The organism is Pseudomonas sp. LBUM1644 (genome assembly GCF_059716195.1).
In genome coordinates this window covers 4,137,592-4,195,262 of the sequence record NZ_CP166812.1, presented here as the reverse complement: position 1 = coordinate 4,195,262, position 57,671 = coordinate 4,137,592, and the positions used below count along the sequence as shown (strand labels likewise).

Below are 57,671 nucleotides of genomic sequence, written 5' to 3'. Positions count from 1 at the left end.
TCGGCGCCACGCCACTCCAGCGCACAAACGCATGGCGGAAACTCGCGGTCTCGCTGAAGCCCAGGGCCTCGGCAATCCGGTAAATCGGCATCTGGTCTTCACACAGCATTTGCTTGGCGTGTTCAAACCGCAGCTCATCAAGCAATTCCTGGTAACTGCACCCTAATTCCTTGAGGTGCCGGCGCAATGTCCGCGCTGAACAGTTCATTTGTTCCGCCAGGCCGTCGAGCCCTGGTGCTGCATGCAATTGAGCCCTGAGCAACTGGCGAATCCGTCCCAGCCACACCTGGCGTCCGGTGAACTCGGTGTTCTGCTTGCGGCAGCGCTCGGTCATGGCCTGGTGGGTGATGACGTCGGCTAGGGGCAGTGGTTGATCGAGCCAGCGCCGGTTGAAGGCAAACGCGTTGTCCCGCGCGCCGAAGTGCAGCGGGCCGTTGAAGTGTTCGGCGTAGGTCGACTCGTAGTCGGGCGCGGCATGTTCGAAGCGAGCGGCCAGCAATGGCAACGGGTGGCCCAGCAGGTCGTCGCAGATGACTTTCAACGACACCAGGCAGAACTCGGCGTTGAATACCGCCAGTGCGGGGTTCTCCCGGTAATCGGCGGCGACGAACCAGATGTGCTCACCGTCGTCTTCAAGGCTCAGCTCGAAAAGTGTTCCCAATAGCGCCGGATAACGTATCGCCAGCCGCAAAGCGTCACCGAAGGTGGCACTGGTGAGCAGCGCATAACCGAGCATGCCGTACGACGAAACATGCATCCGCTGGCCCAGTTCCAGGCCGATATCACGCTTGAGGGCGACCGCGTTGGCGCAGACCTGCATCTCCTGGTTGGTGGTGATGCGCGTGTCCGCCCGGCATAAATCCGCTGCGCTGATACCGCTGCCGGCTAACAGCTCTTCGCTGGACAAGCCTTCGGCCTTGAAGGCGTTGAGCACCAACGAGACAGCGTTGAGGGTAGTGAGGTGGGAGTGGAGCATGCTCGGTTCCAGCCATCGGGGGCTTGAACCGAGCAACTTGTGTGCCGATCCGGGGGGCGACGCCTTAATGACCGCTCAACAACGAGGCCGCTCCGGCACCACCGAACAACCCGGCGCTGATCCGGTTAAACCAGCTCTGCCCTTTGCCACTGCGCAAATACCGCGCCGCGCCATGGGCGCCGAGGCCATAGGCCAACTTGCACAGCAGATCCAGCACGGTCCAGGTTGCAATCATTACTAGCAATTGTGGCAAGAAGGGTTGCTCGGCACTCAAGAACTGCGGCAGGAATGCGGCGAAGAACAGGATGTCTTTCGGATTGCTCGCACCCAATACAAACGCGCGGCCGAACAGTGCACGAAAGCGAGGGACTGGCGCAGCCTGAGGCACTTCGGCACCTACTGATGGCTGACGCGACTGCTGCCAGCTCTGCCAGGCGAGGTAGAACAGGTACAGCGCGCCGACGATTTTCAGCGCGCTGAACAGCTGTTCCGATGCCAGCAGCAGGGCGCCCAGACCCAGCGCCGAAGCACTCAACAAGCAGATCGAGGCAATCACGCCGCCCAGGAACGCCGGATAAGAACGGCGCAAACCGTAATTCAGGCTGTTGCTGATCATCAGCAAAGACAGGGGCCCCGGGATCAGGATCACCACCAGCGCAGCGCCGCTGAACAGCAGCCAGGTTTCCAGACTCATCACTTTCCTCCATTTGTGCAAAAGCCCCACCCGACGGGGTGAGGCTGGTTGAAACGGTGCCGCTTACAAGAAGATGAACTTGGCGATGAAGATCGCGCAGAGCACCCACAGACTCACGGAAATTTCCTTGTATTTACCGGTACCGGCCTTCAGCGCCACGTAGGTGATGAAGCCCAGTGCGATGCCATCGGCGACCGAGAAGGTCAGGGGCATCATGATCGCGGTGACGATGGCCGGAATGCTGTCGGTTGCTTCGTCCCATTCGATGTGTGCCATGCCACCCATCATCAGCATCGCGACATAAATCAGCGCACCGGCGGTTGCATAGGCGGGAATCATGCCGGCCAGCGGTGCGAAGAACATGGCCGCAATAAATAACACACCCACGGTCACGGCGGTAAGACCAGTCCGACCACCTGCCGCGACACCTGCAGCACTTTCCACGTAGCTGGTCACCGGTGGCACGCCCACGATTGCCCCGAATACGCTGGACGCACTGTCGGCTTTCATGGCACGGGACAGGTTTTCGATCCGGCCATCAGCGCCCACCAGATTGGCGCGCTGGGCAACGCCCATCAAGGTGCCAGCGGTGTCGAACATGTGCACGAAGAGGAACGCCAATACCACGCTGATCATGCTGACGTTGAACACGCCGGCCAGGTTCATGGCCATCCAGGTCGGCGCCAGGCTCGGTGGGGCCGACATGATCCCTTCGTAATGCACCAGGCCCAGGCCCCAACCGGCAAGGGTCACGGTGATGATGCTGATGAGGATCGCACCAAACACCTTGTGATAGCTGAGGATGGCGATCATCAGGAAGCAGACGGCGGCGAGCAGCGGGCCAGGCTCGCGCAGGGAGCCGAGTTTGATCAGGGTGGCCGGGCTATCGACGACGATGCCTGCGGTTTTCAAGCCGATCAGCCCCAGGAACAAGCCCACCCCGGCGCCCATGGCGAAGCGCAAGCTCACCGGGATACTGTTGAGCAGCCACTCGCGGATCCGCGAAAACGTCAGAATCATGAACAACACACCCGAGACAAACACCGCGCCAAGGGCGGTTTCCCAGTTGTAGCCCATGGTGCCGACCACGGTGTAGGTGAAGAAGGCGTTCAAACCCATGCCCGGCGCCAGGCCGACGGGCCAGTTGGCGTACAGGCCCATCAACAGGCAACCCAGTGCGGCGGCGATGCAGGTAGCAACGAACGCGGCGCCATGATCGATACCGGCGTCGGCCATGATGTTCGGGTTGACGAAAATGATGTAGGCCATGGTGATGAAGGTTGTCAGACCGGCAATCAACTCAGTCTTCACCGTGGTGCCATGCAAGCTGAGTTTAAAGATGCGCTCCAGCCAGCCAGTGCGTAAGGGCGGCGAGAGATCCAGCGTCGATGCTTCGGATTTGCGGCTTTCCACAGCGAGTACTCCTCAAGAGTTTTATTGTTATTTCCAGGGCCGGACCCATGAGGGTGGCAGCGGCCCTTTGAGGCACTTGCGAATTTGTTGACCGAGTGGTCAGGAACTCGCACGAAGTGGATTATGCTTTTGTATACAAATAAAGCAAATAATGTTTTTGGTTTTGTAGACGAAAAGTTTGGCGATAGGGATATATCGGCAGGAAGGCTTACTTGAGGCCTTTTGCTGGATGAAGGGCTGGAACGGTTGGCGGCGGTGGTGCGACAGGTACAAAGGGTAGAAGCAACCTGAGGGGAGGGCATAAACAAATAAACCGGCCATAGGGCCGGTTTATTTGATGTCTGGATTTTGTGGCGGTTGTTCAAGCCTCATCGCGGGCTTGCCCGCGATGAGGCCAAATAAGCTACGCCACAAAACCATCAGGCCGCCGCAAACCGCTTGTCCAGATAATCAATGATCACCTTGGACTCATACATCCACGTGGTCTGCCCGTTCTCCTCAATGCGCAAGCACGGCACCTTGATCTTGCCGCCCTGTGCCAGCAGGGCCTGGCGATCCTGTTCGTTGTTCTTCGCATCACGCAGCGCCACCGGCACGTTCAGGCGGCGCAGGGTGCGGCGAGTTTTCACGCAGAACGGGCAGGCGTGAAACTGATACAGGGTCAGGTCCTTGGCAGCCGTCGCAACCTCAGCCTGAGCGGCGGCGGGGCGCTGCTTTTTGGCTGGGCGAGTCATGAAGTCGATGAAGATGATCAGTTGGCCAAGGCCGACACGCAGCGCTTTTACAAACACAGTTAAGCCTCACAGGGGAAATTCGAAAGGCGCGCAGCTTACCTGATTTTTCGCGGACGAAAAAAAACCGGCGATGAATGCCGGTTTTCTTCTGGGGGCGAGTTACTTGATAAAGCTGAGAAACTCGCTGCGGGTCGCCGCATTGTCGCGGAACGCGCCGAGCATCACCGAAGTGACCATCGTCGAATTCTGTTTCTCTACGCCGCGCATCATCATGCACATGTGCTTGGCCTCGATCACGACCGCAACGCCCAAGGCGCCGGTGACTTGCTGCACCGCATCGGCGATCTGGCGGCTGAGGTTTTCCTGGATCTGCAGGCGGCGGGCGTACATATCGACGATCCGCGCGACTTTCGACAGCCCCAGAACCTTGCCGCTCGGGATGTAGGCGACGTGAGCCTTGCCGATGAACGGCAACAGGTGGTGCTCGCACAACGAGTAGAGCTCGATGTCTTTCACCAGCACCATTTCGCTGTTATCAGAGCTGAACAGGGCACCATTGGTGACCTCTTCCAGCGTCTGTTCATAACCGCGGCAAAGATACTGCATGGCTTTGGCGGCACGCTTTGGCGTGTCGAGCAGGCCCTCGCGGGAAACGTCCTCGCCCAATTGGCCGAGAATCTCGGTGTAATTCTGTTCCAGGGACATGAAACTACCTGTGGGATTTTACGCAAAGAGCAAGGGTACGGTGGCGGACACGGCGCTGCAAGCTTGTCGCAACAGCTTTACTCGTCGCGGCCTTCCATCATGGTCCGTTTTAGCATCACATAAACGGCTCCGGCACCGCCGTGTTTCGCTTGGCACGACGTGAAGCCTAGCACCTGGGAATGCTGGCGCAGCCACGTGTTGACGTGGCTTTTGATCATCGGGCGCTTGCCGTCCAGTCGCACGGCTTTGCCGTGGGTGACGCGCACGCAGCGGATTTCGAATTTGGTCGCTTCGGCCAGGAACGCCCAGAGGGTTTCCCGGGCCTTTTCCACATTCATGCCATGCAGGTCGAGGCTGCCCTCGAACGGAATCTGGCCGATCTTGAGCTTGCGCATCTGGCTTTCCTGCACACCGTCACGCGCCCACATCAGCTCGTCTTCCGGGCCGACATCGATGACAAATTGATCGGACAGCCCGTCAACGGTCGTCGCATCGGTACGCACGGTGGCGGCCTGGCGCAGCTTGGCGATTTGCGCGCGGTCAGCCTTGGGTTTGCCGGTTTCGGCGCGATCGTGCTTGATTGGCTTGACGCCTTGGATCGCGCTTTTGAACAGGGAAAAATCATCGTCTTGCATGTCAGCCTCCGCGAAGGGCGGCCAGTTTACCCAACTCGAGTCGAATGGGGGCGCAAAACGCGGTGCGTTCGGCTCAGTCGTGTTTTTTCATCAGGTGCGGGGACATGTTCAGCCCCCGCGCCTGGCGCGAACGACGACGGCAACGGCGCCACAGCCACACGCCGATGTACAGCACGAACAGGCCGATCGCCAGAATCACGGCCGAACCGACCCGGTTAGTATTCAATTCACCCATGGCGGGTGCGTGGCCAAGCAGGCTGGCAGCACCCGCCATTGCCAGCAACACGCCGCACATCGCCAGCAGGGCAGCAAACGCCGCGCCGAAACGAAAACGCCAGTTGCGTTGGCCTTTGGGCCGCAAGCGGCGAGCGTCAAAACCATCGGATAACTTCATTCCGACCTTCCTCAATGGGTATCGGCCCTTCGACCGGGAGTTGACCGGGATGTTCCTGAGGCTAAGACAATTACAGCAAATGATAGGCTTTTGCGGATGAGCGGCGGCAAGAACCGCTCATCGAGCGTCGATCAGATCAGATCGTGGGTCAGGGCGAGGGTGGCGAAGTTGTCCGCCATGATCGCCATTTCGGTCTGCTGAACGTGCTCGGCGCTCAGGACGCCGCCCTTGTAAGGCAGGTCGCGGGTGGCGCAGGCATCTTCCACCAGGGTGCAACGAAAGCCCAGGTTCTTCGCGGCACGCACGGTGGTGCTGACGCTGGAATGGCTCATGAACCCGCTGACAATCAGGTCAAGGGCGCCGAGGTCCTGCAGGCGCTTTTCAAGTTGGGTGCCGTGAAACGCACTTGGCAACAGTTTGCCGATGATGGTTTCGTCGTCTTGTGGTTCAAGCCCCGGGATGAATTCACCGCGCTCGCCCTGTGGATCGAACAGTCCGCCCACGGTGCCGAGATGACGCACATGCACGATCGGCCGACCGGCGGCCCGGGCAGCGGCCAGCAGTTGCTTGATGTTCGCGACGGCAGCATCCATGCCGCTCAGGGCCAGGGGGCCGCTGAGGTACTCTTTCTGGGCATCGATGATCACAAGCGTCGCATGACTCAGATTGGCGGCTGCGTAACCGCGACCGCTGAGTTGAAACATCGTTTTTGGAACGGACATTCTGGGGCTCCTTCGGGTGGGGCTTTTGCGACATTGTCCTCTGGCTGAGCGCTTCTGTGAATCGCTACCATCGTAGGCGCCGTCGTTACTGGCTTGCAGCCTTGTCAAGATGCTCGTTTTGTTCAATAGCCAGCCCAATAAATAGATTAGTCCTACATCTGAGCCGGTGTTTTTCCTGCGTCGTCGTCGCGCCATTTGGCTGGTAGAATCGCCAGTCGTTTTTTTTGGAGTTTGCCGCTGTGATCACTTCCCGACTTCGTACCCTGCGTGACCATATCCGTTGGGCCGTCAGCCACTTCCATGGGGGGGATCTGTTTTTCGGCCATGGGACTGACAACGCCTGGGACGAAGCCCGTCAACTGGTGTTGGGCGCGTTGCACCTACCGTGGGAAATTGCCGACAGTTACCTCGACTGCAACCTGGAAGAGGACGAGGTGGTCAAGCTGCAGCGCCTGATCAAGCGTCGTATCGAAGAGCGTATTCCCACCGCGTACCTGTTGGGCGAGGCGTGGTTCTGTGGCATGTCGTTCATCGTCGACGATCGTGTATTGATCCCGCGTTCACCCATCGGCGAGCTGATCGAAAAACGCTTTGAACCGTGGCTGGGCGCCGAGCCTGCGCGGATCCTCGACCTGTGCACCGGTTCCGGCTGCATCGGCATCGCGTGTGCGTACGAGTTCCAGAACGCCGAAGTGGTGCTGGGCGACCTGTCGTTCGAAGCGCTGGAGGTGGCCAATCAGAACATCGAGCGGCATGGTGTCGATGAACGGGTGTACACGGTGCAGGGCGATGGTTTTGATGGTTTGCCGGGGCAGCGTTTCGACCTGATCGTGTCGAACCCGCCTTACGTCGATGCCGAAGATTTCGCCGACATGCCGGACGAGTACCAGCATGAGCCGGAGCTGGGCCTGGCCTGCGGTGACGATGGTTTGAACCTGGTGCGACGCATGCTCGCCGAAGCGGCGGATCACCTGACCGAAAAGGGTTTGTTGATTGTTGAAGTGGGTAACAGCCAGGTTCACGTCGAGTCGTTGTACCCGGAAGTCGACTTCGCGTGGCTGGATTTCGAGCGTGGCGGGCATGGCGTGTTCATGTTGACGGCCGAGCAGTGCCGCGAGCATCAGGCGTTGTTCGCTTCCCGAGTCTGACCTTTAAAAGCAAAAGATCGCAGCCTGCGGCAGCTCCTACACCGATCTATGTAGGAGCTGCCGCAGGCTGCGATCTTTTGATCTACCGGTGTGTCGCAATCCAGATCAAAAGCCCCGCCTGAAACACCGCAAACGACACCAGACAGGTAATCGTGAAACGCAGCCCGGCGTCTTCACGTTTGTACTTGCTGACTTTTTCCTCGTGCTTCTTCAGCTTCACTTCCTGCTCGGCCAGGTTCTGCTCGGCTTGCTGGAGCATCGCGGCCGCTTCGAGAATCTCCACAACCTGCAGCTTCTCGGTGTTCCACTCACCCAGCAAATCGCCGACTTGCACTTCTTTGACGCTGCCCTTCAAATGCTGGGCATCGGCGTACGCCACTTCAAAACCGTGGGCCTTCAAAAAGTGATCGCGGCGCAGGCGGGTGTCTTCGTTCAGCGCGTCCTTGTTGTTCAGGTCACTGCCGTCGACGGTGTAGCCGGGCCATCTCTTTTTCGCCCAGGTAATGCCCTGGGCCGCCATGAAACGGCCGATGCCCCGGTTCAACGGTTCGATCTGCAAACCGCTGTCAGGTCCGAAATGCACGCGTTTGGTGGTGTGATCGACCCACACATCAAGATGATTCTGTTCCTTGCGCACGCGCTGGCCAGGCAGCGAAATGCTCATGCGCATCAGGCTGCGTTCTTTGCTGCTGCGGTCGGCGTAACCGAATTCGACAAAGCGCAAGGGGCGCCCACCGGTGTTGCGGTCGGTTTGCAACGGCGCCAGGCGGAGCATCTTGTGGTGCTCGACGTGGACGTCCGCCCATGGCAGCTCGGCCGCTGGCGGTGCGTCTTTTTCAGCGGTGGTGTCGGGTGAAGTCTGGGTATCAGTCATAACGGCGAGGTCCTGTCCAAGCGCTGCTGCCGCCAGTCATAGCGCTGGCGACAAAGGCTTATCGGCCGTTTTTTCCAGGACTGGAGGGTATGTAGCGCTTAACGGGTGCGAAGTCCGTCAATAAACCCGAGGATTCGGCCGCTCAATTCGGCGGCCAGCGGCAATTGCGGATCTTTATAAGAGGCCAGTTGCCGTTTGACGTCGTTAGGCACAATGCGCATGACGTGGTTCATGCCTTCAATCACCGCCAGTTCGGCGTCCGGCTTGGCCTCCTTGAGCATCTTCGCATCACCGACCCCGACTTGAATGTCGTTGCTGCCCTGAATGATCAGCGCCGGCATTTTCAGTTGGGCGAAGGCGGCAGCCGGGTCCTGGCGGAACAGCGAGATCAGGTAAGGTTGCACGCTCGGGCGGAAAATCACCTGCAACTGCGGCGGTACGTTGTCGTCGGTGTGGCCGGCCTTGAGGCTGTCGAGCAGTTCATTGCTGCGCAGCATCAGGGCAGGCGGCAGGCGATTGCCCAGTTGCTGGCGCAGTACCTGATCGATGGGCCGGGCGCTGCCGGACATGGAAATCACCGCCGCCGCATCAAGGCTCGGTGCTGCGAGGCTGGCGATCAACGCACCTTCGCTGTGCCCCAGCAGGATCAGCTTGCCAAAGCGTGGGTCGGCCTTGAGTTTTCGGCCCCAGGCCTCGGCGTCGGCCACATAGGCTTCCACCGACAGGTTGCGCTCGTCCGGGGTCGCCGCAAGGCTCGCCGCCACGCCGCGCTTGTCGTAACGCACGCTGGCGATGTTGTGTTTGGCCAGCACCCAGGCGAGGCGCTTCAGGCTGTCGTTGCGTCCGCCGTCGGGGTTATTGCCGTCGCGATCCGTAGGACCGGAGCCGGAAATGATCAGGACAACCGGTACCGGCGTGTCGGACTTGGGCAGCAGCAGCGAGCCAAATAGCTCGCCGGTGCCGGTGTCCAGACTGATCGGGCGTTGCAGGACGGTGGCCTGAACAAATCCGGTAAACAAGGTAAGGCTCAAGGCTAGAACTCGCAGCATCATCACGCCATCATGAACAAGATGCCGGTTGGACTCGCGGGCACCCATAAGGTTCGAGGATGAACTAGTCGGGTAGCCTGCGTATACTGGCGCGCATTACGTATTCAGGTTCATTTCACGGAGCGTCCTGCATGTCCGGCAATACCTACGGCAAGCTGTTCACTGTCACCACCGCGGGCGAAAGCCATGGCCCGGCGTTGGTCGCCATTGTCGACGGCTGCCCGCCGGGGCTGGAGATTTCCCTGGACGATTTGCAGCGCGACCTCGATCGCCGCAAACCCGGCACCAGCCGCCACACCACCCAGCGCCAGGAAGCCGACGAAGTCGAGATTCTCTCCGGCGTATTCGAAGGCCGCACCACCGGTTGCGCCATCGGCCTGTTGATCCGCAACACCGACCAGAAGTCCAAGGACTACTCGGCGATCAAGGACCTGTTCCGCCCGGCGCACGCTGACTACACCTACCACCACAAGTACGGCGAGCGCGATTACCGCGGCGGCGGTCGCAGTTCGGCGCGGGAAACCGCCATGCGCGTGGCGGCCGGCGCTATCGCCAAGAAATACCTGGCCACCCAGGGCATCGTCATCCGTGGCTACATGAGCCAGCTCGGCCCGATCGAAATCCCGTTCAAGACCTGGGATTCGGTGGAAGAGAACGCCTTCTTCAGCCCTGACCCGGATAAAGTCCCGGAGCTGGAAGCCTATATGGACCAGTTGCGCCGCGACCAGGATTCGGTCGGCGCGAAGATCACCGTGGTCGCTGAAGGCGTGATGCCGGGCCTCGGCGAGCCGATCTTCGACCGTCTTGATGCTGAACTGGCCCACGCGCTGATGAGCATCAACGCGGTCAAGGGCGTGGAAATCGGCGCCGGTTTCGCCAGTGTCGCCCAGCGCGGCACCGAACACCGCGATGAAATGACCCCGGAAGGTTTCCTCAGCAACAACGCGGGCGGCATTTTGGGCGGCATCTCGTCCGGTCAGCCGATCGTTGCGCACCTCGCGTTGAAGCCGACATCGAGCATCACCACGCCGGGCCGTTCCATCGACATCCATGGCAACCCGGTCGAGGTCGTGACCAAGGGCCGTCACGACCCGTGTGTCGGCATCCGCGCCACGCCGATTGCCGAAGCGATGATGGCCATCGTGCTGATGGATCACCTGCTGCGCCACCGCGGGCAGAACGCCGATGTGCGGGTCGGCACGCCGGTGCTGGGTCAGCTTTAATGGCTGACTTCACAGCCGCCGGGGTCTGAGGACGTTGGCGGCGCTCCCGTACTGGCGGCTCTCCAGTTTCTATCTGTTCTATTTCGCCTTGCTGGGCTCCACAGCGCCGTTTCTGGCGCTGTACTTCGATCACCTGGGGTTTTCCAGCGCGCGGATCGGCGAGCTGGTGGCGATCCCGATGTTGATGCGCTGCGTCGCGCCGAACATCTGGGGCTGGCTCGGCGACTACACTGGCCGACGGCTGGCCATCGTGCGGTTCGGCGCGGTGTGCACGCTGCTGACGTTTTCGCTGATTTTCGTCAGCAAGACCTACGCCTGGCTGGCGATGGTCATGGCCTTGCACGCGTTTTTCTGGCACGCGGTGTTGCCGCAGTTCGAAGTCATCACCCTGGCGCACTTGAAGGGGCAGACCTCGCGCTACAGCCAGATCCGCTTGTGGGGGTCCATCGGGTTCATCATTACCGTGGTCGCGCTGGGCAGGTTGTTCGAATGGCTCAGCCTCGACATCTATCCGGTAGCGTTGGTGCTGATCATGGCCGGAATCGTGGTCAGCAGCCTGTGGGTGCCCAATGCCCAGCCGGTTCAGGGCGAACGCCCGGCCGGGGACGGGTTTCTCAAGCAGTTGCGCAGCCCCGGCGTGTTGGCGTTCTACGGATGCGTGGCGTTGATGCAAATGAGCCATGGTCCGTATTACACCTTTCTGACGCTGCACCTTGAGCGACTCGGTTACAGCCGTGGCGTGATCGGCATGCTCTGGGCCGTTGGCGTGGTGGCCGAAGTCCTGATGTTTTTGGCCATGAGCAAGATCCTCGCGCGCTTTTCGGTACGCCGGGTCTTGCTGGCGAGTTTCCTGCTGGCGGCACTGCGTTGGTTGTTGCTCGGTTCGTTCGCGCAATTCCTGTGGGTGTTGCTGTTCGCGCAGTTGCTGCACGCGGCGACGTTCGGCAGCTTTCACGCCGCTGCCATCCAGTTCGTGCAGCGCAGCTTCGGCGCACGCCAACAAGGCCAGGGCCAGGCGTTGTACGCCGCACTGGCCGGCACCGGCGGGGCACTGGGCGCGTTGTACTCGGGCTATAGCTGGAATGCACTCGGGGCCAGCTACACCTTTAGTATTGCCAGCGTCGCAGCCGTTGCCGCTGCCGTTATCATTGCCACACGCATGCAAGAGGACAGGCCATGAGCCTTACCCGCGAGCACCTCGCCCAGGAAATCATCGACGCCGGGCGGTTTCTGGATGGCCGTGGCTGGTCGCCGGCCACCAGCAGCAATTACTCGACGCGCCTGTCGCCAACCGTGGCGCTGCTGACGGTTTCCGGCAAACATAAAGGCCAATTGGGCCTCGACGATGTGCTGGCCACGGATCTGTCTGGCATCAGCCTGGAGCCGGGTAAAAAGCCGTCCGCCGAAACCCTGCTGCACACCCAGCTCTATCGCTGGCGCCCGGAGATCGGTGCGGTGCTGCACACCCATTCGGTGAACGCCACGGTGCTGTCGCGCCTGACGCCTGAAGATTTCATCGAGTTCGAAGACTATGAACTGCAAAAAGCCTTCAGCGGTGTATCGACCCACGAATCCCGGGTGCGCGTGCCGATATTCGACAACGATCAGGACATTGCGCGCCTCGCCGCCAAGGTGCAGCCTTGGCTGGACGCCCATCCTGATTGCGTTGGCTACCTGATTCGCGGCCACGGCCTCTACAGTTGGGGCGCGCGCATGAGCGACGCGCTGCGGCAAATCGAGGCCTTTGAATTTTTGTTTGAGTGCGAGCTGAAGACACGCTTGCTCTTCAACCGTAACGCATGAACCGTTAAGGAGTTGCCCTGATGAGCAGCCTGTCCGTTTACCACGTCTCAAGCCCTGATATTCCTAACAAGGTGCTGACCCATCTCGAAGACATCGCTTCGACCCTGGCCGAGCAGGGCGTGCGCTTCGACCGTTGGCAGGCGGCGGCGAAAATCCAGCCGGGCGCAAGCCAGGAAGAAGTGATTGCGGCGTACCAGGAGCAGATCGACAAACTGATGACCGAACGCGGCTACATCTCCGTCGATGTGATCAGCCTAAACAGCGATCACCCGCAAAAAGCCGAGCTACGCGCCAAGTTCCTCGACGAACACCGCCATGGCGAAGACGAAGTCAGATTTTTCGTTGCCGGGCGTGGTCTGTTCACCCTGCACATCGACGATTACTTCTACGCGGTGCTGTGCGAGAAGAACGACCTGATCTCGGTCCCGGCTGGCACGCCGCACTGGTTCGACATGGGCGAGCATCCGCATTTCGTCGCGATCCGCCTGTTCAACAACACCGAAGGCTGGGTGGCCAACTTCACCGGCGACGACATCGCCAGCCGCTTCCCGCGTCTTGAGGACTGAAGCGATGCCGATCAAGGCGATTCTCACCGACATCGAAGGCACCACCAGTGCGGTGAGTTTTGTGTTCGACGTGCTGTTTCCCTACGCCGCCAGACACCTGCCGGACTTTGTTCGCCAGCACGCCACAAGCGCCGCTGTGGCCGAGCAACTGGACGCCGTGCGCCGGGACACAAGTGAACCTGGCGCCGACGTCGAGCGAGTCATCGAGATCTTGCTGGGCTGGATCGCCGAAGATCGCAAAGCCACACCGCTGAAGGCCTTGCAGGGAATGGTTTGGGCGCAGGGTTATCAGGCTGGCCAGTTGAAAGGTCACGTCTATCCGGATGCCGTTGAAGCGCTCAAGCGCTGGCACCAGGAAGGCTACAAACTGTTTGTCTATTCCTCGGGTTCGATTCAAGCACAAAAACTGATCTTTGGCTGCTCGGAGGCGGGTGACCTGTCGCCGCTGTTCAGCGGCTACTTCGACACCACGTCGGGGCCCAAACGTGAAGCGCAGTCTTACGCGCGCATTACCCAGGCCATGGGCCTCCAAGTTTCGCAGGTGCTGTTTCTGTCGGACATAGTCGAGGAACTCGACGCGGCGCGCGCGGCGGGCATGGCGACGTGCGGGGTGACCCGTGAAGGCGGGGAGTTGGCAGGGCATGTGACTGTGGACAGTTTTGCCCGGATCAATCCTGCAAGTCACGGTGCGTAATGTGTATCTGTAGGAGCGAGCTTGCTCGCGATGGACGTTAACGATAACGCGTTCCTTCTGAATAAACGCGTTGCTCTCAAGTCCTTCGCGAGCAAGCTCGCTCCTACATAGATTTACGCCGAGTGATACGACGGCAGGGCAAACCGTTGCTGGCTTTGCAGCATGGAGATCTGCGGCAGTTCGCTGGCCTGTTCGGCGATGTCACGGCGAATGGCACTGATCACCCACGACAGCTGATCGCCGGCATGCAATTGCTGGTACGAAATCGAGCGTTTGAAGACTTTACCTTCGGCGTTGCTCAGGGTCAGCAAGATGCCACCATCAGGTCGTGCCTGGGTGGTCACGTCGAAGTTGGAGAACAAAGAGGTAAATTTTTCTTGGATCAGGCTCATGTCTATCAGCTCCGTTAGCACTTGAATGGCAAGCATGGAGAGGTAGTTGCAGCCTTTGTGCCAGTATTCGTAATTTAAAAATATCTTATAAATCAATATCTTAATTTTTTCGTCAGATTTTACTTTCGTGCAATCTGCATGAATGGCCATCGTGCATCCTGCATTTTGCGTGGTCGGCCCTATTTATATGGAACCAATCGCCGGCCCCGTGCTCATCCGGTTTCAATGAAGGTTCGCGGATACAAAACATTTCAAAAACCGCATGTACAGCTCCAGAACCGCTGACGTATTTTCGGGGTCATCAACGCCGCCCGACAATAAGAAAAGACCCAACGGGAGCAACCATGCGCGACACGATTACCTGGGGCATGATGCTCCGCAAGCTGCCTTCCATTGCCAAAGCCATTCCCCGAGTGGTGAAGGGCATGAAGGTCGCCAACGTCAAGGACCCGACCCAATCGTGTGGCCTGGGCTGGTGCTTCGAGCAGGCGACCTTGCGCAATCCCGATGGCCCGGCGGTGCTGCACGGTGAGGTGGCGCTCACGTATTGGCAGGTTAACCAGTGGGCCAATCGCATCGCCCATCACCTGATTGCCCAAGGCATCGGCAAGGGTGACGGGGTCGCGGTGTTCATCGAGAACCGCCCGGAACTGCTGGTGACGATCCTGGCGGTGGCCAAGGTTGGTGCAGTCAGCGCGTTGCTCAATACGGCGCAGACGCGCGATGCCCTCGTTCACAGCCTGAACCTGGTGGCGCCGGTTGCGATTATTGTCGGCGAAGAGCTGCTCCCGGCGTTTTCGGCCGTTTGCGAGCGCGTGTCGATCGAGGCGTCACGCACCTGGTTTGTCGCCGATAAAAACACCTACAACCATCCGGGCATTGCGCCCGACGGTTTCATCAACCTGATGACGGCCAGTCTCGACAGTAGCAGCGACAATCCTCCCAGCAGTCAGCAGGTTTTCTTCGACGACCCGTGTTTCTACATTTATACGTCCGGCACCACCGGTTTGCCCAAGGCCGGCGTGTTCAAGCACGGCCGCTGGATGCGCAGTTCCGCGAGCTTCGGCATGATCGCGCTGGATATGCGCCCGGAGGATATCGTCTACTGCACCTTGCCGCTCTATCACGCCACCGGGCTGTGCGTGTGCTGGCGCTCGGCCATCAGCGGCGCTGCAGGGTTCGCCATCCGCCGCAAGTTCAGCGCCAGTCAGTTCTGGAACGACGTGCGCCAGTACCGCGCGACCACCATCGGTTACGTTGGCGAATTGTGTCGTTATCTGGTGGATCAACCGCCCAGCACCGAAGACAGCAATCACGGCGTGACAAAGATGATCGGCAACGGCCTGCGCCCTGGTGCCTGGAGTGAGTTCAAGACACGCTTTGGCGTGAAACATATCTGTGAGCTGTACGCTGCCAGCGACGGCAATATCGGTTTTACCAACATACTCAACTTCGACAACACGGTCGGTTTTTCCCTGATGTCCTGGGAGTTGGTGGCGTACGACCATGACAGCGGCGCGCCGACACGTGAGGCCAATGGTTTCATGCGTAAGGTCGCCAAGGGTGAGCGCGGACTGTTGCTGACGAAAATCGACGACAAGGCGCCACTCGACGGCTACACCGATCCGCAGAAAACCGAAAAAGTCGTGCTGCATGACGTGTTCGCCAAGGGCGACCGTTATTTCAACACTGGGGACCTGCTGCGTAACATCGGTTTTGGTCATGCCCAATTCGTCGACCGGTTGGGCGACACCTATCGCTGGAAAGGCGAAAACGTCTCGACCACTGAAGTCGAGAATATCCTGCTGCAACACCCCACCATTTCCGAGGCTGTGGCCTACGGTGTCGAGATCCGCAATACTAACGGCCGTGCCGGAATGGCGGCGATCACGCCTGCCGAGTCCCTGGCAACCCTGGATTTCAGTGAACTGCTGGCCTTCGCCCGCGAGCAGTTGCCTACCTATGCGGTGCCATTATTCCTGCGGGTGAAAGTGAAAATGGAGACCACCGGGACGTTCAAATACCAGAAGACCCGGCTCAAGGACGAAGCCTTCGATCCAGGTAAAACCGGTGAAGATCCGATCTACGCCTGGCTGCCGGGTACCGAGACCTACGTGCAAGTCACCGAGCAACTGCTGGCGCAGATTCACGACGGCAAGTACCGCTATTGAATGTGGCTATGGCCGGGCATGAGAAAAAAGAAGTGACAGTGGCGGAGCCGCTCGGGAAACTGTCGGCTTTGCGAATAATTGAACGTGGAGTGCCCGATGTCAGACCAAAGCCGCCAGATGACCCCCGAAGAAGCCGCTGAATTTGCCGAGCAGGTATTCAACAAGGCACGTGAGGGCGATGCGGCCATGATGGCTGCGCTGCTGACCAAAGGCCTGCCGCCTAACTTGCGCAACCACAAGGGCGACACCTTGCTGATGCTGGCCGCTTACCATGGCCATGTGGAGACCGTGAAAGTCCTGCTTGAGCACAAGGCAGACCCGGAAATCCGCAACGATAACGGCCAGAGCCCAATTGCCGGTGCGGCGTTCAAGGGCGACCTGGCGGTGGTCAAGGCGTTGGTTGAAGGCGGTGCGCAAGTGGAAGGCTCGTCGTTCGACGGTCGTACCGCGCTGATGATGGCGGCGATGTTCAACCGCGTCGAAATCGTCGACTACCTGATCAGCAAGGGCGCCGATCCGAAAGCCAAGGATGCCAATGGCATCTGCGCGCTGGACGCCGCCAAGACCATGGGCGCAGTGGACACCACGGCGCAACTGGAAAAACTGCTCGGCTGATTCACGCCATGTCGCAGTCTGTAGCAGCTGCCGAGCTTGCGAGGCTGCGTTCGGCGGCGCAGCCGTCGCAAACCCTGTACACCCGATTTACCTGAAAGACCCCATCGTCTGATTTCACGACGGCTGCGCCGCCGAACGCAGCCTCGCAGGCTCGGCAGCTGCTACATACAACGTACGGTGTCAGTAAACCCACACCTCAACCCGCCGATTCCTGATCCGCCCCTCATCCGCGCTGTTCGCGGCTACCGGCATCTCGGCGCCGAAGCCGCGAATCTCGCGAAACACCACGCCGCTTTTCACCAGTTCCCGGCGCACCGCCATGGCCCGCAGTTTCGATAACAAATCCGCGCGTGCCGGGTCACTCTTGGCATCGCCAAACCCCACCAGCGTCACTTGCCGATTGGTTTTGTCGCGCTGCCTTATATAGTCGAGAACCCGCGACAGGTCCTGTCGGGCCTTGTTGTCCAGCGTTGCGCTGCCTTCTTCGAAGCGAAAATTCACCGACAGCCGTTGGGCATGGCGACTGAGCGCCTGATAGCCCTCGGGCATCAGCGCGTTCGGCGTGACCGTCATGGCCTGGACGGTCTGCGCGATGAAACCGTTGGCCGCGACAATGGCCTGTCCCTGGCTGCTCTGGGCGAACGCCACCAGCGCTTCGGCCCAGGGATTCTGACCGTTGGGCGGCAGGTAAAAGAACAACCGACGCGACAACGGATAGTCTTCCGTGGCGATCAGGCTGTTGAGCGGCAACATGGCCTGGGATTGCCCATCGACAATCGCCACGGCTTTGGCCTGGCGCACGTAGGGCAAGCCGATGAACCCAATACCATGGGGGTCGAGGCTGACCGCGTCGGACAATTGCTCGCTGGACTCGAAACGTTTCGCTGTGCCACTCAGCGTTTTTCCTCGACCGCTGAGGACCAATTCCTTGAACGTGTCGTAGGTGCCGGACTGGTCATCCCGCGCATACAGGTGAATCGGCCCGCCCGTGCCGCCGAGTTCTTCCCAGGTTTTCGCCTCGCCACTGAAAATACGTGCCAGTTGCACCGTATCCAGTTGATTCAGCGGGTTTTGCGGATGGAGGATAATCGCCAGTCCATCGATGGCGATGACTTGCTCGGCAGCGCGGCTCTTCAGATCGCCGAGGGCGGCGAGGGAGGTCAGCTCGCTGTCCTTGATCGGGCGCGAGGACGCGGCAAGGTCCGCGCTGGCGTTTTTCAGGGCAGTGAACCCGGTACTGGAACCGTGAGCGGCGATCTCGACCATGACCCGACGGCCCTCAACGGTTTCGCCGACGATGCGCAGTTCGTTGGCAATGTCCGGGGCTTCGCTATGCACCTTGAGCAGGCCTTGTTCGCGCAGCAATCCTTCGACCAACGCCGGGCCCAGCGCCGCGCCGATGGTGTTGGAGCCCTGGATACGCAGCACCGGACCCTGTTCTCGCGTCGGCAAGTCAGCCGCCGACGTTGTCGTGGGCAAGCAGGCGCATAGCATCAACAGTAAGAAAACGCGCAGCGTCATGCCGGCACCTTATTAAGCCAAAGGAAGTGCCGGGAGAATAAGTCAGTAAGGTTTCCGAAAAATGACAGGTCAAAATATTAAAAGATCGCAGCGTTCCGCAGCTCCTACAGGGGGCGCATTTCAATTGTAGGAGCTGCCGAAGGCTGCGATCTTTTGCTTTTAACTCAACTCAAGCCAGATCGGCGCATGATCCGATGGTTTTTCCATGCCGCGCAGATCGTAATCCACGCCGGCATCTTTCACCCGCGGCAGCAAGCCGTGGGACGCCATGATCACGTCAATCCGCAGGCCACGCTTGGGCTCATCCTCAAAACCGCGACTGCGATAATCAAACCAGCTGAAACGGTCGGCCACGTCGGGGTTCAGGTGGCGGAAACTGTCGACCAGCCCCCAATTCTTCAACCGCGCCATCCACTCGCGTTCTTCCGGCAGGAAGCTGCATTTGCCGGTTTTGAGCCAGCGTTTCATGTTGTCCGGGCCGATACCGATGTCGCAGTCTTCGGGGGAAATATTCACATCGCCCATCACCACCACCGGCTGCTCATTGCTGAACTGGCTTTCCAGCAGGTGCTGCAGGTCGTTGTAGAAGCGTTCCTTGGCCGGGAATTTGGTTGGATGGTCGCGGCTTTCGCCCTGTGGGAAATAGCCATTCATGATGGTCACAGGCACGCCATTGGCGTCGGCGAATGTGCCCCAGATAAAGCGGCGCTGAGCATCCTCTTCATCCGTGACGAAACCTTTGTGCAGTGCCAGCGGCTCCTTGCGCGAAAGCAGGGCGACACCGTAGTGACCTTTTTGCCCATGGAAATACACGTGATAGCCCAGCGCCTGAACCTCGGCCAGCGGGAACTGGTCGTCGTGGACCTTGGTTTCCTGCAGGCCGATGACGTCGGGTTGATGCTTTTCAATCAGCGCCGCCAGCTGATGCGGGCGAGCGCGCAGCCCGTTGATGTTGAAGGAGACGATCTTCATGGTCGGCAGTCCTGGCAAAAGGGCGATGCTAGCTGACATGTAGGAATCGGGCCAGTGTTGGGGTGAGGGGATTCACTGTGTTCTGTCAGATCTCCTACAGGGATAGAAGTCGCGGCCCAGTCGATGAAGATCCTGACTTGGTCTATACCTGTCTGGGGAACTGCGAAGCCACACACAAGCTCGTACCAATAAGAGCGTCGCCATTTTGAGCGGCGCCCCGGGGAGATCAACCGTTATGCCCGAAACCTCGACCGCCATCGCCGACATCCACATGCTCGACAGCGGCTATTCCCGTGAAGCCCGCTCCTTGCTGTACCAGGCCTACCGACATGAGCCAACGTTCGGCTACCTGTTCGAGGCTGAACGCCCCGGTTATGAACAGCGGGTCCGTGCCACCGTGCGTGAGCTGGTCAAGCAACATTTCCTCCAGGACTTGCCGGCCATCGGCTTGCTCGTCAACGATCGCTTGATCGGCATCGCGCTGATCGCGCCGCCGCAACGTCGCCTGGGCATTACTGAAAGCTGGGCCTGGCGCCTGCGCATGGTGCTGAGCACCGGGTTTCGCTGCACCCGTCGCTACCTCGAGTATCACGAAGCCGTGGCGTCCTGCGTACCGTCCGACGCGGTGCATGTCCTGCCTTTGCTGGGGATTCATCCGCAATTCCAGGGCAAGCATTTCGGCGAGCAATTACTGCAAGCCGTACATAACTGGTGTGCGGTAGATGAACACTCTCAGGGCGTGATACTCGACACCGGAAACCCGCGTTATCTGGAATTCTACAAACGTCAAGGCTACGAGGAAATTGGCGAAGTGGCCGTAGGACCGATACGCGAACATGTGTTTTTCCACGCCAACCCGCAGGTGCTGCAAACCGCGACGGCATAAAGGTCGAACTTTCGCGGCACCCAAGGCTCTATCACGCTCCCAAGCTCGTGATAGCATCCGCGCCTATGAAGTTTCCAGGAAGAATTACCAGCGGCGTGCTGATGCTGGTCACCAGCTGCGCGGCGCTGGCGCAAAGTGAATTGGATGTGCGGATCAAACCGTCCAACGATGAACTGAAGGCCAATATAGAGGGCTATATCGGCAGCCTCGGCGATCGTGACGAGCAAGCCTTGTTGCGCTTCAGTCGTGGCGCCGAGGAACAGGCGCGCAAGGCCGCCCAGGCCTTGGGTTACTACCAGCCGCAGATCGACAGCGACGTGAAGGGCGGCAAGACGCCGCGCCTGGTGCTCAACATCGATCCGGGCGAACCGGTGCATTTGCGCAACGTCATCATCCGCGTCGACGGCCCGGCCGCCTCCCTCAAAACCTTTCGTGTACCCAAAAGCGCTGCGCTGAAAACCGGCGCAGTGCTTAACCATGGCCATTACGAAGACGCCAAGCGGCTGATCCAGAATCAGGCCTCGCGCTACGGCTTTTTCAGTGGCTATTTTTCAAGTCAGAAATTGTCGGTCGACCCGCGAGCCGGCGTTGCCGACATCGAGCTGATCTATAACAGCGGCCCGCGCTATTCGCTGGGCAAGGTCAGTTTCGAGGGTGACACGCCGTTCGACGAAGATTTGTTGCAGCGCATGGTGCCGTTCAAGGAAGGCGCGCCGTTCGACTCCGAACTGATCGCCGAACTCAATCAGGCCATGCAATCGAGCGGTTATTTCGACAGTGTGCGGGTGGATGCGGCACCGACGGCGTCGAAGAACGATGTGATCCCGGTCGACGTCAAACTCGAAACCCGCAAACCGCGGACCATGGGCCTTGGCCTGGGCTATTCCACCGACGTCGGCCCCCGGATCAAGGCCAACTGGACCCGGCACTGGGTCAATCCTCAAGGTCACAGCTATGGCTGGGAAACCGAAATCTCGGCGCCACGGCAAAACGTCGGTGTGTTCTACGACATTCCCCTGGACCCGCCGCTGACCGACAAACTGCGGTTCGCCGGTGGTTATCAGAACGAAGAAATCGCTGACAAGGACTCCCTCAGCAAACTGCTGACCCTCGGTCCTGAGTGGCACAGCAAGTTGCCCAGTGGCTGGCAGCGGGTGGTGTCGCTCAAATGGCAACGCGAGGAATACAGGCTGGGCGACGACTCGGGGCTCAGTACCTTGCTGATGCCGGGTGTCAGCTATTCCTACCTGAAAAGCGACAACCGCATCGACCCGCACAACGGCTATCGCCTGGAGTTCGAGACCAAAGTGGCCAAGGAAGGGTTGGGGTCCGACACTAACTTGCTGTACGGCACGGCTTTGGTGAAAGGCTTGACCACCGTCTTCGACAAACACCGCTTTCTCGGCCGGGTGCAGGTCGGCGGCAGCGCCACCAATGGCTACAAATCGGTGCCGCCGTCGTTGCGCTTTTTTGCCGGCGGCGATCAAAGCGTGCGCGGCTACGATTATCAGAGCCTGTCCCCGGAAAACTCCGAAGGCGATCGCATCGGTGGCCGTTACATGATCACGGCCAGCGCCGAGTACCAATATTCAATCGCCGAAAAGTGGCGGGTCGCAACCTTCATCGACCAGGGCAACGCGTTTAATACCCTCGAACTGCCGAATCTCAAGACCGGCGTGGGCATCGGCGTGCGCTGGATCTCGCCGGTGGGGCCGATTCGCCTCGACCTGGCCCATGCGCTGGACGACGACGGCGGCATCCGACTGCACTTTTCCATGGGGCCTGAGCTGTGAAGCGTGGTTTGAAAGTAACGCTGCTGGCGATTCCGGCGTTGATGATGCTGGTCGTGCTGACCCTGGCCACCGTGATCGGAACGCAGACGGGCAGCCGTTGGGCGCTGGGCTTCGTGCCGGGTTTGACCGTGGAGAATTTCCAGGGCCGTCTGGGTGGGCAGTGGAGTGCCGATCATCTGTTATGGCAGCAGGACAGCAGTCGGGTCGAGCTGAGCAAAGTCATTTTTGCCTGGTCGCCGCTGTGCCTGACGCGCATGGCCCTGTGCATCGAGCAGTTGCAGGCTGATCAGGTCAGCCTGCAATTTCCGCCGGGCACGGATGAAGACAACAGTGGCGACATCGAGCTGCCCGATCTCAAGTTACCGTTGGCCATCGAACTGGGTGACGTTCAAGTCGGCAGCCTGCTGTTCAATGGCAGCGAAGAACTCAGGGGCCTGCAACTGGCGGCGCACTGGACAGCGTCAGGGATGCAGATTGACTCGGTGAAGTTGCAACGTGATGACCTGAGCCTGAATCTGTCCGGCCTGCTGCAACCGAGCGGCAATTGGCCGCTCAAGGCTGAAGGCAAACTGACCCTGCCGGCCCCCGAACCCTGGACGCTAGCCCTGAAAGTCGACGGCGACCTGCGCAAAACCCTGAACCTGAAAGCCGACAGCAGCGGTTACTTGAACGGCCAACTGACCGGCGAGCTGCAACCGCTGGTGGACAACCTGCCGGCCAAGGTGCGCATCACCGCCGACGGCTTCAAGCCCAGCGCCGATTTGCCGGACACCCTGCAACTCAATCAACTTGTGGTCACCGGCGAGGGCGACCTGAAAAACGGTTACCAATTACTCGGCAACGCCACGCTGCCCGCAGAACTTGGCCCGGTCGCGCTGATGCTGCAAGGCAAGGTTGACGCCAACGGCGCGCAAATCGCCGGGTTGAACCTGACGGCCAGCGACAAGCAAAGCTTGAAACTCACCGGCAACCTCGATTGGAGCAAAGGCCTGAGCGCCGACGCCAAGATCGACTGGCAGGATTTTCCGTGGCACCGCCTCTATCCATTGATCGACGAACCGCAAGTGGCGTTGCGCAGCTTCAACGGCGATGTCTCGTACACCGATGGCAAGTACCTCGGCAGCTTCAATGCCGCGCTGGATGGCCCGGCCGGGGCCTTCAGCCTGACCAGCCCGTTCAGCGGCGACCTGACGAAAATCTACCTGCAACAAATTCAGCTCGAAGCCGGGCAGGGCAAGGCCGAAGGACACTTGAACCTGCAATTCGCTGATGGCATCGCCTGGGATACGGCGCTGGACCTGTCGGCCATCAATCCGGCGTATTGGGTCGCAGAATTGCCGGGCACGCTGGCCGGACCGCTGCGCAGCAAAGGCGAGATGAAGAATGAAAAACTCAGCCTGAACGCGGACCTGGATCTGAAAGGTAAACTGCGTGGGCAGCCGGCGGTGCTGCAAGTCAAAGCCGATGGTGGGGGCGAGCAGTGGAACCTCAGCGCCTTGCAGATTCGCTTGGGCGACAACAGCATCACCGGCAAGGGCAGCCTGCAGCAGAAACTCGCCGGCCAGATCGATATCAAGCTGTCGCGCCTGGCTCAGCTCTGGCCGCAACTGCGCGGTCAGCTCATCGGCCGCGTCGATCTCGCCGGCACGCTCAAGGCGCCGCAGGGCAAACTGGGGCTGCAAGGCACGCAACTGGCTTTCGAAGACAATCGCCTGCAAAGCCTTAATCTCGATGCGACCCTCGACAGCGCGCAACGGGCGAAAATCGATCTGAAGAGCAGCGGCATTCAGGCCGGTGACACCTCGCTGGGCACGCTGACCGCCAGCGGCCAGGGCGATATCAAAAACCAGAAACTCAGCCTCGACCTGCAAGGGCCGCAGCTGAAACTGGCCCTCGGCCTCGACGGTGCGCTGGATAAAGGCAACTGGCGCGGCCGTTTGGCCAGCGGCGACATCCAGGCCGGCGGCCAGGACTGGAAGCTGCAAGGTCCGGCGAAGCTTGAACGGTTGGCCGACGGCAAAATCAACTTCGGCGCCCATTGCTGGATCTCCGGCCCGTCCAGTTTGTGTGGTGAAGACCAGCGCTTGATGCCTGAGCCGAAGCTGCGTTATCACCTCAAACAATTCCCGATTGAAAGCCTCGCCCAGTGGTTGCCGAAGGATTTCGCCTGGAAGGGCAGCCTCAATGCCGACCTGCAATTGGACCTGCCGGCCAGCGGCCCGAACGGCCAGATCAGCGTCGATGCCAGCGGCGGCACCTTGCGCATGAAGGACAAGGATCAGTGGCTGGATTTCCCGTACCAAACCCTGAAACTCACCAGCAAGCTCACGCCTAAGCGCATCGACACCGACCTCAACTTCGTCGGCGGCAAGCTTGGCGAACTGATGGTGCAGGCGCAAATCAATCCGCTGCCGAAGACCAAACCGCTGACAGGCTCGTTCCGTCTCAGTGGGCTGGACGTGTCCGTGGCGCGGCCGTTTGTGCCGATGGTCGAGAAACTTACGGGACGTTTGAATGGCAGCGGCACGATCGCCGGCACGCTGATGGCGCCTCAGGTGAACGGCAATCTGCTGCTGAGTGACGGCGAGGTGTCCGGCCCGGAATTGCCGATGGAACTTCACGCCTTGCAGCTTCAGGCAGTGATCGTCGGCGAAACCGTGCAATTGAACGGCGGCTGGAAAAGCGGCAAGACCGGGCAGGGCAGCTTGAACGGCAACATCGCCTGGGGGCAGGCGTTGGTGGTGGATCTGGCGCTTAAAGGTTCGCAGTTGCCCGTCACCGTCGAACCGTACGCCAAGCTTGAAGTGGCGCCGGACCTGAAGATCTCGATGAAGGGCGACGAGCTGGCCATTGCCGGCAAGGTCCTGGTGCCCAAGGGCGAAATCACGGTGCGCGAGTTGCCGCCGTCGACCGTCAAGATTTCTGATGACACGGTGATCGTCGGCCAACAGACCCAAGAGGGCAAACCGCCGCTGGCCATGAAGATGGACATCGACGTGGTGGTGGGCGACGACAAACTGAGCTTTGTCGGGTTTGGCCTGACCGCCAACCTGAAAGGACACGTGCACATCGGCGATAACATGGACACCCGAGGCGAGCTCTGGCTCAACGACGGGCGATACCGGGCCTACGGTCAGCGCCTGACCGTGCGGCGGGCGCGGCTTTTATTTGCCGGGCCTGTCGATCAGCCGTATCTGGACGTTGAAGCGATTCGCCAGACCGACGACGTGATTGCCGGCATTCGCCTGAGCGGCAGTGCCGAGCAGCCCACCACGCAAATCTTCTCCGAGCCGGCGATGAGCCAGGAGCAGGCGTTGTCGTACCTGGTGCTGGGGCGTCCGCTCAGCACCAACGGTGAAGACAACAACATGCTGGCCCAGGCGGCGCTTGGGTTAGGCTTGATGGGCAGTTCCGGGATGACCGGCAAACTGGCCAACAATCTGGGGATTCAGGATTTCCAGCTCGATACCGAGGGCAGTGGCAACACAACGAGCGTGGTCGCCAGCGGCAATCTGTCCGAGAAACTCACGTTGCGTTACGGGGTTGGCGTATTTGAACCGGCCAACACGATTGCTTTGCGCTACAAGCTGAGCAAGAAGGTCTACCTCGAAGCGGCGGGCGGCGTGGCCAGTTCGCTGGATATTTTCTACAAGCGGGATTTTTAGGGCCCCAAGGTCAAAAGATCGCAGCCTTCGGCAGCTCCTACAAGGACCGCGTTCCCCCGTGAATAATCGGGAGCACGCGACCCTGTAGGAGCTGCCGAAGGCTGCGATCTTTTGCTTTTAGCCCCCACCATTTATCAGCTAATTACAAAGCAACCTAACTATTTCCGTTGACATTCGCTGCCTAGGCAGTAACATCTCGTCATACATTCTCTGCCTAGGCAGCTAATTGGTGGTCAGATGAAACATTTCACCCCGGACGGATTCAAAAATTGCCATCTCGGGCTCCTGCTCGGGCGCGCTGCGTTGCTCAAGGACCGGATCATCGACACGCACATGGAACCCCACGGCATCACCGCCGCGCAGTTCAAAGTGCTGATCATCATGGCCCAGTACGGCGTCGATACCCCGGCCGAGCTGTGCCGGCACCTGTCGCTGGACAGCGGCTCGATGACCCGCATGCTCGATCGTCTGGAACAGAAGGGTTTCCTCGCTCGCCAACGTTCCGAGGCTGACCGCCGCCAGGTGCAACTGGTGCTGACGGAAGAAGGCCAGAAGCTCGCCGACCTCCTGCCGCACATCGGCGCCGACGCCATGAATGAATTGGCCGGCGCGATCACTCCGCAAGAGTTGGAAACCCTGGAACAGATCCTGAAGAAAATTTTGGTGGCAGCCGGTGACTCGATCACGCTGCTGCGGGTAGGTGACAAATGAGCAGCAAAACCCTGCGTACCGGCCTCAGCCTGGTGCTGGCGGCCATGACCCTGGCCGGTTGCGCCAGCTACAGCGGCCTGACCACCGAAGGCGTCAGCCTCGACGCGAAAAACCTCAAGGCCGGGCAATCCCTCAGCGGCGTGACCCTGTCGCCCGCGGCCTGGCCGAAAAGCGACTGGTGGAAAAGCCTTGGCGACCCGCAGCTCGACGGGCTGATCCGTGAAGCCTTGCACGACAGCCCTGACATGCAAATTGCCGACGCCCGCGCGCACCAGGCCAGCGCCGCCGCGTATGCAGCCGATGCTGCGCGGATGCCGACCCTCGATGCCAGCGCCGGCGTCAGCCGTTCGCGTCTGGCTCGCGATCAGGACCCGCAAGGGCAGGGCGATGCTTACGCCACCGTGCGCAATATCGGCGCCAGCTTCAATTACAACTTCGACCTCTGGGGCGGTCAGCGTGACGCCTGGGAAGCGGCGTTGGGCCAGGCCCGTGCGGCTGAAATCGATCAGCAGGCCGCGCAGTTGACCTTGTCTGCCGACGTGGCCCGGGCCTACAGCGATCTCGGTCAGGCGCACATCGTCTATGACCTGGCCAATGAAGACCTCAAGCGCACCAAGCAGATGCTCGACCTGAGCCAGCGTCGCTTGAGCGCCGGGATCGACAGCCAGTACCAGTTCCAGCAGACCGAAAGCCTGGAAGCGACCTCCGAAGCCAGCCTGATCGACGCCGAAAAACGCCTGAACAGCGCGAAAATCGCCTTGGCGGTCTTGCTCGGCAAAGGTCCTGATCGCGGCAATGAAATTGCCCGGCCGAAGATTCTTCAAGCCAGCGCCGTCGCATTGCCGTCGGTATTGCCCGCCGAGTTGCTCGGTCGCCGCCCGGACCTTGTCGCCGCACGTTGGCGGGTTGAGGCCGCGAGCAAGAACATCGCCGCCGGCAAAACCCAGTTCTATCCCAACTTGAACCTTAGCGCCGCGGCGGGTGCCGAATCCTTGTTGGGGGACGCAATGTTTGGTTCGGCCAGTCGTTTCTTCAACATCGCGCCAACGATCTCGGTGCCGATTTTCGACGGCGGCCGCTTGCGGGCCGACCTCGATTCCCGCGATGCCGATTACGACCTCGCGGTGGCGCAGTACAACAAAAGTCTGGTGAAAGCCCTGGGTGATGTCAGCGACACCATCAACCAGTTGCGCGATATCGGCCGGCAGATCGGCGCTCAACAACACGCCACCGATATTGCCCAGGATTCTTACAACACCGTGGTCCAGCGGTACGGTTCCGGCATCGGTAACTACCTGGACGTGCTCAGCATCGAGCAGCAATTGCTGCAGGCCCAGCGCCAGCTGGCCAACCTGAATGCCGAGCAGATCGACCTGTCGATCCAACTGATGCAGGCCCTGGGTGGCGGTTTCCAGAGTGAAACCATTGCCTCGGCCACTCCAGCCGCCAAGCTGAACAACTAATTCAAGGTATCTGTCATGGCCACTGCCGAAAACACTCAAACTGACAACACGCCAGACACCAGCAATCCACGCAAACGCAAAGTCATGCTGGTCGTGCTGGCCATTGTGGTGATCCTCGCCGGTGTCGGCATCTGGGGTTATCACGAATTCTACGGGCGCTGGAACGAAAGCACCGACGATGCCTATGTGAACGGTAACGTGGTGGAAATCACGCCGCTGGTCACCGGCACCGTGGTCAGCATCGGCGCCGATGACGGCGACCTGGTCCACGAAGGCCAGGTGCTGATCAACTTTGACCCGAACGACGCCGAAGTCGGTCTGCAAAGTGCCCAGGCCAATCTGGCACGCACCGTGCGCCAGGTTCGCGGCTTGTACAGCAACGTTGATGGCATGAAAGCCCAGGTCAATGCCCAGCAGGCTGAAGTGCAGAAAGCGCAGGACAACTTCAATCGCCGGAAAAACCTGGCCGCTGGCGGGGCGATTTCCCAGGAAGAATTGTCCCACGCTCGCGACGACCTGACCTCGGCGCAAAACGCCCTGGCCAATGCCAAACAGCAACTGAAAACCACCAGTGCGCTGGTCGATGACACCGTAGTGTCCTCGCACCCGGACGTGATGTCGGCGGCCGCGCAATTACGCCAGGCGTACCTGAATAACTCGCGCAGCACCTTGATCGCGCCGGTCACCGGTTATGTGGCCAAACGCTCCGTGCAACTGGGCCAGCGCGTCCAGCCGGGCACGGCGCTGATGGCGGTGATTCCGCTGGATCAGCTGTGGATCGACGCCAACTTCAAGGAAACCCAACTGCGTGACATGCGCATAGGTCAGCCGGTGGAGATTCAGGCCGACCTCTATGGCAGCGACGTGAAATTCAGCGGCACCATCGACAGCCTTGGCGCCGGCACCGGCAGCGCTTTTGCCCTGTTGCCGGCGCAGAACGCCACCGGTAACTGGATCAAGATCGTGCAGCGAGTGCCGGTACGGATTCACATCAACGCCGAAGAACTGGCCAAGCACCCGTTGCGCGTGGGGCTGTCGACTCAAGTCGATGTGAGCCTGCGTGACCAGAGTGGCCCGGTGCTGGCGCAACAGCCGCCGCAAAAGGCTTCGTTCAGCACCAACGTCTACGACCGTCAGTTGGCCGAGGCCGACGCGATGATCACCCAGTTGATCCACGACAACAGCGCCGCGGTCAGTAAAACCGTTCAACGCTGATTCGCCAAAAAACCGACCCTGCGGGAGCCTCTGTGGCGAGGGGATTTATCCCCGTTGGGGCGCGAAGTGGCCCCAGCACTTCAAAGTCCAATCGCATTAATGAGCTGACGTCTGCTTCGCAGCCGAACGGGGATAAATCCCCTCACCACAAAGGCTCGCTCCCACAAGGTCAGCTGCGTCTGTAACAGGCGCAGCACCCATCAGGTTTCAAAGGATTCGCGATGAGCAATAACGCGTCTTTCACCCCGCCCAGCCTGGTGCTCAGCACGATTGGCCTGTCGCTGGCGACGTTCATGCAAGTGCTCGACACCACCATCGCCAACGTGGCGCTGCCGACGATTTCCGGCAACCTCGGCGTGAGTTCGGAGCAGGGCACCTGGGTGATCACTTCGTTCGCCGTGAGTAACGCCATCGCGCTGCCGCTGACCGGTTGGCTCAGTCGGCGCTTTGGCGAGGTAAAGCTGTTTCTGTGGGCGACCATTCTGTTCGTACTGGCATCGTTTCTGTGCGGTATCTCGACGTCGATGCCGGAATTGATCGGCTTCCGGGTATTGCAAGGCCTGGTGGCCGGTCCGTTGTACCCGATGACCCAGACGCTGCTGATTGCGGTCTATCCACCGGCGAGGCGCGGCATGGCCCTGGCGTTGCTGGCGATGGTCACGGTGGTGGCGCCGATTGCCGGGCCGATCCTCGGTGGCTGGATTACCGACAGTTACAGCTGGCCGTGGATCTTCTTCATCAACGTGCCGATTGGCGTGTTTGCGGTGATGGTGGTGCGTTCGCAACTCAAGGCGCGTCCGGTGGAAACCAGCCGCCAGCCAATGGATTACGTCGGTTTGATCACGCTGATCATTGGGGTCGGTGCGTTGCAGGTGATTCTCGACAAGGGCAACGATCTGGATTGGTTCGAATCCAGTTTCATCCTGATTGGCGCGGCGATTTCGGTGATTGCGCTGGCGGTGTTCGTGATCTGGGAAATGACCGACAAGCACCCGGTGGTCAACCTGCGGCTGTTCGCTTATCGCAACTTCCGCATCGGCACCCTGGTGCTGGTGCTGGGTTACGCCGGGTTCTTCGGCATTAACCTGATCCTGCCGCAATGGCTGCAAACCCAGATGGGCTACACCGCAACCTGGGCCGGCCTGGCCGTGGCACCGATCGGCATCCTGCCGGTGATTCTGTCGCCGTTTGTCGGCAAGTACGCGCACAAATTCGACCTGCGCTTGCTGGCGGGTGGCGCGTTCATGGCGATTGGCCTGAGCTGCTTCATGCGCGCCGGGTTTACCAACGAAGTGGACTTCCAGCATATCGCGCTGGTGCAACTGTTCATGGGCATTGGCGTGGCGCTGTTCTTCATGCCGACCTTGAGCATTTTGATGTCGGATTTGCCACCAAACCAGATCGCCGACGGCGCTGGCCTGGCGACGTTCCTGCGGACCTTGGGCGGCAGCTTCGCGGCATCGCTGACGACCTGGATCTGGATTCGTCGGGCGGATCAGCATCATGCGTACTTGAGTGAAAGCATCACCACGTATGACCCGGCAACCCGGGACGCCTTGCAGAATCTGGGCGGGGCAGGCAGTCCCGCGTATGCCCAACTGGATCATGTGCTGACCAGTCAGGCCTACATGCTCTCCACCGTGGATTACTTCACGTTGCTGGGCTGGGGGTTCATGGGGTTGATATTGATCGTGTGGCTGGCGAAACCGCCGTTTGCGGCGAAGGCGGGGCCTGCTGCCTCCGGCCATTGATTTAGCGGTGCCTGTTAAAGGATCGCAGCCTGCGGCAGCTCCTACAGGGTTATGTGTACACCTGTAGGAGCTGCCGCAGGCTGCGATCTTTTGATCTTTAGGACGTCACAAAATCAAACGGCGCCAACGCAAACCCTTGCTCATCCACCTGCAACGCCCAGCCCTGACGATCCCAATCCCCCAGCACAATGCGCTTGGCCGCCTGCTCGCCAATCTGCAACTTGTGGATGGCCGGGCGATGGGTATGCCCATGAATCAAGGTTTTCACGCCATGGGCCTGCATGATCCGCGGCACTTCTTCGGGCGTGACATCGACAATGTCGTTGGCCTTCATGCGCGTTTGCGCACGGCTTTCGCTGCGCAGCTTGCGCGCCAGTTTATGGCGGGTGTGCAACGGCAAGTGCCGCAGGATAAACAGGGTAATCGGGTTACGCAGGTAACGACGCAGCTTCATATAAGCCTCGTCGCGGGTGCAGAGGCTGTCGCCGTGCATCAATAGCACCGGCTCGCCGTTGAACTGCACGACACTCGGGTCCTTCAACAAGGTGCAGCCGGCCTGTTTGCAGAAAGCCTTGCCGAGCATGAAGTCGCGGTTGCCGTGCATCAGAAAAATTGCCGTGCCGCTGTCGCTGAGGTCGCGCAGGGCCTGGCAGATGGAGCGCTGGAAGGGTGTCATGGCATCGTCGCCAATCCACGCCTCGAAAAAATCGCCCAGAATATACAACGCACTCGCCGAGCGGGCACGTCCGGCGAGTAAATCCAGAAACGCCCGGGTAATGTCCGGGCGCTCCTCTTCCAGATGCAAGTCTGAAATCAGCAGTATCACTCAATGATCTCGGCTTTCTCGATGATCACGTCGTCTGCTGGAACGTCCTGGTGGCCGGATTTCATGGTGGTGGAAACACCTTTGATCTTGTCGACCACGTCGGTGCCTTCAACGACTTTGGCGAATACCGCGTAGCCCCAGCCGTGAGTGGTCTTGGCGCTGTGGTTCAGGAAGCTGTTGTCAGCCACGTTGATGAAGAACTGGGCGGACGCCGAATGCGGCTCCATGGTGCGCGCCATGGCCACGCTGTACTTCACGTTTGGCAGGCCGTTGTCGGCTTCGTTCTGGATGCTTGGGCGCTTGTCTTTCTTTTCTTTCATGCCTGGCTCGAAACCGCCGCCCTGGATCATGAAGTTACCGATGACGCGGTGGAAAACAGTGTTTTCGTAGTGACCGGCTTTAACGTATTCGATGAAGTTGGCAACGGTCAGCGGTGCCTTTTCAGCGTTCAGTTCCAGGACGATGTCGCCATGGTTGGTGGTCAGTTTGACTTGGGTCATGATCGGAGACTCTTTTTGAAAATGCGTTTTCTGGGAATTCGTGGGTTTCAGGGCGTTCAAGCCCTCAACCGGTTCGGCCAAATTCGGCCGAGATGCGCAGTTTAGCGCGACAGGCGCGAATTTCGAGGCTGTTTTTCATTTGCATCCGATTAAATGCAGCCGTTTTCGGGCCTGCTCCTGTCAGCGGCTTGACGGCATCGGCTATGATAGCGCCTTTGTTTTGTCCGGCCTTTATTGCGGCCACGCACTTGTACGTTCAAGGATCCTATGAGCAAGCCCACTGTCGACCCTACCTCGAATGCCAAGACCGGCCCTGCCGTGCCGGTCAACTTCCTGCGGCCGATCATCCAGGCAGACCTGGACTCGGGCAAGCACACGCAGATCGTCACTCGTTTTCCGCCTGAGCCCAACGGTTACCTGCACATCGGCCACGCCAAGTCGATCTGCGTGAACTTCGGCCTGGCCCAGGAGTTTGGCGGCGTCACGCACCTGCGTTTCGACGACACCAACCCGGCCAAGGAAGACCAGGAATACATCGACGCGATCGAAAGCGACATCAAGTGGCTGGGCTTCGAATGGTCCGGTGAAGTGCGCTATGCCTCCAAGTATTTCGACCAGTTGTTCGACTGGGCGGTGGAGCTGATCAAGGCCGGCAAGGCCTACGTCGACGACCTGAGCCCGGAACAGGCCAAGGAATACCGTGGCAGCCTGACCGAGCCGGGCAAGAACAGCCCGTTCCGCGACCGCAGCGTCGAGGAAAACCTGGACTGGTTCGCCCGCATGCGCGCTGGCGAATTCCCGGACGGCGCACGCGTGCTGCGGGCCAAGATCGACATGGCTTCGCCGAACATGAACCTGCGCGACCCGATCATGTATCGCATCCGCCACGCGCATCACCACCAGACCGGCGACAAGTGGTGCATCTACCCGAACTACGACTTCACCCACGGTCAGTCGGACGCCATCGAAGGCATCACCCACTCGATCTGCACCCTGGAATTCGAAAGCCACCGTCCGCTGTACGAGTGGTTCCTCGAACAATTGCCAGTGCCGGCGCAACCGCGTCAGTACGAGTTCAGCCGCCTGAACCTGAACTACACCATCACCAGCAAGCGCAAGCTCAAGCAGCTGGTGGACGAGAAACACGTCAATGGCTGGGATGACCCGCGCATGTCCACGTTGTCGGGCTTCCGCCGCCGTGGCTACACGCCTGCGTCGATCCGCAATTTCTGCGACATGGTCGGCACCAACCGTTCTGACGGCGTCGTCGACTTCGGCATGCTCGAATTCAGCATCCGTCAGGATCTGGACCAGAACGCTCCGCGCGCCATGTGCGTGCTGCGTCCGTTGAAGGTGGTGATCACCAACTACCCGGAAGACCAGGTCGAGAACCTCGAACTGCCGCGTCATCCGCAGAAAGAAGAACTGGGTGTGCGCAAGCTGCCGTTCGCCCGTGAAATCTACATCGACCACGATGACTTCATGGAAGAGCCGCCAAAAGGCTACAAGCGCCTGGAGCCGAACGGCGAAGTGCGCCTTCGCGGCAGCTACGTGATCCGTGCCGACGACGCGATCAAGGACGCCGATGGCAACATCGTCGAACTGCGTTGCTCGTATGACCCGGAGACCCTGGGCAAGAACCCTGAAGGCCGCAAGGTCAAAGGCGTAGTGCACTGGGTGCCGGCTGCGGCCAGCGTCGAATGCGAAGTGCGTCTGTACGATCGTCTGTTCCGTTCGCCGAACCCGGAAAAGGCTGAAGACAGCGCCGGTTTCCTGGACAACATCAACCCTGATTCGCTGCAAGTCCTCACCGGTTGTCGTGCCGAGCCTTCGCTGGGCAACGCACAGCCGGAAGACCGTTTCCAGTTCGAGCGCGAAGGTTACTTCGTCGCGGATATCAAGGACTCGAAACCCGGTCATCCGGTGTTCAACCGTACCGTGACCTTGCGTGATTCGTGGGGCCAGTGATTCAAGGAATCTGACGTGCTTTTTATCTACAACACGCTCACCAAGAGCAAAGAAGTCTTCAAGCCGCTGGATGGCAATAATGTGCGCATGTATGTCTGCGGGATGACCGTGTACGACTACTGCCACCTGGGCCATGGCCGCAGCATGGTCGCGTTCGACCTGGTGACTCGCTGGTTGCGGTTCAGCGGTTACGACCTGACTTACGTGCGCAACATCACCGACATTGACGACAAGATCATCAATCGGGCCAACGAGAACGGCGAATCGTTCGAAGCCTTGACCGAGCGCATGATCGCGGCGATGCACGAAGATGAAGCGCGCCTGAACATCAAGAAACCCGACATGGAGCCGCGCGCCACGGGTCATATTCCCGGCATGCACGCGATGATCCAGACCCTGATCGACAAGGGTTACGCCTACGCTCCGGGCAATGGCGACGTGTACTACCGCGTCGCCAAGTTCATGGGTTACGGCAAGCTCTCGCGCAAGAAGATCGAAGACCTGCGCATCGGCGCGCGGATCGAAGTCGACGAGTCGAAACAGGACCCGCTGGACTTCGTGCTGTGGAAAGGCGCCAAGCCGGGCGAGCCGAGCTGGGAGTCACCCTGGGGTGCCGGGCGTCCGGGCTGGCACATCGAGTGCTCGGTGATGTCCACCTGCTGCCTCGGTGAGACCTTCGACATTCATGGCGGCGGCAGCGACCTCGAGTTCCCGCACCATGAAAACGAAATCGCCCAGAGCGAAGCGGCGACCGGCAAGACCTACGCCAACGCATGGATGCATTGCGGCATGATTCGCATCAATGGCGAGAAGATGTCCAAGTCCTTGAACAACTTCTTCACCATTCGCGACGTGCTGGAAAAGTACCACCCGGAAGTCGTGCGCTACCTGCTGGTGTCAAGCCACTACCGCAGCGCCATCAACTACTCGGAAGACAACCTCAAGGACGCCAAAGGCGCGCTCGAGCGTTTCTACCATGCGTTGAAAGGCCTGCCGAACGTGGCGCCTGCTGGCGGCGAAGCGTTTGTCGAGCGCTTCACCCAAGTGATGAACGACGACTTCGGCACGCCGGAAGCCTGCGCGGTGCTGTTTGAGATGGTTCGCGAGATCAACCGTTTGCGTGAGAGTGATCTCGACGCGGCGGCGGGTCTGGCGGCGCGTTTGAAAGAGCTGGCGAGCGTGTTGGGTGTGTTGCAGCTTGAAGCCGATGGCTTCTTGCAGGCCGGCGCCGAAGGGCGGGTTGATGCGGCTGAAGTCGATGCGCTGATCGCTGCGCGTCTGGCGGCGCGTGCCGGTAAAGACTGGGCCGAGTCCGACCGCATCCGCGACCAGCTCACCGCCATGGGCGTGGTGCTGGAAGACGGCAAGGGCGGCACGACCTGGCGTCTGGCTGACTGATTGCTGCGTTCGCTACACAAAACCCGCCTTGTGCGGGTTTTTTTTGAAGATCAAAAGATCGCAGCCTTCGGCAGCTCCTACAGTTGGATGAGTTATACCTGTAGGAGCTGCCGAAGGCTGCGATCTTTTGATCTTGCCTTTTACCCATCCGACTGACGCAACCGCTTGTAGAGGGTATTGCGGCTAACACCCAACCGCCGCGCCAAGTGCGAAATATTCCCCCCAGCCGCCTGCAACTGCCGATTCAAATCCTCGACATCATTCAAATCCACCGCCAATGCCTCCGGCGAACCCGTCGGCTCCATCTCCAGATCGACAAAAAAATCATCCGGCAAATGCTCCGGCCGCACCGGTTGTTCTTCGGCCATGGCCAGTGCCACCTGCATCACGCTGCTGACCTGCCTCAAATTCCCTGGCCACGGATGACGGCTGAACAATTCCATCACCTCCCGGCTCAATCCCGCCCACTGCGACGGCTCGCGATGCTGTTCCCACAACCGTTTGAACAACGCCTGCTTGTCGCTGCGCTCCCGTAGTGGCGGCAACTCCAATGTCAGACCGCCGATCCGGTAATAGAGGTCTTCCCGGAACCGTCCCAATTGCACCTGTTCGCGCAACGAGCGGTTAGTCGCCGAAATAATTCGAATGTCCACCGGGAACAGTTCACTGCTACCGACGGGTTGCACGCATCGCTCCTGCAGCACCCGCAATAGTCGAGCTTGCGTCGGCAACGGCATGTCGCCAATTTCATCGAGGAACAGCGTGCCTTTGTCCGCCTTGCGGATAAGCCCGATGCTGCCTTTCTGGTTGGCACCGGTAAACGCACCTTTCTCATAGCCAAACAGCTCGGACTCCACCAGTTCGGCGGGGATCGCCGCGCAGTTGACGGCAATGAACGCTTGTTTGCTCCGGGAACTGGCCTGATGCAAGGCTTTGACGAACACTTCCTTGCCGACCCCGGTTTCACCGTGGATCAACAGCGGAATGTCTTTTTCCAACAAGCGCTCGGCCTGTCGCACGGCTTTTTCCACGCGGCTGTCGCCGAAGTGCAGGGTATTCAGGCTGATGGCGGTGGGCGCGGCGTTCTTCGGTTCAGCACTCTTGGTTTCAGAGAACAGCCGCGCCTGAATCGGCGCCTGCTTCGGCCGCTTCAACAGGCATTGAAAGCGGTTGCGTCCGGAGGCCTGCAGGGAGAATGGCAGGCCGTCAGGCTGATTCAGCAGTTCCAGCAAGGACACCTTGAACAGGCTCTCGACACTGACCCGCGACAGGCTGATGCCCAACAGGTTGTCGGCCCGGCGATTGGCCGACAGTACCTGGCCGCTCTCATCGAAAATCAACAACCCGGCCCATTGGCTGTCGAGGTTATTCAGCCCTGTGTTGAACGTCAGTTGAAAATGCTGGCCGTGGAACAGGTTGAGGATCAGCCGGTTTTCCACGGTCTGGCTCATCATCTTGACCATGCCGAGGGTATGCGACGGCGGCAAGTAGCTGTCGCTGGACACGTCCAGCACCGCGATCACCTTGCGTTCGGCATCGAAAATTGGCGCGGCGGAACCGGTCATGAAGCGGTTGGCCTTGAGGAAATGTTCATCGTGCTCGATGTGCACTGCCTGCTCGCAGGCCAGCGCGGTGCCGATCGCGTTGGTGCCGCTGCAACGTTCCATCCAGCTGGCGCCAGCGCTGAAGCCTCGGGTCAGGCTCGGCTCGATGAAGCGCTGGGTGCCCCACGAGGTCAGTACCTGGCCCTGGTTGTCGGCGAGCATGATCAGGCAATTGGAGTTGCTGAGGATGTTCTCGTAATACGGCAGGACTTCCTGATGCGTGGTCTGCACCAGCGAGTGTTGGCTCTCCAGCAACTGCGCGATGCCTTCGGCGGGTAGCTGATCGAACGCTGGGGCGCTCTGATGATCGAGGCCGAATGCGCGGCAACGCGTCCAGGAGTCCTGGATGATGGCGTCGTGGGAGAGCGGCAGGGCAGGTGCAGCCATGGTAGTCAGTCTCTGAGCTTTTATTGTTTTTATAGATACGCGCGATCCCCTGTAGGAGCTGCCGAAGGCTGCGATCTTTTGATCGTGATCTTGATCTTGATCTTTGACGTCAGTGCGATTGCGAAGATCAAAATCAAGATCAAAAGATCGCAGCCTTCGGCAGCTCCTACGGGGAGCGTGAACTGTCCATAGAGTGTTGTTCACTATTGTTCATTGTCAATCGTTGAACTGTTCAGTTGTTCAGTTCGGGTTGTTCACTTCTGTTCAGCTACGAACCTGAGCTCTTCGGATTTTTCGGTATTTTCTCGTTATATCAACGTCTTGAAATTTCTGGCACGAAACTCGCTCTGTAGCTCCGGTCGCTTGACTCCAAATAATAAAAAGGCCGAGCCATGTCATTAACCCTGGAGCACGTCAGCCGTACCGTCGAGGGCCAGACCTGGATCGACGATGCGTGCCTGAGTTTCGAACCTGGTTCCTTCAACGTTTTACTCGGGCGCACGCTGTCCGGCAAAACCAGTCTCATGCGCTTGATGGCCGGTCTGGACAAGCCCGACAGCGGGCGCATCCTGATGAACGGCGTCGACGTTACCCAGCGCCCGGTGCGGTTGCGCAACGTGTCGATGGTGTATCAGCAGTTCATCAATTACCCGACCATGACGGTATTCGAGAACATCGCCTCACCGTTGCGCCAGGGCGGCGTTTCCAACGAGCAGATACAGAGCAAAGTGCTGGAAACCGCAAAGATGCTGCGCATCGAGAAATTCCTCCAGCGCCATCCCCTCGAACTCTCTGGTGGCCAGCAACAGCGCACGGCCATGGCCCGGGCGTTGGTCAAGGACGCCGAGCTGATCCTGTTCGATGAGCCGCTGGTCAACCTCGACTACAAACTGCGCGAAGAACTGCGCCAGGAAATGCGCGAGCTGTTCAAGGCGCGCCACACCATCGCCATCTACGCCACCACCGAACCCAACGAAGCGCTGGCGCTGGGCGGTACCACCACGATTCTTCACGAGGGCCGGGTGATCCAGAGCGGCAAGTCGTCCGAGGTCTATCACCAGCCGCAAACCGTGCTGGCCGCCGAACTGTTTTCCGAGCCGCCGATCAACCTGATGCCGGGGCGGATTGCCGGCAATGAAGTGAGTTTCGCCAATTTCGTGCACTTTCCATTGAACGTCGATTTGCGGCCGGTGGGCGAGGGCGAGTTCCGCTTCGGTGTGCGCCCGAGCCATATCTCGCTGGTGCCGAGCAACGACGATGACCTTGAATTGGCGGTCACCGTCGAAGTGGCCGAGATCAGCGGTTCGGAAACCTTCCTGCACGTGCGCAACGAACACTTCCTGTTGGTGCTGCACTTGCCCGGCGTGCACGAATACGACGTCGATGCGCCGATTCGCATCTACATCCCGACCCATAAACTGTTTGTGTTCGATGCGCAGGGACGATTGGTCCAGGCGCCCGGTCGCCGTATCGCGAGGGTTGCCTGATGGCCGAAATCCGTTTGCAGAACCTCGCCCACAGCTACACCAAGACGCCGGCCGGCCCCGAGGATTACGCGATTCGCGAGATGGACCACGTTTGGGAGCAGGGCGGTGCTTACGCGTTGCTCGGGCCTTCGGGCTGCGGCAAGTCGACGTTGCTCAACATCATTTCCGGGTTGCTCAGCCCGTCCCAGGGGCATGTGCTGTTCGACAGCAAAGTGGTCAATGACCTGACCCCGGAAAAGCGCAACATCGCTCAGGTTTTCCAGTTTCCGGTGGTCTACGACACCATGACGGTGTTCGATAACCTGGCCTTCCCGCTGCGCAATCAGGGCATGGCCGAGGCGAAAATTCACAGCAAGGTGCAGGAAATTGCCGAGGTTCTCGACCTCCAGTCGTTGCTGAGTAAAAAGGCGCGCAACCTTACCGCCGATGAAAAACAGAAAGTCTCCATGGGCCGTGGGCTGGTGCGCGATGACGTGTCGGCGATCCTGTTCGACGAACCCCTGACGGTGATCGACCCGCACTTGAAGTGGAAGCTGCGGCGCAAGCTCAAGCAGATTCACGAGCAGTTCAACATCACCATGGTCTATGTCACCCACGATCAGCTGGAGGCCTCGACCTTCGCTGACAAAATTGCCGTGATGTACGGCGGCCAGATCGTGCAATTCGGCACACCGAGAGAGTTGTTCGAGCGGCCAAGCCACACATTCGTCGGTTATTTCATTGGTAGCCCGGGAATGAACCTGATCGAAGTGCAGCCACAGCCGGGTGGCGTGGGTTTCGCTTCGACGCATTTGCCCTTGTCCGACGCACAACAGCAACGCATCGCCGAGTCCGAATGGAAAACCCTGAAGGTCGGCATCCGTCCGGAGTTCGTGCACGTGTGGGACGAACCGTTTGACGACGCGATGAAGGCACAGGTCGTACACGTCGAAGACCTCGGCACCTACAAGATCATGACCCTGAACCTCGACGGCGCGCCGTTGAAAGTGCGCCTGGCCGAAGACAAACCGGTGCCCGAAGGCACTGCCTACATCAGCTTTCCGGCGCAGTGGTTGATGGTCTATGCCGACGATTACCTGCTGGAGGTGCAGCCATGAACAAGGTGCAGAACAACAAGGCCTGGTGGCTGGTCCTGCCGGTGTTTTTGCTGGTGGCATTCAGTGCGGTGATCCCGATGATGACCGTGGTCAACTATTCGGTACAGGATATCTTTGACCAGTCCAGCCGCTACTTCGTCGGCGCCGACTGGTACAAGCAAGTGTTGCTTGATCCACGGCTGCACGACTCGCTGCTGCGCCAATTCATCTACTCCGGCTGCGTGTTGCTGATCGAAATCCCGCTGGGCATCGCCATCGCCCTGACCATGCCGACCAAGGGCCGCTGGTCCTCATTGGTGCTGATCATCCTGGCAATTCCATTGCTGATTCCGTGGAACGTGGTGGGCACGATCTGGCAGATTTTCGGCCGGGCGGATATCGGTTTGCTCGGGTCGAGCCTCAATGCGATGGGCATCAGCTATAACTATGCGGCCAATACCATGGACGCCTGGGTCACCGTGCTGGTAATGGATGTGTGGCACTGGACGTCGTTGGTGGCGCTGTTGTGTTTCTCCGGTCTGCGGGCGATTCCGGATGTGTATTACCAGGCAGCGCGGATCGATCGGGCATCGGCCTGGGCCGTGTTGCGGCACATCCAGTTGCCCAAGCTCAAGAGTGTGCTGTTGATCGCGGTGATGTTGCGATTCATGGACAGCTTCATGATCTACACCGAGCCGTTCGTACTGACCGGTGGCGGCCCGGGGAACGCCACCACGTTCTTGAGCCAGACCCTGACGCAGATGGCCATCGGGCAGTTCGACCTCGGCCCGGCGGCGGCTTTCTCGCTGGTGTACTTCCTGATCATCCTGTTGGTGTCCTGGCTGTTCTACACCGCCATGACTCACTCTGACGCCAACCGCTGAGGTCTGCCATGAGTAAAAGAAAGCTGATTCCACTGCTGATCTACATCCTGTTCCTGCTGGTGCCGATCTACTGGCTGCTGAACATGTCCTTCAAGAGCAACACCGAAATCCTCAGTGGCCTGACGTTGTTTCCGCGGGATTTTACCTTCGCCAACTACAAGGTGATCTTCACCGACCCGGCCTGGTACACCGGTTACCTCAACTCGCTATATTACGTAAGCTTGAACACGGTGATCTCGTTGAGTGTGGCATTGCCGGCGGCGTATGCGTTCTCGCGCTATCGTTTCCTCGGCGACAAGCACCTGTTCTTCTGGCTGCTGACCAACCGCATGGCGCCGCCGGCGGTGTTTCTGCTGCCGTTCTTCCAGTTGTATTCCTCGATCGGGTTGTTCGACACACACATCGCTGTCGCGCTGGCGCATTGCCTGTTTAACGTGCCGTTGGCGGTGTGGATTCTTGAGGGCTTCATGTCCGGCGTTCCGAAGGAAATCGACGAAACTGCCTATATCGACGGCTACAGTTTTCCCAAGTTCTTCGTGAAGATTTTCGTCCCGCTGATTGGCTCCGGAATCGGTGTCACGGCGTTTTTCTGCTTCATGTTTTCCTGGGTCGAACTGCTGTTGGCGCGGACGCTGACGTCGGTCAACGCCAAGCCGATTGCGGCGGTGATGACACGCACGGTGTCGGCGTCCGGCATCGATTGGGGCGTGCTGGCGGCGGCGGGGGTGTTGACCATCCTGCCCGGCATGCTGGTGATCTGGTTTGTTCGCAACCACGTGGCCAAGGGCTTTGCCCTGGGCCGGGTCTGAGGAGCTGATGATGGAATGGATGAGTTGGACGGTCCCTACCGCTGTGTTCTTCATCGTCATTGGCCTGATCCTGGTGGGCATGACGACCTGGGAATTGCGTTCGCCGAGCATTCTTCGGCGTGGTTTGTTGCCGATTGCCACCACCCGTGGCGATCGGCTGTTTATCGGTCTTCTCGGCAGCGCCTACCTGCATTTGCTGGTCATTGGCGCCACCGACTGGAGCATCTGGGTAGCGTCCGCGTTGTCCCTGGTGTGGCTGTTGGCTGTGATGCGTTGGGGCTAGTCGAATCGCTCGGCAATGTTGCTCCGAAACTTAAACAGGAGGTCTCTATGTTCGACAAAAACAATAAGCTGCGACATAGCATTTCATTGGCAGCCATGCTGGCACTCAGCGGTTTGAGCGCGGCCGCGTGGGCTGATGCGTACGAAGACGCGGCGAAAAAGTGGATCGGCAGCGAATTCAAACCGTCCACCCTTACGCCAGAGCAGCAGCTTGCGGAATTGAAGTGGTTCATCAAGGCGGCGGAGCCATTTCGCGGGATGGACATCAAGGTGGTCTCGGAAACCCTGACCACTCACGAATATGAGTCCAAGGTGTTGGCCAAGGCCTTTACCGAGATCACCGGCATCAAGGTGACCCACGACTTGCTGCAGGAAGGCGATGTGGTGGAGAAGCTGCAGACCGTGATGCAGTCGGACAAGAGCATTTATGACGGCTGGGTCAACGACTCGGATTTGATCGGTACGCACTTCCGCTACGGCAAGACCGAAGCGATCACTGACCTGATGGCCAATGAAGGCAAGAACTTCACCTCGCCGACCTTGGACATTAAGGATTTCATCGGTATTTCCTTCACCACCGCTCCCGATGGCAAGATCTATCAATTGCCAGACCAGCAGTTCGCCAACCTCTACTGGTTCCGCGCTGACTGGTTCGAGCGGCCGGAGCTGAAAGCCAAGTTCAAGGAGAAGTACGGTTACGAATTGGGCGTACCGGTGAACTGGTCGGCCTATGAAGACATCGCCAAGTTCTTCAGCGAAGACGTCAAGGAAATTGACGGCAAGCGGATCTACGGGCACATGGACTACGGCAAGAAAGACCCGTCCCTGGGCTGGCGCTTCACCGATGCCTGGTTCTCGATGGCCGGTGGCGGCGACAAAGGGATTCCCAATGGCTTGCCGGTGGATGAGTGGGGCATCCGCGTCGAGGACTGCCACCCGGTGGGTTCCAGCGTGACCCGTGGCGGCGACACCAACGGCCCGGCAGCGGTTTACGCGACGCAGAAATACGTCGACTGGATGAAGGCGTACGCACCACCGGAAGCGGCGGGCATGACGTTCTCCGAGTCCGGCCCGGTACCGTCCCAGGGCAACATCGCCCAGCAGATCTTTTGGTACACCGCGTTTACCGCCGACATGACCAAACCGGGCTTGCCAGTGGTGAACGCCGATGGCACGCCGAAATGGCGGATGGCGCCGTCGCCGAGAGGCCCGTATTGGGAAGAGGGCATGAAGCTGGGGTATCAGGACGTGGGTTCCTGGACGTTCATGAAGTCCACGCCTGAGAAACAGAAACTGGCGGCCTGGCTTTATGCGCAGTTTGTGACCTCGAAAACCGTGTCGCTGAAGAAAACCATCGTCGGCCTGACACCGATCCGCGAGTCGGACATCAACTCACAAGCGATGACCGACCTGGCACCGAAACTCGGTGGCCTGGTGGAGTTCTACCGCAGCCCGGCCCGCGTGCAATGGACCCCGACCGGGACCAACGTGCCGGACTATCCGCGTCTGGCACAACTGTGGTGGAGCCACATCGCCGAAGCGGCAAGCGGCGAGAAAACCCCGCAACAGGCGCTGGATGGCCTGGCCAAGGATCAGGACGCGATCATGACTCGTCTGGAACGCTCCAAGGCGCAACCGGTCTGCGGGCCGAAAATGAACCCGGAACGCGATGCGCAATACTGGTTCGATCAGCCGGGTGCACCAAAGCCGAAGCTGGCGAACGAGAAGCCTAAAGGCGAAACCGTGAACTACAACGAACTGTTGAAATCGTGGGCGGATGCGCGTAAGTAAGCTTCTGTACTGTGAAACGCAAACGGCACCGTAAGGTGCCGTTTTTTAATCCAGATCAAAAGATCGCAGCCTTCGGCAGCTCCTACAGGGAAACGCACTCCAACTGTAGGAGCTGCCGAAGGCTGCGATCTTTTGATCTTTAAAAACCTCCTGAACCTATGTCAACGCTGCTAATTGCTCCACTGTCTCCGGAAAACGCTCAACCAACCGGATAAGCGTCGTGGCTTGAGCATTAGGTTTCGCCCGCCCTTGCTCCCAGTTTTCCAGCGTTCGGGTATTCGTACGCAAATACATCGCGAACACCGAACGGGAAAGATTGAGCTGTTGGCGGATGGCTACCACTTCCTCGGCAGTGATGGGCACCAGTTTTGGCAACTTGACCTTGTGGGTTCGCAGCGTGACCTTGCCTTGGCGCTCGTCGGCCAAGGCTTCTGTTCTCGCCAATTCGGTCAAGTCATTACGTTAAAGTCGAAGGCAGGATCGGGATGTAGGACGCGGCTGAATCGCCTGCGAGGCTATTCTGGATATCAGTCAGGATGAAGATCAAAAGATCGCAGCCTGCGGCAGCTCCTACACGGGATTCGCATTTCCCTGTAGGAGCTGCCGCAGGCTGCGATCTTTTGATCTTGAAACCCCAAACGCAAAACGGCACCCGAAGGCGCCGTTTTTTTGTTTGCTACCAAGTATCGCTAGGCGATCAACCCGCCAGTCCAGCCTGCTGAACCAGGACCAGCAGCGGCTGCGGATACAGCCCGAGGAAGAACGCCAGTGCGGCGATGGCCAGCAGCATCACACCGCCAGCACGTTGTTCCCAGTGCAGTTGCGCATCGTGGCGACGCAGGTTCGGCTCGATCAGGTACAGGGTGACCATCACGCGCAGGTAGTAGAAGACGCCGATGGCGCTGCCCAATACCAGGGAACCCACCAGCCACCATTGGTGCGACTCGACACCGGTGGCGATGATGTAGAACTTGCCGATGAAGCCCGCGGTCAGCGGGATACCGGCCAGGGACAGCATCATCACGGTCAGGACGGCGGTCAGGTACGGACGGCGCCAGAACAAGCCGCGGTATTCGTACAGGGCATCGGCGTCACGGCCGTTGTACGGCGAGGACATCAGCGTGATGACGCCAAACGCGCCGAGGCTGGTGATGACGTAGGTGACCAGGTACACGCCGATGGCTTCCACGGCCAGGCCCTTGCTCGCCACCAGGGCGATCAGCAGGTAGCCGAAGTGGGCGATGGACGAGTAACCCAGCAGACGCTTGAGGTTGCTTTGGGTCAGTGCCAGCAGGTTACCGAACAGGATCGACGCAATGGCGATGATGGTCAGCACGTCGCTCAGTACACCGCTGCTCGCCGCTGGCGAGATCTGGAACAGACGCACCATCACCGCGAACACCGCGACTTTGGAAGCGGTCGCCAGGAACGCGGCCACCGGAGCCGGAGCACCTTCGTAAACGTCCGGGGTCCAGAGGTGGAATGGCACCAGCGACAGCTTGAACGCCAGGCCGATGAGCATCATGCCCAGGCCCATTTGCGCCAGCGAGCTTGGCAGGCCGGTGGCCGCGAGGGCCTGGCCGATACCGACGAAGCTCAGGCTGCCGGAGTCGGCGTAGAGCAGGGCCATGCCGAACAACAGGAACGCGGAACCGGCGGCCGACAGCACCATGTACTTGATACCGGCTTCCAGCGAACGCTTGTTGAAGAAGGCATACGCCACCAGACCGTAGACCGGCACCGACAACAGTTCCAGACCGATGAACAGCCCGGCCAGGTGGTGCGCGCTGACCAGGACCAGACCGCCGGCGGCGGCCATCAGGATCAGCAGGTACAGTTCTTCACGGTTGCCCGGGTAACCCGAACCGCCATCGCCGAGGTAGGCGTGGGCGAGGGTCACACAAGCGAGGGTGGCGACCAGGATCAGCGCCATGTACAGACACGCGAAGCTATCGATTTGCAGCAGTGGGGTCACGGCCAATGGCGCGACTTTCAAGGCTGGCAGGATCGACAGCAACGCCAGGTTCAGGCCCGCCACGGAAATCAGGAAGGTCTGCGAGTGGTTGCGGCGCCAGGCAATCGCCAGCATCACCACGATGATCGTGGCGCTGGTGATCAACAACGGCGCTAGCGCGATAAAGTGTTGAGTCGTGAATTCCATAGCGCTCTTACCGGGCCGAAGCGAGTTGAGTGAAGGCGGAGCCGAGCCACTGCTGCACGCCATGCATCGTCGCGGCAGAGGTATCGAGGAACGGTTGCGGGTACACACCGATGTAAATCAGCAGCGCCGCCAGCCCGACCACCATGATCAGTTCGCGACCATCCATGCCATGCAACACCGCGTCCGATTTGGACGGGCCGAAGTAGGCACGGTGGATCATGATCAGCGAGTAGACCGAACCGAACACCAGGCCGGACGTCGCAATCGCGGTGATCCAGGGTGCAGCGGCAAACGTGCCGATCAGGATCAGGAACTCACCGACGAAGTTACCGGTGCCCGGCAAGCCCAGGGAAGCGGCTGCAAAGAATAGGCTGATGGCCGGCAGGTAAGCGATCTTCGACCACAGGCCACCCATTTCACGCATGTCGCGGGTGTGGGTGCGCTCGTACAACTGGCCGCTGAGGATAAAGAGTGCCGCGGCCGACAGGCCGTGCGCCAGCATCTGCATCACCGCGCCCTGCAGCGCCAATTGGCTGCCGGAGTAGATGCCGATCAACACGAAGCCCATGTGGGAAACGGAGGAGTAGGCAATCAGACGCTTGATGTCGGTTTGCGCGAACGCGAGGAACGCACCGTAGAAGATCCCGATCAGACCCAGGGTCATGGCAAACGGCGCGAATTCGGCCGAGGCATTCGGGAACAGCGGCAGGGCGAAACGCAGCAAACCGTAAGCAGCGGTTTTCAGCAAGATACCAGCCAGGTCGACGGAACCCGCTGTTGGCGCCTGGGCGTGAGCATCAGGCAACCAGGAGTGGAACGGCACGACCGGCAGTTTCACCGCGAAAGCGATGAAGAAGCCGAGCATCAGGATGTACTCGGTCGTGAGCGACATCTTGGTTTTCAGCAGATCGGCATAGTTGAACGTGATCACGCCGGTGCTGTTGAAGTTGACCAGCACCAGGCCCAGGATCGCCACCAACATGATCAGGCCGGACGCCTGAGTGAAGATGAAGAACTTGGTCGCCGCGTAGATCCGGGTTTTCTTGCCGTCCGAAGAACTGTGACCCCAGAGCGCGATGAGGAAGTACATCGGCACCAGCATCATTTCCCAGAAGAAGAAGAACATGAACAGGTCGAGGGCGAGGAACACGCCGACGACACCGCCCAGGATCCACATCAGGTTCAAGTGGAAGAAGCCAACGTGACGTTGAATTTCTTTCCACGAGCACAGTACCGAGAGGATACCCAGCAAACCGGTCAGCAGGATCATCAGCAGCGACAGGCCGTCGAGGGCCAGGTGCACGCTGATGCCGAACCGCTCGATCCAGATGTGCTTGAACTCAAGCGCCCAGGTCGGATCGGCGCCGGGCGCCGGAGCAAATGAATAATTACCGTGGGCCCACAGCCAGAGGCCGAGCGCGAGTTCCAGGGTCATGGTCAACAGCGCAATCCAGCGGGGGAGGGTAGCGCCGAAGCGCTCACCCATCCAGCACAGCAGGCCGCCGATGAAGGGGATCAGGATTAGCCAAGGCAGAATCATGACGGGCTCAATTCCTTTCGCAAGTTCGCAAGGTTCATATTCAGACCGCTACCAGCACGATGGCGCCGATGACCAGCACGGAGCCGGCTGCCATCGATGCCGCGTACCAACGCAGTTGACCGGTTTCGGTACGGCTCAGGGCGGTGTGACCGCCTTTGGCCATACGCGGGATCAGACCGATAGTCTGGTCGAGCGGGTCTTTGCGCAGTGCGTGGCTGATCGCAAGGTATGGCTTGACGAACAGTTTGTCGTAGATCCAGTCGAAGCCCCAGGCAGCGAACCACCAGGCCGAAAGGAAGCGGCCAATGCCGCTGTTGGCGATTGCGGTGACGAAACGACGCTTGCCAAGGAACAGCAGCGCGGCCAGCAGGATACCGGCCAGGGCGATGGCGCCCGAGGCGATTTCCAGACTGTGCTTGGCTTCGCCGCCGGCGTGGCCGACGCTTTCCGGCAGCACACCGTGCAGTGGCGGTACGATCATTGCGCCGACGAAAGTCGACAGCACGATCAGCACCGACAGTGGCAGCCAGTGAGCGATGCCGTGACCGGCGTGCGCTTCGGTCTTCGCTTCACCGTGGAACGCGATGAAGATCAGGCGGAAGGTGTACAGCGAAGTCATGAACGCACCGACCAGACCTGCATAGAGCAGACCGTGGTTGCCGCTGGCGAAGGCTTCCCAGAGGATTTCGTCTTTGGAGTAGAAGCCTGCGGTCACCAGTGGCAGGGCAGACAAAGCCGCGCCGCCGACGATGAAGCTGGTGTAGGCCAGTGGCAGTTTCTTCCACAGGCCGCCCATCTTGAAGATGTTCTGCTCGTGGTGGCAGGCAACGATCACCGCACCGGAGGCAAGGAACAACAGCGCCTTGAAGAAGGCGTGGGTCATCAGGTGGAAGATCGCGCCATCCCATGCGCCCACGCCCAGTGCCAGGAACATGTAGCCGATCTGGCTCATGGTCGAGTAGGCGAGGATACGTTTGATGTCGGTCTGCACCAGTGCGGCAAAACCTGCCAGCACCAGGGTCACGCCGCCGACGATGCCGACGAGGTGCAGGATGTCCGGCGCCAACGCAAACAGGCCGTGGGTACGGGCGATCAGGTAGACACCGGCGGTCACCATGGTTGCGGCGTGGATCAGTGCCGAAACCGGAGTAGGACCGGCCATTGCATCCGCCAGCCAGGTTTGCAGCGGCAGTTGCGCGGATTTACCAACCGCGCCGCCCAGCAGCATCAGGGTCGCCAGGACGATCCAGAAGTCGCCGACCTTGAAGTGCTCAGGTGCCTTCACCAGCAGTTCCTGGACGTTAAGCGTGCCCAGTTGCTGGAACAGGATGAACAGGCCGATGGCCATGAACACGTCGCCGATCCGGGTCACGATGAAAGCCTTGAGTGCCGCGTTACCGTTGTTGCGGTTGCTGTAGTAGAAACCGATCAACAGGTACGAGCACAGGCCCACGCCTTCCCAGCCGAAGTACAGGAACAACAGGTTATCGCCCAGGATCAGGAACAGCATGCTGGCGATAAACAGATTGGTGTAGGCGAAGAAGCGCGAGTAACCGTCTTCACCGCGCATGTACCAGGACGCGAACAGGTGGATCAGGAAGCCGACGCCGACCACCACGCCGAGCATGGTGACGGACAGGCCATCCAGGTACAGCGCGAAGTTAGGCGTGAAGCCTTCCACCGCCATCCACTGCCACAGCACCTGGGTGTAGTGGCCACCTTCAGGTGGCGCGACATTGAATTGCCAGATCACGTAAGCCGCGACGATGGCAGACAGGCCGATGGAACCGACGCCAATCAGCGCCGACAGGTTTTCCGAGAGGCGGCCGCGTGAAAACGACAGCAGCAGGAAACCTATAAGAGGGAATACGAAAGTCAGATAGAGAAGATTCATCCGCGCATCTCGCTGGCAGCGTCGATATCGAGAGTGTGGAAGCGGCGATACAGCTGCAACAGAATCGCCAGGCCAATACTGGCCTCGGCGGCTGCCAGGCTGATCACCAGGATGAACATGATCTGTCCATCCGGCTGCGCCCAGCGGCTACCGGCAACGATGAACGCCAAAGCGGAGGCATTCATCATGACCTCCAGGCTCATCAGCACGAAAAGAATGTTGCGGCGGACCATCAGGCCGACCAGACCGAGGCAGAACAGGATGCCGGCAACCGCCAGACCATGCTCCAAAGGGATAGCAGGCATCGTCATTGCTCCTTGGCTTCGTTGCGGCCCAGGTGGAACGCCGTGACGGCTGCGGCGAGCAGCAGCATCGAGGCGAGTTCGACCACCAGCAGGTACGGACCGAACAGGCTGATGCCCACGGCCTTGGCGTCTACGGTGGTGTGGCCGACGGCCTGGCCGCTCTGATGGGAGAACAGCACGTACAGCAGTTCAGCCAGCAGCAGGGCGCCGAGAATGACCGGGCCGAGCCAGATGCCGGGCTTGAGCCAGACGCGCTCTTGCTGAACCGAGGCGGGACCGAGGTTCAGCATCATGACCACAAACACGAACAGCACCATGATGGCGCCAGCGTAGGCGATCACTTCCAGGACACCGGCGAACGGTGCGCCGAGGGCGAAGAACGTCATCGCGACGGCGATCAGCGAAATGATCAGGTAGAGCAGGGCGTGCACAGGGTTGGTGTGGGTGATCACGCGAAGCGTGGCCACCACTGCGATACCCGATGCGAAATAGAAAGCGAATTCCATCTTTCTTCCTTAAGGCAGCAAGCTCTTCACGTTGATCGGCTGGGCTTCATTTTGCGCGGAGCCTTTCGGCTTCCCGGCAATCGCCATACCTGCAACACGATAGAAGTTGTAATCAGGGTTTTTGCCGGGGCCGGAGATCAACAGATCTTCTTTCTCGTAAACCAGGTCCTGACGTTTGAACTCGGCCATCTCGAAATCCGGTGTCAGCTGGATCGCGGTGGTCGGGCAGGCTTCCTCGCAGAGGCCGCAGAAAATGCAGCGCGAGAAGTTGATGCGGAAGAAGTCCGGGTACCAGCGACCGTCTTCGGTTTCAGCTTTCTGCAGCGAGATGCAACCCACCGGGCAGGCCACGGCGCACAGGTTGCAGGCCACGCAGCGCTCCTCACCATCAGGGTCACGGGTCAGGACGATACGGCCACGGTAACGCGGCGGCAGGTACACGGCTTCTTCCGGGTACTGCAGCGTGTCGCGCTTGCGGAAGGCGTGGCCGAAGATCATCACCAGGCTGCGAAGCTGGGTGAAGAAGCCATGCACGATGTCAAAAATGTACTTCATGATTCTCTATCCTCACTGAGCCGCGACGGCGGGCGTGTTGAGCAACACGATCGCAGCGGTCACCAGCATGTTGACGAGGGTCAGCGGCAGGCAGAACTTCCAGCTGAAATCCATCACTTGGTCATACCGTGGGCGCGGAATCGAGGCGCGCAGCAGGATGAAGATCATGATGAAGAACGCGGTTTTGAGCGCGAACCAGATGAACGGGATCTGCGGCAGAATGCCGAACGGGCCGTGCCAGCCACCGAAGAACAAGGTCACCAGCAGCGCCGAAATCAGCACGATGCCGATGTACTCGCCGACGAAGAACATGCCCCATTTCATGCCGGCGTATTCAATGTGGTAACCGTCGGCCAGTTCCTGTTCCGCTTCCGGCTGGTCGAACGGGTGACGGTGAGTCACGGCGACGCCAGCGATGAAGAAGGTCAGGAAACCGAAGATCTGCGGAATGATGAACCACAGGTTCTGCGCTTGATACTCAACGATGTCGCGCATGTTGAACGAGCCGACCTGGATCACGATGCCCATCAACGACAGGCCCATGAACACTTCGTACGATACGGTTTGCGCCGAGGCCCGCAAGCTGCCCAGCAGGGCGAACTTGTTGTTACTCGACCAGCCGGCGAACAACACCGCATAGACCGACAGACCGGCCATGGCGAAGAAGAACAGGATGCCGATGTTGATGTCCGCCACGCCCCAGGTCGGGGTGATCGGGATGATCGCGAAGGCAATCAGCAGGGCGCTCATGGCCACGACCGGTGCCAGGGTGAAGATCATCTTGTCGGCAAACGGCGGGGTCCAGTCTTCCTTGAAGAACATCTTGATCATGTCGGCCGCAATCTGGAACGCGCCGAACGGGCCGACGCGGTTCGGACCGTAACGGTCCTGCCAGAGGGCGAGCAGACGACGCTCGACCCAGCTCAGCAGCGCGCCGCACACCACCACGGCGAGCAGAATCACGATGGCCTTGACGACCGCGATGATCACGTCGATCACCTCAGGAGTGAACCAGGTCATTGAGCTGCCTCCTGCAGACCGTCAACGGTTTTACCAAAGATTGCCGCTGGAATGCCGGCGATACCCGCAGGCAACGCGACCAGGCCAGCGCCCAGCTCTTCATTGATGCGCAGCGGCAGACGCAAGGTCTGGCCAGCCACGTTCAAGTTGAGCATGGCACCGTCATTGACACCCAGACGGTCGGCTTCGGACTTGGCCAGGGCGACGTAAGCAGCCGGGATGCGTTCCTGAACCGGTGCGGCTTTCGAAGAGGTTTCTTCGCTGCCGAGCAGGTGGAAGAACGGCACAACCTGCCAGGTGCCCGGAGCCGGGTTGAACGCACGCGGAACAGCGGCAAACCAGTTCAGCGAATCACCAGCGCTTTCGATCAGGCGGGTGCCCGGGTCGCCAGCGCGAATGTGACCACCGACTTCGTCCTGGAACTTGTTCCAGGCTTGCGGCGAGTTCCAGCCCGGAGACCAGGCGAATGGTACTTGCTGACGCGGCTCGACCGAGCCCGAGTAACCTTCCATCGAGAAGTTGAACGCGGTGTCGTTGTCTTGCGGAGTACGCGGTTCGTGCACGCTGATGTCGGCACGCATGGCGGTACGACCGGAGTAACGCAGCGGTTCGCGGGCCAGTTTCATGCCCTTGATGCGGAACGCGGCGGACGGTGCGGCATCAACGATACGCGCCAGTTGCGGGGTGCTCGAAGCAACGGCAGCGGTGACGTGGTCCAGTTGGGTCCAGTCAATCGGCTGGTTCAGCAGGGTGGCACGCAGGGCATGCAGCCAGCGCCAGCCTTCGTGAACCAGGATGCTGGCGTCCATGTACTTCGGATCAAACACCTGGAAGAAGCGCTGGGCGCGGCCTTCCTGGCTGACCAGGGTACCGTCGCCTTCAGCGAAGCTGGCGGCTGGCAGAACCAGGTGCGCGCGATCGCTGGTGGCGGTCTTCTGATGGTCGGCAACGATCACTACTTTCGCAGCGGTCAGGGCGGCATCAACCTTGGCTTTGTCGGTACGGGTGTACAGATCGTTTTCCAGCACGACGATAGCGTCAGCCTTGCCGTCGATCACGGCTTGCAGCGCGGCGTCGACCGATTCGCCACCGAGCATGGCCAGGCCGAGGCTGTTGGCCTCTGGCACGATCAGGCTGATGGAACCGTTCTTCTCGCGCAGCTTCAAGGCTTTGGCAATGTTTGCCGCGGCTTCGATCAGCGCTTTGGAACCCAGCGAAGTACCGGCGATGATCAGCGGACGCTTGGCGGCCAGCAGGGCATTGGCGATGCGTTGAGCCAGTTCAACGGCTTCAGCGTCCAGGCCTTCAACCGCTGGGGCGCTGGCGTCGAGGGCGTGAGCCACGGCGAAACCGATGCGGGCCAGGTCGTCTGGCGCGGCGTGAACGCATTCTTCGGCGATGTCGTCGAGCTTGGTTTCAGCCAGGCTGGCGATGAACAGTGGGTTCAGCGCGTGCTGACCGATGTTCTTCACTGCAGCGTCGAGCCAAGGCTGAACGCGCATGGCATCGGCCATGTCTTCGGCTTTGCCTTTGACCGATTGACGCAGGGACAGCGCCATACGGGCAGCGGTCTGGGTCAGGTCTTCGCCGAGGACGAAGATCGCGTCGTGGTCTTCGATGTCGCGCATGTTCGGGATCGGCAGGGGACTGTCTTTCAGCACCTGCATCACCAGACGAATGCGTTCCAGCTCGGCGGCTTCGATACCGGAGTAGAAATGCTCGGCACCGACCAGTTCGCGCAACGCGTAGTTGCTTTCGAGGCTGGCGCGTGGCGAACCGATACCGACGATGTTGCGACCGCGCAGCAGGTCAGCGGCTTTATCCAGCGCTTCGTCGAGGCTCAGCTTGGCGCCGTTGGCCAACAATGGCTGACGCGGGCGGTCTTCGCGGTTGACGTAGCCATAGCCGAAACGGCCACGGTCGCACAGGAAGTACTGGTTGACCGAACCGTTGAAGCGGTTTTCGATACGACGCAGTTCACCGTAGCGCTCGCCCGGGGAGATGTTGCAACCGCTGGAGCAGCCATGGCAGATGCTTGGCGAGAACTGCATGTCCCACTTGCGGTTGTAGCGCTCGGAGTGAGTCTTGTCGGTAAACACACCGGTCGGGCAGACCTCGGTGAGGTTGCCGGAGAATTCACTTTCCAGCACGCCGTCTTCAACGCGACCGAAGTACACGTTGTCGTGGGCGCCAAATACACCGAGGTCGGTGCCGCCAGCGTAATCCTTATAGAAGCGCACGCAGCGGTAGCAAGCGATGCAGCGGTTCATCTCGTGGGAAATGAACGGGCCCAGTTGCTGGTTCTGGTGGGTACGCTTGGTGAAGCGATAACGGCGCTCGTTGTGGCCGGTCATTACCGTCATGTCTTGCAGGTGGCAGTGACCGCCTTCCTCACAGACCGGGCAGTCGTGAGGGTGGTTGGTCATCAGCCATTCGACGACGCTGGCGCGAAATACTTTCGCTTCTTCGTCTTCGATGGAGATCCAGCTGCCGTCGGTGGCGGGGGTCATGCAGGACATGACGATCCGACCACGGGTGTCGTTGGCGTCGGTGTACTGCTTGACCGCACACTGGCGGCAAGCGCCAACGCTGCCTAGGGCGGGGTGCCAGCAGAAATACGGAATATCGAGGCCTAGCGACAGACATGCCTGTAACAGGTTGTCTGCCCCATCGACTTCGAGCTCTTTGCCGTCTACGTGGATAGTGGCCATGGTTCAAAGTTCTTCGTTGGCCCGGTGTCAGCGGGCGTGGCTAATGGAATCTTGTTGTTCGCGTGAATCAACACAGCCGTTCAAGGCGTCATCACACGAGAAGGCGAAGGGCACGGACCCTTCGCCTTTTTTAAGCGTTTAAGCGCCGATTACGATCGGCCTTGCCAGAGGCGGGACGACGGCGCTGGTGGGCGCGATGCCGGCTTCGAACTCATGGCGGAAGTATTTGATTGCGCTGCCCAACGGCTCCACGGCGCCCGGTGCGTGAGCACAGAAGGTCTTGCCTGGGCCGAGGAAACCGACCAGACCCAGCAGGGTCTCGATATCGCCGGCTTGCCCTTCACCGTTTTCGATCGCGCGCAGCAGCTTGACGCTCCATGGCAGACCGTCACGGCACGGGGTGCAGAAGCCGCAGGATTCGCGGGAGAAGAACTCTTCCATGTTGCGCAGCAGGGACACCATGTTGACGCTGTCGTCCACCGCCATGGCCAGGCCGGTACCCATGCGGGTGCCCACTTTGGCGATGCCGCCGGCGTACATTTGTGCGTCGAGGTGCTCCGGCAACAGGAAACCGGTACCGGCGCCGCCTGGCTGCCAGGCCTTGAGCTTGAAGCCGTCGCGCATGCCGCCGGCGTAGTCTTCGAACAACTCGCGACCGGTGATGCCGAACGGCAACTCCCACAGGCCCGGGTTCTTGACCTTGCCGGAGAAGCCCATGAGCTTGGTGCCCATGTCTTCACTGCCTTCACGGGACAACGATTTGTACCAGTCCACGCCGTCGGCAATGATCGCCGGCACGTTGCACAGGGTTTCAACGTTGTTCACGCAGGTCGGCTTGCCCCACACGCCAACGGCGGCAGGGAAGGGCGGCTTGGAGCGCGGGTTGGCGCGGCGGCCTTCGAGGGAGTTGATCAGTGCGGTTTCTTCACCGCAGATGTAACGCCCGGCACCGGTGTGGACGAACAGCTCGAAATCGAAGCCGCTGCCCAGGATGTTCTTGCCCAAAAGGCCGGCTGCCTTGGCTTCTTCCACGGCACGGTTCAGGTGCTTGGCGGCGGTGGTGTATTCGCCACGCAGGAAGATGTAGCCACGGTAGGTTTTCAGTGCGCGAGCACTGATCAGCATGCCTTCGATCAGCAGATGGGGCAGTTGCTCCATCAGCATGCGGTCTTTCCAGGTGTTCGGCTCCATCTCGTCCGCGTTGCACAGCAGGTAGCGGATGTTGATGGATTCGTCTTTCGGCATCAGGCCCCACTTAACGCCAGTGGGGAAGCCAGCGCCGCCGCGACCTTTAAGGCCGGCGTCTTTCACGGTCTGGACGATGTCGTCCTGAGCCATGTCGGCGAAGGCCTTGCGCGCAGCGGCGTAACCGTTCTTGGCCTGGTACTCGTCGAGCCACACGGCTTCGCCGTCGTCACGCAGACGCCAGGTCAGCGGGTGAGTCTCGGCCGAACGCTTGATGCGGTTGGCAGGACCGAAGGAAGTCAGGGTCATACGTAGCCCTCGAGCAATTTGGCAACGCCGGCAGGCTGCACATCACCGAAAGTGTCGTCGTCGATCATCAGCGCCGGCGCCTTGTCACAGTTGCCGAGGCAGCAGACCGGCAGCAGGGTGAAACGACCGTCGGCGGTAGTCTGGCCCAGGCCGATCCCCAGATTGCCCTGGATTTCGTTGACCACGGATTCATGGCCGCCGATGTAGCAGACCATGCTGTCGCAGACGCGAATGATGTGGCGGCCGACTGGCTGGCGGAAGATCTGGCTATAGAACGTCGCCACGCCTTCAACGTCGCTGGCCGGGATGCCAAGGATTTCGCCGATGGCGTAGAGCGCGCCGTCAGGCACCCAGCCACGTTCCTTCTGGACGATCTTCAGGGCTTCGATCGACGCCGCGCGCGGGTCTTCGTAGTGATGCAGCTCGTGCTCGATGGCCGAGCGCTCGGTTTCACTCAAGGTGAAACGGTCTGTCTGGATAAGCGTGCTGTTCATGCTTAGCGGTCCACGTCGGCCATAACGAAATCGATACTACCCAGGTACGCAATCAAGTCCGCGACCATGCTGCCTTTGATCACCGAAGGGATCTGCTGCAGGTGCGGAAAGCTTGGAGTACGAATCCGGGTGCGGTAGCTCATGGTGCCGCCATCGCTCGTCAGGTAATAACTGTTGATGCCCTTGGTCGCTTCGATCATCTGGAAGGATTCGTTGGCCGGCATGACCGGGCCCCACGAAACTTGCAGGAAGTGCGTGATCAGGGTCTCGATGTGCTGCAGCGTGCGCTCTTTCGGCGGCGGCGTGGTCAGCGGGTGATCCGCCTTGTACGGGCCTTCCGGCATGTTGCGCATGCACTGGTCGATGATCTTGATGCTCTGGCGCATTTCTTCGACGCGCACGATGCAACGGTCGTAGGCATCGCCATTGACGGCCAGCGGCACTTCGAATTCGAAGTTCTCGTAACCGGAGTATGGGCGAGCTTTACGCAGGTCGAAGTCGCAACCGGTCGACCGCAGGCCTGCACCGGTGACGCCCCATTCAAAGGCTTCCTTGGTGTTGTAGGCAGCGACGCCGATGGTCCGGCCTTTGAGGATGCTGTTGTCCAGTGCGGCTTTCTGGTATTCGTCCAGACGCTTTGGCATCCACTCGACGAAGTCTTTCACCAGTTTTTCCCAGCCGCGTGGCAAGTCGTGAGCGACGCCACCGATGCGGTACCAGGCCGGGTGCAGACGAAAACCGGTGATGGCTTCGATCACCGTGTACGCCTTCTGGCGGTCGGTGAAGGTGAAGAACACCGGGGTCATGGCGCCAACGTCCTGGATGTAAGTCCCCAGGAACAGCAGGTGGCTGGTGATCCGGAAGAACTCGGCCATCATGATGCGGATGACGTCGACCTTCTCGGGCACCTTGATGCCGGCCAGCTTCTCGACGGAGAGCACGTACGGCAGGTTGTTCATCACGCCGCCGAGGTAGTCGATACGGTCGGTGTACGGAATGAAGCTGTGCCAGGACTGACGCTCGGCCATCTTCTCGGCACCCCGGTGGTGGTAGCCAACGTCCGGCACGCAGTCGACGATCTCTTCACCGTCCAGCTGCAGGATGATGCGAAATGCACCGTGCGCCGAAGGGTGGTTGGGACCGAGGTTGAGGAACATGTAGTCCTCGTTCGCACCGGAACGCTTCATGCCCCAG

The 57,671-nt window shown here is 60.0% G+C and carries 51 protein-coding genes (2 of these 51 only partly in view); 23 read left to right on the top strand and 28 right to left on the bottom strand.

Going from position 1 to position 57,671, the window contains the following annotated elements; translation table 11 throughout:
- The 8 genes from ACA052_RS19065 to ACA052_RS19030 form a co-directional block, all read right to left on the bottom strand.
- A protein-coding gene (locus tag ACA052_RS19065; RefSeq protein WP_497646278.1) for an AraC family transcriptional regulator crosses the window boundary here: on the bottom strand, positions 1-976 show its 5' portion. Its footprint begins 17 nt before the window's first position; only the first 976 of its 993 coding nucleotides appear in the window; the start codon lies at positions 974-976; its stop codon lies off the left edge, out of view.
- Between the two features lie 64 nt (positions 977-1,040).
- The gene (locus ACA052_RS19060) at positions 1,041-1,670 is read right to left on the bottom strand and encodes a LysE family translocator (protein WP_497646277.1); all 630 of its coding nucleotides are present in this window, start codon (positions 1,668-1,670) and stop codon (positions 1,041-1,043) included.
- A 63-nt stretch (positions 1,671-1,733) separates the two neighbouring features.
- Positions 1,734-3,083: an NCS2 family permease gene (locus ACA052_RS19055; RefSeq protein ID WP_497646276.1), complete on the bottom strand. Its 1,350-nt coding sequence runs from the start codon at positions 3,081-3,083 to the stop codon at positions 1,734-1,736.
- Positions 3,084-3,502: 419 nt separating this feature from the next.
- Positions 3,503-3,874, bottom strand: a complete 372-nt coding sequence (locus tag ACA052_RS19050; RefSeq protein WP_497646275.1) for a glutathione S-transferase N-terminal domain-containing protein — start codon at positions 3,872-3,874, stop codon at positions 3,503-3,505.
- Between the two features lie 102 nt (positions 3,875-3,976).
- Positions 3,977-4,522, bottom strand: coding sequence for a GTP cyclohydrolase I FolE (gene folE, locus ACA052_RS19045; protein ID WP_497646274.1), 546 nt, complete (start codon positions 4,520-4,522; stop codon positions 3,977-3,979).
- A 77-nt stretch (positions 4,523-4,599) separates the two neighbouring features.
- Positions 4,600-5,157: a Smr/MutS family protein gene (locus ACA052_RS19040; protein WP_056740389.1), complete on the bottom strand. Its 558-nt coding sequence runs from the start codon at positions 5,155-5,157 to the stop codon at positions 4,600-4,602.
- A 73-nt stretch (positions 5,158-5,230) separates the two neighbouring features.
- A complete protein-coding gene (locus ACA052_RS19035; protein WP_497646273.1) occupies positions 5,231-5,551 on the bottom strand; it encodes a hypothetical protein in 321 nt (106 codons plus the stop codon).
- 131 nt (positions 5,552-5,682) lie between these two features.
- Complete coding sequence (locus tag ACA052_RS19030) at positions 5,683-6,273, bottom strand: cysteine hydrolase family protein (protein ID WP_497646272.1); 591 nt, start codon at positions 6,271-6,273, stop codon at positions 5,683-5,685.
- Positions 6,274-6,512: 239 nt separating this feature from the next.
- On the opposite strand from ACA052_RS19030, the gene prmB reads away from it, so the two are divergent.
- Entirely contained in the window at positions 6,513-7,421 is a 909-nt protein-coding gene (gene prmB / locus ACA052_RS19025) for a 50S ribosomal protein L3 N(5)-glutamine methyltransferase (RefSeq protein WP_497646271.1), read from the top strand.
- A gap of 82 nt (positions 7,422-7,503) precedes the next feature.
- On the opposite strand, the gene ACA052_RS19020 is transcribed toward prmB, so the two are convergent.
- Both ACA052_RS19020 and ACA052_RS19015 read right to left on the bottom strand, forming a co-directional pair.
- A complete protein-coding gene (locus ACA052_RS19020; RefSeq protein ID WP_497646270.1) occupies positions 7,504-8,295 on the bottom strand; it encodes a hypothetical protein in 792 nt (263 codons plus the stop codon).
- Positions 8,296-8,393: 98 nt separating this feature from the next.
- Complete coding sequence (locus ACA052_RS19015; protein WP_497646269.1) at positions 8,394-9,392, bottom strand: alpha/beta hydrolase; 999 nt, start codon at positions 9,390-9,392, stop codon at positions 8,394-8,396.
- 83 nt (positions 9,393-9,475) lie between these two features.
- Between ACA052_RS19015 and aroC the strand changes: the two genes are divergently transcribed.
- The 5 genes from aroC to mtnC are packed head-to-tail and all read left to right on the top strand — an operon-like array spanning position 9,476 to position 13,630.
- Entirely contained in the window at positions 9,476-10,567 is a 1,092-nt protein-coding gene (gene aroC, locus ACA052_RS19010) for a chorismate synthase (RefSeq protein WP_497646268.1), read from the top strand.
- Positions 10,568-10,601: 34 nt separating this feature from the next.
- A complete protein-coding gene (locus tag ACA052_RS19005; RefSeq protein WP_497646267.1) occupies positions 10,602-11,747 on the top strand; it encodes an MFS transporter in 1,146 nt (381 codons plus the stop codon).
- Positions 11,744-12,370: a methylthioribulose 1-phosphate dehydratase gene (locus tag ACA052_RS19000; protein ID WP_497646266.1), complete on the top strand. Its 627-nt coding sequence runs from the start codon at positions 11,744-11,746 to the stop codon at positions 12,368-12,370. Before ACA052_RS19005 ends, ACA052_RS19000 begins: the two co-directional genes overlap by 4 nt.
- A gap of 20 nt (positions 12,371-12,390) precedes the next feature.
- Positions 12,391-12,936 carry a 1,2-dihydroxy-3-keto-5-methylthiopentene dioxygenase gene (locus ACA052_RS18995; protein WP_497646265.1) on the top strand — a complete coding sequence of 182 codons (546 nt, stop codon included), beginning with the start codon at positions 12,391-12,393 and terminating at the stop codon, positions 12,934-12,936.
- Between the two features lie 4 nt (positions 12,937-12,940).
- Positions 12,941-13,630, top strand: coding sequence for an acireductone synthase (gene mtnC, locus ACA052_RS18990; protein ID WP_497646264.1), 690 nt, complete (start codon positions 12,941-12,943; stop codon positions 13,628-13,630).
- Between the two features lie 113 nt (positions 13,631-13,743).
- Here mtnC and ACA052_RS18985 read toward each other — a convergent pair whose 3' ends face one another.
- Positions 13,744-14,022 carry a DUF3509 domain-containing protein gene (locus ACA052_RS18985; RefSeq protein ID WP_497646263.1) on the bottom strand — a complete coding sequence of 93 codons (279 nt, stop codon included), beginning with the start codon at positions 14,020-14,022 and terminating at the stop codon, positions 13,744-13,746.
- Between the two features lie 344 nt (positions 14,023-14,366).
- On the opposite strand from ACA052_RS18985, the gene ACA052_RS18980 reads away from it, so the two are divergent.
- Positions 14,367-16,193, top strand: coding sequence for a long-chain-acyl-CoA synthetase (locus ACA052_RS18980; RefSeq protein WP_497646262.1), 1,827 nt, complete (start codon positions 14,367-14,369; stop codon positions 16,191-16,193).
- Positions 16,194-16,289: 96 nt separating this feature from the next.
- Positions 16,290-16,808 (top strand): ankyrin repeat domain-containing protein, encoded by a 519-nt coding sequence (locus ACA052_RS18975; RefSeq protein WP_497646261.1) that lies wholly within the window; start codon positions 16,290-16,292, stop codon positions 16,806-16,808.
- A 180-nt stretch (positions 16,809-16,988) separates the two neighbouring features.
- Here the strand turns inward: ACA052_RS18975 and ACA052_RS18970 are convergent, their stop codons facing one another.
- Positions 16,989-18,329, bottom strand: coding sequence for a substrate-binding domain-containing protein (locus ACA052_RS18970; RefSeq protein ID WP_497646260.1), 1,341 nt, complete (start codon positions 18,327-18,329; stop codon positions 16,989-16,991).
- A 159-nt stretch (positions 18,330-18,488) separates the two neighbouring features.
- Positions 18,489-19,301, bottom strand: coding sequence for an exodeoxyribonuclease III (xthA, locus tag ACA052_RS18965; protein WP_497646259.1), 813 nt, complete (start codon positions 19,299-19,301; stop codon positions 18,489-18,491).
- Between the two features lie 235 nt (positions 19,302-19,536).
- On the opposite strand from xthA, the gene ACA052_RS18960 reads away from it, so the two are divergent.
- The 7 genes from ACA052_RS18960 (at position 19,537) to ACA052_RS18930 (ending at position 30,785) form a co-directional block, all read left to right on the top strand.
- Complete coding sequence (locus ACA052_RS18960) at positions 19,537-20,187, top strand: GNAT family N-acetyltransferase (protein ID WP_497646258.1); 651 nt, start codon at positions 19,537-19,539, stop codon at positions 20,185-20,187.
- Between the two features lie 65 nt (positions 20,188-20,252).
- A complete protein-coding gene (locus ACA052_RS18955) occupies positions 20,253-21,980 on the top strand; it encodes an autotransporter assembly complex protein TamA (protein ID WP_497646257.1) in 1,728 nt (575 codons plus the stop codon).
- Entirely contained in the window at positions 21,977-25,645 is a 3,669-nt protein-coding gene (locus tag ACA052_RS18950) for a translocation/assembly module TamB domain-containing protein (protein ID WP_497646256.1), read from the top strand. The genes ACA052_RS18955 and ACA052_RS18950 overlap by 4 nt, the downstream gene beginning before the upstream one ends.
- A 237-nt stretch (positions 25,646-25,882) precedes the next feature.
- Entirely contained in the window at positions 25,883-26,356 is a 474-nt protein-coding gene (locus tag ACA052_RS18945) for a MarR family winged helix-turn-helix transcriptional regulator (RefSeq protein WP_497646255.1), read from the top strand.
- Positions 26,353-27,819, top strand: a complete 1,467-nt coding sequence (locus ACA052_RS18940; protein WP_497646254.1) for an efflux transporter outer membrane subunit — start codon at positions 26,353-26,355, stop codon at positions 27,817-27,819. Before ACA052_RS18945 ends, ACA052_RS18940 begins: the two co-directional genes overlap by 4 nt.
- Positions 27,820-27,834: 15 nt before the next feature.
- Positions 27,835-29,034 (top strand): HlyD family secretion protein, encoded by a 1,200-nt coding sequence (locus tag ACA052_RS18935; protein WP_497646253.1) that lies wholly within the window; start codon positions 27,835-27,837, stop codon positions 29,032-29,034.
- A 221-nt stretch (positions 29,035-29,255) separates the two neighbouring features.
- Complete coding sequence (locus tag ACA052_RS18930) at positions 29,256-30,785, top strand: DHA2 family efflux MFS transporter permease subunit (RefSeq protein WP_497646252.1); 1,530 nt, start codon at positions 29,256-29,258, stop codon at positions 30,783-30,785.
- Between the two features lie 97 nt (positions 30,786-30,882).
- Here the strand turns inward: ACA052_RS18930 and lpxH are convergent, their stop codons facing one another.
- Both lpxH and ACA052_RS18920 read right to left on the bottom strand, forming a co-directional pair.
- Positions 30,883-31,611: a UDP-2,3-diacylglucosamine diphosphatase gene (gene lpxH, locus ACA052_RS18925; protein ID WP_497646251.1), complete on the bottom strand. Its 729-nt coding sequence runs from the start codon at positions 31,609-31,611 to the stop codon at positions 30,883-30,885.
- The gene (locus ACA052_RS18920) at positions 31,608-32,111 is read right to left on the bottom strand and encodes a peptidylprolyl isomerase (RefSeq protein ID WP_497646250.1); all 504 of its coding nucleotides are present in this window, start codon (positions 32,109-32,111) and stop codon (positions 31,608-31,610) included. Before ACA052_RS18920 ends, lpxH begins: the two co-directional genes overlap by 4 nt.
- A gap of 267 nt (positions 32,112-32,378) precedes the next feature.
- On the opposite strand from ACA052_RS18920, the gene ACA052_RS18915 reads away from it, so the two are divergent.
- Both ACA052_RS18915 and cysS read left to right on the top strand, forming a co-directional pair.
- The gene (locus tag ACA052_RS18915) at positions 32,379-34,079 is read left to right on the top strand and encodes a glutamine--tRNA ligase/YqeY domain fusion protein (protein ID WP_497646249.1); all 1,701 of its coding nucleotides are present in this window, start codon (positions 32,379-32,381) and stop codon (positions 34,077-34,079) included.
- Positions 34,080-34,094: 15 nt separating this feature from the next.
- Entirely contained in the window at positions 34,095-35,477 is a 1,383-nt protein-coding gene (cysS, locus tag ACA052_RS18910; protein ID WP_497646248.1) for a cysteine--tRNA ligase, read from the top strand.
- A 140-nt stretch (positions 35,478-35,617) separates the two neighbouring features.
- Here the strand turns inward: cysS and ACA052_RS18905 are convergent, their stop codons facing one another.
- The gene (locus tag ACA052_RS18905; RefSeq protein ID WP_497646247.1) at positions 35,618-37,468 is read right to left on the bottom strand and encodes a sigma-54-dependent Fis family transcriptional regulator; all 1,851 of its coding nucleotides are present in this window, start codon (positions 37,466-37,468) and stop codon (positions 35,618-35,620) included.
- Positions 37,469-37,860: 392 nt separating this feature from the next.
- Here ACA052_RS18905 and ACA052_RS18900 point away from each other — a divergent pair, with 392 nt between their 5' ends.
- The 6 genes from ACA052_RS18900 to ACA052_RS18875 are packed head-to-tail and all read left to right on the top strand — an operon-like array spanning position 37,861 to position 43,797.
- Entirely contained in the window at positions 37,861-38,955 is a 1,095-nt protein-coding gene (locus ACA052_RS18900) for an ABC transporter ATP-binding protein (RefSeq protein ID WP_497646246.1), read from the top strand.
- Positions 38,955-40,052, top strand: a complete 1,098-nt coding sequence (locus ACA052_RS18895) for an ABC transporter ATP-binding protein (RefSeq protein ID WP_497646245.1) — start codon at positions 38,955-38,957, stop codon at positions 40,050-40,052. The genes ACA052_RS18900 and ACA052_RS18895 overlap by 1 nt, the downstream gene beginning before the upstream one ends.
- Positions 40,049-40,915, top strand: a complete 867-nt coding sequence (locus ACA052_RS18890) for a carbohydrate ABC transporter permease (RefSeq protein ID WP_497646244.1) — start codon at positions 40,049-40,051, stop codon at positions 40,913-40,915. The genes ACA052_RS18895 and ACA052_RS18890 overlap by 4 nt, the downstream gene beginning before the upstream one ends.
- A gap of 8 nt (positions 40,916-40,923) precedes the next feature.
- Positions 40,924-41,724, top strand: a complete 801-nt coding sequence (locus ACA052_RS18885; RefSeq protein ID WP_497646243.1) for a carbohydrate ABC transporter permease — start codon at positions 40,924-40,926, stop codon at positions 41,722-41,724.
- Positions 41,725-41,734: 10 nt separating this feature from the next.
- Complete coding sequence (locus ACA052_RS18880; protein WP_497646242.1) at positions 41,735-42,007, top strand: DUF2160 domain-containing protein; 273 nt, start codon at positions 41,735-41,737, stop codon at positions 42,005-42,007.
- A gap of 47 nt (positions 42,008-42,054) precedes the next feature.
- Positions 42,055-43,797 (top strand): ABC transporter substrate-binding protein, encoded by a 1,743-nt coding sequence (locus ACA052_RS18875; RefSeq protein ID WP_497646241.1) that lies wholly within the window; start codon positions 42,055-42,057, stop codon positions 43,795-43,797.
- Positions 43,798-43,953: 156 nt separating this feature from the next.
- On the opposite strand, the gene ACA052_RS18870 is transcribed toward ACA052_RS18875, so the two are convergent.
- From ACA052_RS18870 to nuoC, 12 genes are all read right to left on the bottom strand, one after another.
- Positions 43,954-44,250 (bottom strand): helix-turn-helix domain-containing protein, encoded by a 297-nt coding sequence (locus ACA052_RS18870; RefSeq protein WP_497646240.1) that lies wholly within the window; start codon positions 44,248-44,250, stop codon positions 43,954-43,956.
- Positions 44,251-44,494: 244 nt separating this feature from the next.
- Positions 44,495-45,958 (bottom strand): NADH-quinone oxidoreductase subunit NuoN, encoded by a 1,464-nt coding sequence (gene nuoN / locus ACA052_RS18865; protein ID WP_497646239.1) that lies wholly within the window; start codon positions 45,956-45,958, stop codon positions 44,495-44,497.
- A 7-nt stretch (positions 45,959-45,965) separates the two neighbouring features.
- Positions 45,966-47,498 carry an NADH-quinone oxidoreductase subunit M gene (nuoM, locus tag ACA052_RS18860; RefSeq protein WP_497646238.1) on the bottom strand — a complete coding sequence of 511 codons (1,533 nt, stop codon included), beginning with the start codon at positions 47,496-47,498 and terminating at the stop codon, positions 45,966-45,968.
- Between the two features lie 40 nt (positions 47,499-47,538).
- The gene (nuoL, locus tag ACA052_RS18855) at positions 47,539-49,392 is read right to left on the bottom strand and encodes an NADH-quinone oxidoreductase subunit L (RefSeq protein WP_497646237.1); all 1,854 of its coding nucleotides are present in this window, start codon (positions 49,390-49,392) and stop codon (positions 47,539-47,541) included.
- Positions 49,389-49,697 (bottom strand): NADH-quinone oxidoreductase subunit NuoK, encoded by a 309-nt coding sequence (nuoK, locus tag ACA052_RS18850; protein ID WP_007940879.1) that lies wholly within the window; start codon positions 49,695-49,697, stop codon positions 49,389-49,391. Before nuoK ends, nuoL begins: the two co-directional genes overlap by 4 nt.
- 2 nt (positions 49,698-49,699) lie before the next feature.
- A complete protein-coding gene (nuoJ, locus tag ACA052_RS18845; RefSeq protein ID WP_497646236.1) occupies positions 49,700-50,203 on the bottom strand; it encodes an NADH-quinone oxidoreductase subunit J in 504 nt (167 codons plus the stop codon).
- 9 nt (positions 50,204-50,212) lie between these two features.
- A complete protein-coding gene (nuoI, locus tag ACA052_RS18840; protein WP_007946418.1) occupies positions 50,213-50,758 on the bottom strand; it encodes an NADH-quinone oxidoreductase subunit NuoI in 546 nt (181 codons plus the stop codon).
- Positions 50,759-50,770: 12 nt separating this feature from the next.
- Positions 50,771-51,778, bottom strand: coding sequence for an NADH-quinone oxidoreductase subunit NuoH (nuoH, locus tag ACA052_RS18835; RefSeq protein WP_497640793.1), 1,008 nt, complete (start codon positions 51,776-51,778; stop codon positions 50,771-50,773).
- Positions 51,775-54,489: an NADH-quinone oxidoreductase subunit NuoG gene (gene nuoG, locus ACA052_RS18830; RefSeq protein ID WP_497646235.1), complete on the bottom strand. Its 2,715-nt coding sequence runs from the start codon at positions 54,487-54,489 to the stop codon at positions 51,775-51,777. Before nuoG ends, nuoH begins: the two co-directional genes overlap by 4 nt.
- Before the next feature lie 138 nt (positions 54,490-54,627).
- Entirely contained in the window at positions 54,628-55,983 is a 1,356-nt protein-coding gene (gene nuoF, locus ACA052_RS18825; RefSeq protein WP_497646234.1) for an NADH-quinone oxidoreductase subunit NuoF, read from the bottom strand.
- Entirely contained in the window at positions 55,980-56,477 is a 498-nt protein-coding gene (nuoE, locus tag ACA052_RS18820) for an NADH-quinone oxidoreductase subunit NuoE (RefSeq protein WP_497646233.1), read from the bottom strand. The genes nuoF and nuoE overlap by 4 nt, the downstream gene beginning before the upstream one ends.
- A 2-nt stretch (positions 56,478-56,479) precedes the next feature.
- On the bottom strand, positions 56,480-57,671 hold the 3' portion of the coding sequence (gene nuoC, locus ACA052_RS18815) for an NADH-quinone oxidoreductase subunit C/D (protein WP_497646232.1). Its footprint extends 593 nt past the window's final position; 1,192 of the gene's 1,785 nt are visible here — the last part of the coding sequence; its start codon lies beyond the right edge, outside the window — the gene reads right to left on this strand; its stop codon occupies positions 56,480-56,482.

Excerpts from the sequence above, each read along its gene's own strand:
- ACA052_RS19060 (WP_497646277.1), bottom strand. The coding sequence starts at position 1,670 with ATGAGTCTGGAAACCTGGCTGCTGTTCAGCGGCGCTGCGCTGGTGGTG.
- folE (WP_497646274.1), bottom strand. The coding sequence starts at position 4,522 with ATGTCCCTGGAACAGAATTACACCGAGATTCTCGGCCAATTGGGCGAG.
- ACA052_RS19040 (WP_056740389.1), bottom strand. The coding sequence starts at position 5,157 with ATGCAAGACGATGATTTTTCCCTGTTCAAAAGCGCGATCCAAGGCGTC.
- ACA052_RS19035 (WP_497646273.1), bottom strand. The coding sequence starts at position 5,551 with ATGAAGTTATCCGATGGTTTTGACGCTCGCCGCTTGCGGCCCAAAGGC.
- ACA052_RS19030 (WP_497646272.1), bottom strand. The coding sequence starts at position 6,273 with ATGTCCGTTCCAAAAACGATGTTTCAACTCAGCGGTCGCGGTTACGCA.
- ACA052_RS19020 (WP_497646270.1), bottom strand. The coding sequence starts at position 8,295 with ATGACTGATACCCAGACTTCACCCGACACCACCGCTGAAAAAGACGCA.
- ACA052_RS19015 (WP_497646269.1), bottom strand. The coding sequence starts at position 9,392 with ATGGGTGCCCGCGAGTCCAACCGGCATCTTGTTCATGATGGCGTGATG.
- aroC (WP_497646268.1), top strand. The coding sequence starts at position 9,476 with ATGTCCGGCAATACCTACGGCAAGCTGTTCACTGTCACCACCGCGGGC.
- ACA052_RS19000 (WP_497646266.1), top strand. The coding sequence starts at position 11,744 with ATGAGCCTTACCCGCGAGCACCTCGCCCAGGAAATCATCGACGCCGGG.
- ACA052_RS18995 (WP_497646265.1), top strand. The coding sequence starts at position 12,391 with ATGAGCAGCCTGTCCGTTTACCACGTCTCAAGCCCTGATATTCCTAAC.
- mtnC (WP_497646264.1), top strand. The coding sequence starts at position 12,941 with ATGCCGATCAAGGCGATTCTCACCGACATCGAAGGCACCACCAGTGCG.
- ACA052_RS18985 (WP_497646263.1), bottom strand. The coding sequence starts at position 14,022 with ATGAGCCTGATCCAAGAAAAATTTACCTCTTTGTTCTCCAACTTCGAC.
- ACA052_RS18980 (WP_497646262.1), top strand. The coding sequence starts at position 14,367 with ATGCGCGACACGATTACCTGGGGCATGATGCTCCGCAAGCTGCCTTCC.
- ACA052_RS18975 (WP_497646261.1), top strand. The coding sequence starts at position 16,290 with ATGTCAGACCAAAGCCGCCAGATGACCCCCGAAGAAGCCGCTGAATTT.
- ACA052_RS18970 (WP_497646260.1), bottom strand. The coding sequence starts at position 18,329 with ATGACGCTGCGCGTTTTCTTACTGTTGATGCTATGCGCCTGCTTGCCC.
- xthA (WP_497646259.1), bottom strand. The coding sequence starts at position 19,301 with ATGAAGATCGTCTCCTTCAACATCAACGGGCTGCGCGCTCGCCCGCAT.
- ACA052_RS18960 (WP_497646258.1), top strand. The coding sequence starts at position 19,537 with ATGCCCGAAACCTCGACCGCCATCGCCGACATCCACATGCTCGACAGC.
- ACA052_RS18955 (WP_497646257.1), top strand. The coding sequence starts at position 20,253 with ATGAAGTTTCCAGGAAGAATTACCAGCGGCGTGCTGATGCTGGTCACC.
- ACA052_RS18945 (WP_497646255.1), top strand. The coding sequence starts at position 25,883 with ATGAAACATTTCACCCCGGACGGATTCAAAAATTGCCATCTCGGGCTC.
- ACA052_RS18940 (WP_497646254.1), top strand. The coding sequence starts at position 26,353 with ATGAGCAGCAAAACCCTGCGTACCGGCCTCAGCCTGGTGCTGGCGGCC.
- ACA052_RS18935 (WP_497646253.1), top strand. The coding sequence starts at position 27,835 with ATGGCCACTGCCGAAAACACTCAAACTGACAACACGCCAGACACCAGC.
- ACA052_RS18930 (WP_497646252.1), top strand. The coding sequence starts at position 29,256 with ATGAGCAATAACGCGTCTTTCACCCCGCCCAGCCTGGTGCTCAGCACG.
- ACA052_RS18920 (WP_497646250.1), bottom strand. The coding sequence starts at position 32,111 with ATGACCCAAGTCAAACTGACCACCAACCATGGCGACATCGTCCTGGAA.
- ACA052_RS18915 (WP_497646249.1), top strand. The coding sequence starts at position 32,379 with ATGAGCAAGCCCACTGTCGACCCTACCTCGAATGCCAAGACCGGCCCT.
- ACA052_RS18905 (WP_497646247.1), bottom strand. The coding sequence starts at position 37,468 with ATGGCTGCACCTGCCCTGCCGCTCTCCCACGACGCCATCATCCAGGAC.
- ACA052_RS18900 (WP_497646246.1), top strand. The coding sequence starts at position 37,861 with ATGTCATTAACCCTGGAGCACGTCAGCCGTACCGTCGAGGGCCAGACC.
- ACA052_RS18895 (WP_497646245.1), top strand. The coding sequence starts at position 38,955 with ATGGCCGAAATCCGTTTGCAGAACCTCGCCCACAGCTACACCAAGACG.
- ACA052_RS18890 (WP_497646244.1), top strand. The coding sequence starts at position 40,049 with ATGAACAAGGTGCAGAACAACAAGGCCTGGTGGCTGGTCCTGCCGGTG.
- ACA052_RS18885 (WP_497646243.1), top strand. The coding sequence starts at position 40,924 with ATGAGTAAAAGAAAGCTGATTCCACTGCTGATCTACATCCTGTTCCTG.
- ACA052_RS18880 (WP_497646242.1), top strand. The coding sequence starts at position 41,735 with ATGGAATGGATGAGTTGGACGGTCCCTACCGCTGTGTTCTTCATCGTC.
- ACA052_RS18875 (WP_497646241.1), top strand. The coding sequence starts at position 42,055 with ATGTTCGACAAAAACAATAAGCTGCGACATAGCATTTCATTGGCAGCC.
- nuoN (WP_497646239.1), bottom strand. The coding sequence starts at position 45,958 with ATGGAATTCACGACTCAACACTTTATCGCGCTAGCGCCGTTGTTGATC.
- nuoM (WP_497646238.1), bottom strand. The coding sequence starts at position 47,498 with ATGATTCTGCCTTGGCTAATCCTGATCCCCTTCATCGGCGGCCTGCTG.
- nuoL (WP_497646237.1), bottom strand. The coding sequence starts at position 49,392 with ATGAATCTTCTCTATCTGACTTTCGTATTCCCTCTTATAGGTTTCCTG.
- nuoK (WP_007940879.1), bottom strand. The coding sequence starts at position 49,697 with ATGCCTGCTATCCCTTTGGAGCATGGTCTGGCGGTTGCCGGCATCCTG.
- nuoJ (WP_497646236.1), bottom strand. The coding sequence starts at position 50,203 with ATGGAATTCGCTTTCTATTTCGCATCGGGTATCGCAGTGGTGGCCACG.
- nuoI (WP_007946418.1), bottom strand. The coding sequence starts at position 50,758 with ATGAAGTACATTTTTGACATCGTGCATGGCTTCTTCACCCAGCTTCGC.
- nuoH (WP_497640793.1), bottom strand. The coding sequence starts at position 51,778 with ATGACCTGGTTCACTCCTGAGGTGATCGACGTGATCATCGCGGTCGTC.
- nuoG (WP_497646235.1), bottom strand. The coding sequence starts at position 54,489 with ATGGCCACTATCCACGTAGACGGCAAAGAGCTCGAAGTCGATGGGGCA.
- nuoF (WP_497646234.1), bottom strand. The coding sequence starts at position 55,983 with ATGACCCTGACTTCCTTCGGTCCTGCCAACCGCATCAAGCGTTCGGCC.
- nuoE (WP_497646233.1), bottom strand. The coding sequence starts at position 56,477 with ATGAACAGCACGCTTATCCAGACAGACCGTTTCACCTTGAGTGAAACC.